This window comes from Methylobacterium sp. WL64, from assembly GCF_008039945.1.
Lineage (GTDB): Bacteria > Pseudomonadota > Alphaproteobacteria > Rhizobiales > Beijerinckiaceae > Methylobacterium.
The window spans coordinates 52887-110557 of the sequence record NZ_VRVA01000007.1 but is presented as its reverse complement, the minus strand read 5'-3'; the positions used below and the strand labels follow the sequence as shown (position 1 = coordinate 110557).

Below are 57671 nucleotides of genomic sequence, written 5' to 3'. Positions count from 1 at the left end.
CGGGATCGGCCTTCGGGCGCTCGTCGGGCTGGTCCTGAACCGCACCGACCATTCCACGCTCCAGACCAAGTTCTGGACGCGCCAGGGCATCAGCCTCCTCGCGGCGGTGCTGCTGGTCCTCGGCCTGCTCTCGATCTGGTTCAACGACCCCGCCCGCCTCGCCACCGCCTTCGGGCTGATGTCCGCCGGCCTCGCGTTCGCCCTTCAGCAGGTCGTCACCTCGGTCGCCGGCTACTTCGTGATCCTGCGCGGCTCGACCTTCACGGTGGGCGACCGCATCACCATGGGCGGCGTGCGCGGCGACGTGCTCCGCCTCGGCTTCATCCAGACCACGATCATGGAGATGGGTCAGCCGCCGGCGGTGCAGGGCAGCAGCCCGGCCATGTGGGTGCGCAGCCGCCAGTTCACCGGCCGCATCGTCACGGTGAGCAACGCGCAGATCTTCTCCGAGCCGGTGTTCAACTACACCCGCGACTTCCCGTTCATCTGGGAGGAGATGTCCATCCCGATCACCTACGAGGCCGACCGCGCGAAGGTCGAGGCGATCATGCTCGCGGCGGCGAAACGGCATGCCCTGGACACGAACGCCATGACCGACGAGGCCAAGACGAACTTGCAGGACCGCTTCGGGGTCGAGCCTATCGACCTGGAGCCGCGCGTGTTCTTCCGGATCACCGACAACTGGCTGGAGCTGACCGTCCGCTTCATCCTCGGCACCCACCAGATCCGAGGCGCCAAGGATGCGATGAGCCGCGAGATGCTGGTAGGCCTCGACGCCGTGGGCATCGGCATCGCCTCGGCCACCTACGACATCGTCGGACTACCGCCCGTCGAGCTCGCCGGACGGCGGCGCATGGGGCATGCCGCCTCCTCCTCGGAAGCCGCTGAATGACGACCGCGATGCCGTTCCTGGCTGCCCTGACAGCGCTCGGCGTCTCGCTCGCCTCGACGGTCGCCTTGGCGGCCTGCGTCCGTTTTCTCCTCTAGGCATGCATCTACGCGACGGAGATGCGCGTCCGGCCCGCCACGGGCGCTCCGAATACCGCTACCAAACGTAGGAAACCGGATCGTCCGGCTTGTTCACGAATGGGCGAGTGCCCCGAGGTCGCTGCCATTCGGTGGTACGGACCGCATGCACACACCGGAAGTCCCATGGTCCACACCGGATACAATCCGCTCCTCGTCGCGCTCTCCATCGTCATCGCGGTGTTTGCGTCCTACGCAGCGCTCGACCTCGGCGCGCGGGTGCGCCGGCCGGACGTCGGTCCGCGCTGGGCCTGGGGAGCGGGCGCGGCGGTGGCGATGGGCGGGGGCATCTGGTCGATGCACTTCGTCGGCATGCTCGCCTTCGAGATGGGGCTGCCCGCCGCATACGACCTCGGCCTGACACTCTTGTCGCTGCTGATCGCCGTCGGCGTGACCGCCGCCGCCTTCGCCTGGGTGGCTCGCCGAGGCACTGGCACGCGGTCCCTGCTGGTCGCGGGCCCACTCATGGGTGTTGGCGTGGCGGCGATGCACTACACCGGCATGGCGGCAATGCGGGTGCCCGGCAACCTCGCCTACGACCCGGCGGTCGTCGCCGTCTCGGTCGCCATCGCGGTTACCGCCGCCACCGCCGCCTTGTGGCTCACATTTCGACGCAACCGGCCCTGGCAGAAGCTCGCCGCCGCCTGCGTGATGGGCCTGGCGGTCGCCGGGATGCATTACACAGGCATGGCGGCGGCGACCTTCACCGCACAGGAGGCCGGCGCTCACGCCGCGCACGTGACCACCCTGGCGACCGGCCAGCGGGACGTCGCCCTGGCGGTGGCCGGCGTCACCTTCCTGATCCTGTTCCTGGCGATGATGGCCTCCTCGCTCGACCAGCGCCGGGTGCAGCGCCGCCTGCACGTCAGCGAGGAGCGCTTCCGATCCGCCGTCAGGGCTGTCAACGGCATCATGTGGACCACCGACGCCGCCGGGCATTTCGTCGAGGAGCAGGCGGGGTGGGCCGGCATCACCGGGCACGTCCCGGAAGAGTACATGGGCGCCGGCTGGGCGAAGGCGATCCATCCTGAGGACCTTCCATCGACGGTGGCCACCTGGACCGCCGCGTTGTGCGCCGAGGCCCCCTACACCGTCGAGCATCGTGTGCGCACCGCCGACGGCGAATGGCGACGGTACGTGGCCCGCGCGGTACCGGTGCGCGACGCCGACGGCACGGTCCGCGAGTGGGTCGGCGTCCACGAGGACATCACCGAGCGCCATGGATCCGAGGTCGCGCTGAAAGAGGCACGGGACGCCGCGGAGGAACACAGCCGGGCCAAGAGCCGCTTCCTCGCCAACATGAGCCACGAGCTCAGGACGCCGCTGTCGGCGGTGATCGGCTATTCCGAGATGCTGGAGGAGGAGGCGGAGGAGCTCGGCCAGGAAAGCCTCCTGAAGGACCTCGGCAAGATCAAGTCGAACGCCAAGCACCTCCTTGGGCTGATCAACGACGTGCTCGACCTCTCGAAGGTCGAGGCCGAGAAGATGGAGCTCGATCCCGAGGACATCGACGTCGCCGCCTTCGCGACGGATGCCGCCGGCACCGTCGGCGCCCTGGTCGGGAAGAAGGGCAACGACCTAGTCCTCGATATCGCCGCGGATGCCGGCCACGCCCGAACCGACGCGGTGAAGCTGCGCCAGTGCCTGTTCAACCTGCTCTCGAACGCCGCCAAATTCACCGAGGGCGGCACCATCACCCTGCGGGTCAAGCGCGAGATCGACGGGGCCGGTGCGTGGCTCGCGTTCACGGTGGAGGACACCGGGATCGGCATGAGCCCCGATCAGGTCGGGCGCCTGTTCGAACGCTTTACGCAAGCCGACGAGACCACCACGCGCAGGTTCGGCGGGACCGGCCTCGGGCTGGCGTTGAGCCGCGCCTTCGCCCAGTTGCTCGGTGGTGACATCACCGTGACGAGCGTTGAGGGCCATGGGACCAGCTTCACGCTGCGCATCCCTGCCGTCGCCCCGGACCGGGACATGGAGGCGGTGCCGACGTCTCCGGAGAACCATGCTTCGACGGGCGACCTCGTGCTGGTCATCGACGACGAAGCCAGCCAGCGCGAACTGATGACCCGGTTCCTCGAACGCCAGCGCTTCGCCGTGCGAACGGCGGGCGACGGGCGCATCGGCCTCGACCTCGCCCGGACGCTCAAGCCCCGCGCCATCCTGCTCGACGTAATGATGCCGGACATGGACGGCTGGTCGGTGCTCGCCGCCCTCAAGGCCGATCCGGAGACCGCCGGCATCCCGGTGGTGATGGTCAGCTTCGTCGCCGACGCGGCGCTGAGCGCATCGCTCGGTGCGGTCGAGGCCGTGCCCAAGCCTGTGGACTGGACGAGGCTCCGGACGATCTTGGAGCAGTTTAGGGCGGCGGACGGCGACGTGCTCGTGATCGACGACGACGCTGACATGCGCCATCGCCTTAGGACCGTGCTGGAACGCAACGGTTGGACCGTGCGCGAGGCCGGGGACGGTCGCGAGGCGCTCGACCAGGTGAGGCACGGCGTGCCGCGACTGATCCTGCTGGACCTCACCATGCCGGTGATGGACGGATTCTCGTTCCTCGACCGCCTGCGGGTCCTACCCGGCTGCGTTGAAGTGCCCGTGGTGGTGCTCAGCGCCCGGAACGTCACCGCCGAGGAGCGCGAACGGCTATCCGAGGCCGACCGCGTCCTTCGGAAGGGCGATACCAGCCTTCAGGACATCGCCACCGAGTTGCGAAAGCTAGACAACCGCCAGATCGCTGGCGATGCGGACGTCCCGGCTAGGGAAACGCTGGGCGCCTGAAGCCAAATGGGATCACCCGGTTCGGTAGCCGGAAGACCCCGCGGCCCTACCCCCGCGAGGTTCAGGTCTGCGAGGCGTCCGAAAGCCTACCTGAGGGTCGCGGACTCCCCGTCTTTTACCTGCCGTTCCTCCCCGTCGGCCCCGCCGAGCGAGGTGTGGGAGTTTAGGCGTCCCAAGTGGTCGAAGACGTGCTCGAAGGCTTTCGTCACGGCCTGCTCGAATGACCCGTCGTTCTTGCCCTTCGCCGACCTGAGCCCGTCCATCAGCTCGCGGTGCCGTTCGGTGTCGCTCGACATGGCGCTCCTCCCCGCCGGCGGTTGGCCGGTGCGAGACGCCAAGTTGCCACGTCCTATTCAGGTTCCGGCCGCCCCGGGCCGTCGCTTGGTCCACCAGATAACGGAACCGTGTCGCAAACCGTTTAATGTCTGATTGTGGGCAGTCGCCGGGCATGCCATGAACCGTAGCGCCTAGGGCACGCATCGCGCCTGGAACTCCCAATTCCCATGTCGAGCGAACCGGCCCATCCCTTCGAGGGCAACCTGCTCCTCGCTGCGCTCGCGCCGGGCGACATCGCGTTGCTGGCGCCCCACCTCTCCCGTCGGGAGCATTCGCGCCGCGACGTGCTGTTCCAGGTCGACGAGGACGTCTCGCACGTCACCTTCCCGCTCGACCGGACCGTGGCGACCCTGGTCGTGCCGATGGACGGGGGTCGGACGGTCGAGACCGCCACGGTCGGGCACGAGGGCGCCGTCGGCGGCGTGGTCAGCCACGGCTACCTGCCGGCCTTCACCAAGTGCGTTGTCCAGATCGAGGGCGCTGTCCTGCGTATGGACGCGGACCGGCTGCGCGAGGCCAAGCGCGCTTCCCCGACCCTGAACGACCTGTTCGTACGCTATGCCGACTGCCTGCTTTCGCAGGTCCTGCAGTCGGTCGCCTGCAACGCCGCCCACTCCATCGAGCAGCGGGTCCTGCGTTGGCTGCTGGGCTTGCAGGACCGGCTCGGCACCGACGCCCTGCCGGTCACCCAGGCCGTGCTCGGCGACATGCTCGGGATCGGGCGCACCTACGTGACCACCGTCCTCGGCCGGCTCCAGGACCGGGGACTGATCCATGTCGGGCGCGGCCGCATCCACATGCTCGACCGTGCGCGGACGGAAGCCGCCTGCTGCGATTGCCACGCCCGTGTGCGCCGGCACTTCCGTGCCGTCCTGGGGGCGATCTACGCGCCCGACGGCGGGATCGTCGCGGTCGAGGCGACCGAGCCCGGGGCCGAGCCGAAGCCCCGTCCCGAGGCCATCCTGCCGGAACTTCGGGAGGCGACACCGTGCTCGTGACCACCATCCAATCCATCCCGCCAGTGGTCCTCGATGCTGCCAGGCTGACGGCGCTCGACGCCTACGCCATCCTCGACACCCCGCCCGAGAAAGGGTTCGACGACATCGTCCATCTCGCCAGGAAGGCCTGCGACGTGCCCGTTGCGCTGGTCAGCCTCGTGGCCGGCGACCGGCAATGGTTCAAGGCGCGCGTCGGGTTCGAGCCCTGCCAGACCACGCTGGACCAATCGGTCTGCGCGCACGTCCTCGGGCAGCCCGACCTCCTCGTCATCCCCGACCTGAGGCTGGATCCGCGTACCCGGGACAACCCGCTGGTCACGGGCGCCCCGTTCCTGCGCTTCTACGCCGGTGTGCCTCTGCGGGCGGCCAGCGGCGAGCATCTGGGATCCCTGTGCGTGATCGACGTCGCCCCCCGTCCGCAAGGCCTGACCGAGGACCAGGCCGAATCCCTCAGGGCGCTCGCCGGACAGGTCATGGCGCAGCTGGAGCTCCGCCGTTCGCTGGCCGAGCGCGATGCGATGCTCGAACGGCAGCGCGCCACCGTCGTCCAGCACGAGGCCCTGCTCGCTACCCAGGCCGCCGTGGCGGCGGCGGGGGGACGGCTCGACGACATCCTCGCAGCCGTAGTCGATGGGGCGTTGCGGGCGCTGCCGCAGGCGGAGGGCGGCGTGGTCGAGATGCGGGAGGGCGAGGAGCTCGTCTACCGCTCCGGTGCGGGCAACCTCGCCCGCCATGCCGGCCTGCGCCTGCCGTTGGTCGGCAGCCTCGCAGGCGCCTGCCTCCTCTCCGGTGAGGCAAGGGTCGTCGCTGACGTCCTCGACGACCCGACCGTAAGGCGCGACCTTATCGAGCGTCTCGCGCTGCGCTCGTGCGTGGCCGTGCCGATCACGCGCGGCGGCGAGGCCATCGGCGTCCTCAAGGTCCAGTCCAGCCGCGTCGGCGCCTTCACCGAACGCGACATCGAGATCGTCGGCTTGTTCGCCGGCACCGTCTCCGCGGGCCTAGCGCAGGTCGGCGAGGCCGAGGCGCGCCGAAACGTCCAGGCGAGCCAGGACCGTTACAGGGCGGTTTTCAACAGCGCCATCGACTACGCCATCATCGTCATGGACCTCGACGGCCTCGTCGACGACTGGAACGAGGGTGCCACGCGCATCCTCGGCTGGGAACCGGCCGAGATGGTGCGTCGTCCGGCCGACGTGTTCTTCACACCCGAGGATCGCGCCGACGGCATCGCCACCAAGGAGATGCAAGCCGCACTAGACCATGGCCGCGGCGTCGACGAGCGCTGGCACCTGCGCAAGGACGGCACTCGTTTCTGGGCCAACGACGAGATGATGGCGCTCCGCGACGAGGCCGGTGCCGCCATCGGCTTCCTCAAGATCCTGCGCGACCGGACCGAGCAGCGCGACGCCGCCGCCCGCCTGCAGGCCAGCGAGGCGTTCCTTCGAGGCGTGCTCGATTCTTCGGCCGACTGCATCAAGGTGCTCGACCTCGATGCCCGCATCCGCTTCATGAACGAGGGTGGCCGACGCATCCTGGAGGTCGAAGACTTCGATCAGGTCGGCGGCAGGGAGTGGCCGGCATTCTGGGCCGACGCCGACCAAAGCGAGGCCTGGGCCGCCGTCGAGGCGGCGCGGTCCGGAGGCATCGGGCGCTTCGCCGGCCCCGCATGCACCCTGAAGGGCGCTCCCAAGTGGTGGGACGTCCAGGTTACGCCGATCCGCGATGACGACGGTGTGGTGACCAAGCTGCTCGCCGTCTCGCGCGACGTGACGGCCAACCGAAAGGCCGAGGAGGCGCTGCTCGCCAGCGAGGCGAGCCAGCGCTCGATCCTGGAGACCGTACCGGTCGGCATCCTCTTCGCCGAGGCCCCATCCGGCCGCATCGTCGGCGGGAACGCGCGGATCGAGGAGATCCTCGACCACCCCGTGCTGCGTTCTCCCGGGGTCGTGGCCTACGGGGATTGGCGTGCCGTCCATGCCGACGGCAGCCCGGTCGATCCGATGGACTATCCACTCGCACGGGTGATCCAGTACGGCGAGGCACGTGCCGAGCTGCAGGTGCGGTACCCGCAGCGGGACGGCACCGAGACCTGGATCGACATCGTTGCGGTCCCGGTCCTGGGACCGGACGGGTCCGTGACCGGGGCCGTCGCGGCCGTCTCGGACATCGACGCGCGCAAGCGGGCCGAGGAGCAGCGCGACCTGCTCAACGGCGAGCTCAGCCACCGCATGAAGAACCTGCTGGCGATGGTGCAGGCCATCGCGGCCAACACCCTGCGCGGCGCCACCGACATCGAGGTGGCCAAGGAGGTCCTCGCCGACCGGCTGATCACGCTAGGCAAGGCCCACGACCTGCTGCTCGGGGGCGCGGCCGAGCACGCAGCGATGGAAGCCGTGATCCGCGGCGCGGTCGGGCTGCAGGACGACGGATCGGGACGGGTGCATTACGGCGGCCCCGCGGTCGAAATCGGCGGCAAGGCGTCCCTAGCCCTCGCCCTGATGATCCACGAGCTCGCCACCAACGCGGCGAAGTACGGCGCCCTATCGACGCCGCGGGGACGTGTAGACATCGCCTGGACCCTGGCGGGTGGGGACGGGGCGCGGACGCTCGCCATCTCCTGGCGCGAGAGTGGGGGCGTCCCGGTCGTCGCGCCATCGCGAAAGGGGTTCGGCACGCGACTGATCGAGCGCGGCCTCGTCGGCGCGGTCGATGGGAAGGTGGCTCTGAGCTACCCGGCGGACGGCGTTCGTTGCGTCGTCGAGGCACCGCTCGCCAACTTCCAGGATGCCCTTTGAGATCGTCGGGCAACACCTGGGCGATCCCGCCGTTGTCGCTGCGGCCCTACTCCCCCCGGATGCCAGATACCGCCCTGCATGCCCGATGAGACCAGCACGCGTTCGATGACGTTCCCGAACGCCGGCGGCGAGATGGGTGCGATGATGCGCGCCCACGATTGGAATCGCACGCCATTGGGTCCGGTGGATGGCTGGCCCGCCGCGCTGAAGGTCGCCGTCAACCTGATCCTGGCATCGCCGGAGAGCATGTTCCTGGCGTGGGGGCCGGAGCTGACCTTCCTCTTCAACGACACCTACCGTCCCATCCTCGGGCCTAGGCTTTCTTGGGCGCTGGGCGCCACGATGCCCGAACTCTGGTCCGACGTCTGGGACCATGTCCGCCCGGCGGTCGAGAAGGCATTCGCCGGCACCGCCAGCCGGTTCGACGACCTGCCGCTGCCGATGGCCCGGCGTGGCGTCGAGGAGGAGACGTGGTGGTCATTCTCGTACTCGCCGGTCTATGACGAGGCTGATACGGTCATGGGCCTACTCTGTACCGTGACGGAGACCACGCAACGCGTCCTTACCGAGCGCGCACTGCGCGCGCGGGAGGCCGAGCTCCTGCTCGTCACCGACGCCCTGCCGGTGCTGATCGCGTTCATCGACCGCGACCTGGTCTACCGCTTCGCTAACCGTGCCTTCGAGGACTGGTTCGGCTTGGCGCCCGCGGACGTGATCGGGCGCCACGTCGGAGAGTTCGTCGACGCCACCGGCCTCGAAGCGCGACGCGGGGCCTTCGAGGCCGCGCTGGCGGGCGAACGAGCGCGGCTCGAACTCGATTGGCCCTACGTCGACGGACGTCCGCGGGTCGCCGACATCCGCTACATGCCGCGCCGTGCGGAGGACGATAGCGTCGACGGGTTTTACGTGTTTGTGCTCGATGTGACTGACCGTAAGCAGGTCGAGAGCCACCTGCGGGAGACGAACGAAACCCTGGAGCGCCGCGTCGCCGAGAGGACCCACGACCGCAACGCGCTTTGGCAGCTCTCGTCCGACATCATGCTCCGCTGCGGGTTCGACGGGGCCATCGTCGCGGTGAACCCGGCTTGGGAAACGGTCCTCGGATGGTCGGAGGAGGAACTCGTCGGGGGCAACCTGTTCGACCTGATCCATCCAGAAGACGTGGAGCGCACCGTCCAGGGCGCGAAGGCCTCCGCCGAGGGACGGTCGCTTGCGCGCTTCGACAACCGATACCGCCACAAGGACGGCGGCTACCGCTGGATCTCGTGGTCGACCCGGCCGGACGCCGGCGTCATCAACGCGGTCGGGCGGGACTTCACCGTCGAGCGCGAACGCACCGAGGCCCTCCAGGTTGCCGAGGAAGCCCTGCGGCAGGCCCAGAAGATGGAAGCCATCGGCCAGCTCACCGGCGGCGTGGCACATGACTTCAATAACCTGCTGACCGTGATCAAGTCCTCGACCGACCTGCTCAAGCGACCCGGTCTCGCCGAGGAACGTAGGCTCTGCTACGTCGGGGCGATCTCCGAGACCGTCGACCGGGCTGCCAAGCTCACGGGACAATTGCTTGCCTTTGCCCGGCGACAGGCCCTGAAGCCGGAGGTGTTCGACGTCGGTCGAAGCCTGATGTCGGTCGGCGACATGGTCGGGACGCTCACCGGCTCGCGCATCGCGGTCCACGTTGAGGCGCCCGAGGAAACCTGCCTCGTCGACGCCGACCCGAGCCAGTTCGACACAGCCATCGTCAACCTCGTGGTCAACGCCCGCGACGCGATGGACGGCGAGGGCAGACTCGATATCGCTGTCAGGCCGGCCGTGGCCATCCCGGCCATGCGCTCGCATCCCCTCCTACCGGGCGATTTCATCGCGGTGTCGGTGACCGATACCGGCACGGGCATCGCGCCCGATGACCTCGGAAGGATCTTCGAGCCGTTCTTCACCACCAAGGGCGTCGGACATGGCACCGGCCTTGGCCTGTCGCAGGTGTTCGGCTTCACCAAGCAGTCGGGCGGCGAGGTCCAGGTCGACAGCGCGGTGGGCCGCGGCACGACGTTCACGATCTATCTACCCCGTTCAGGCACCGCCGCCCCGGCGGCCGTCCAGTCGCCGGAGCCCGCCCCTCTGGTCGAGGGCCATGGCACCTGCGTGCTGGTGGTCGAGGACAACGTCGACGTCGGCACCTTCGCGACGCAGACCCTTGCCGAGCTCGGCTACTGCACCGTCTGGGCCGTCGACGCCCAAAAGGCGCTCGCCGAACTTGACCGGGACGCCGAGCGCTTTGACGTGGTCTTCTCCGACGTGGTGATGCCCGGGATGGACGGCGTAGCGCTCGCCCGCGAGATAGGGAGGCAGCATCCCGACCTGCCGGTCGTGCTCACCAGCGGCTATAGCCACGTACTCGCCAAGGGCGGCACGGGCGGCCTCGACCTGTTGCGCAAGCCCTACTCGGTCGAGGAGCTCTCGCGCATCCTGCGTCGGGTCGCGATGGTGCGCAGGGACGCGCGTGCGGAAGCCGGTCGATGATGGGCATCACGACACCCGGCGATCCGGGATACACCTCGAACCCGAAGGTCCGAGAACAGATGAACGACGCAGCGGAGCCAAGACCTACCGCCCCAGACGAGGCCGACTTCCGCAACCTCGCCGACACCCTGCCCCAGATGGCCTGGATCGCGGACGCGGACGGCGACATCTTCTGGTACAATCGGCGCTGGTACGACTACACGGGCACGACCATCGACTCCATGAAGGGCTGGGGCTGGAAGGCCGTCCACCACCCCGACCACGTGGACCGCGTCGTCGAGCGGATCTCGCATGCCTTTAAGGCCGGCGAGCCCTGGAACGACACCTTCCCGCTTCGCAGCGCCACCGGCGAATACCGCTGGTTTCTTTCGCTCGCCAACCCGTTTCGCGATGCCGACGGACGCGTCATCCGCTGGTACGGGACGAACACCGACATCACCGACCGTAAGCGCATGGAGGGGCGGCTGGCCCGCCATGCCGTCGACCTGCGCCGCACGAACGAAGAGCTGGAACAGTTCGCCTACGTCGCCTCGCACGACCTCAAGGCGCCGCTCCGGGGTATCGAGAACCTTGTCGGCTGGATCGAGGAGGATCTCGAAGGCTCGCTGACCGGCGACGTCCAGACCAACATGGATCTCCTGAAGAGCCGGGTCCAGCGCCTGGAGAGCCTGCTCGACGACCTTCTCGCCTACTCGCGCGCGGGTCGCGCCGACGTCGCCTTCGCGCAGGTCGACACCAAGGCCCTCGTCGACGAGCTCGCCGTGCTGGTGAGCCCACCCGACGGGTTCGAGATCGTCGCCGCCGACGACCTGCCGACCGTCAAGGCCGCGAAGGCCCCCCTGACCCAGGCGTTCCAGAACCTCATTGGGAACGCGATCAAGCACCACGACCGCCCGGGGGAGGGCCACGTCCGGGTCGATGCGCAGCCGTCTGCGGATATGGTAGAGTTCGTGGTCACGGACGACGGTGCGGGTATCCCGGAGCAATTCCGCGAGCGCGTGTTCGGCATGTTCCAGACCCTGAGGCCCCGCGACGAGGTCGAGGGCAGCGGCATGGGTCTGGCCATCGTCAGGAAACTCGTCGAGCGCCAGGGCGGCAAGGTCTGGCTGACCGAGGGACGAGAGGGTCGCGGCCTCTCGGTGCACTTCACGTGGCCGCAGGACGGCGCGAAGGGGAATTCGGATGGGTTCGACGGTTAATCTGCTGCTGGTCGACGACGACGAGGTCGACGTCCAGGGCCTCAAGCGCGCCTTCAAGAAGAGCAAGATCGGCAACCCGATCACCGTCGCCCGCGACGGCATCGAGGCGCTGGAATTCCTGCGCGGCCAGAACGGTAAGGAGAAACTGCCGAAGCCCCACCTGATCCTGCTCGATCTCAACATGCCGCGGATGAACGGCATCGAGTTCCTGGAGGAGATCCGGGCCGATGAGGATCTGCGCACCGCCGTAGTGTTCATGATCACCACCTCGAAGGCGGACGAGGACCGGATGCGGGCCTACGGACACAACGTGGCCGGCTATATCGTCAAGCGGGATCCGGCCAACACCTTCATGGAGGCGGTCTCCATGCTGGAGCACTTCTGGAAGGTGGTCGAGTTCCCGCAATAGGCTACGAGCCGAGCGTGGAAGCCCCGACCCGAATTCTGCTGATCGACGACGACGCCGTCGACCGGACCTCCGTGCGCCGCGCCCTGAAGAAGTCCGGGCTCCGGCACGTGCTGACCGAGGCACCGGACGGCACGACCGGCCTGCGCCTCGCGCGGGAGGGCGCGTTCGACTGCATCCTGCTCGACTACCGTCTTCCGGACGTCGATACGTTCGATCTCCTCGCCTCCCTCCTCGCCCTCCCGGGCGAGGGGCACGCCGTTCTGATGCTGACGGGCGAGGCGGACGAGGACCTGGCGTTCCGGTTGATGCGGGCCGGCGCCCTCGACTACCTCGCCAAGGCGGAGGCGACCCCGTCGAGCCTGGCTCGGGCGATCCGCTACGCGGAAGCGCGACGCGGCTTCCAGGCCGAGCTCGATGAGGCGCGGCGCGAGGCCGAGGCGAAGTCCATGGAGCTCGACACCCTGAACCGGCAGAAGACCCTGCTGTTCTCGATCATCGCCCACGATCTGCGCAACCCGTTCCAGTCGCTGCTCGGCCTGTCGGAAGTCCTGACCAAGGCGGTGGCGACGCGGGACCACGCCTCCATCGAGCGCCGGGCCAAGGGCATCAACGACGCCGCCACTCAGGCCTACGCCCTGCTGGAGAGCCTGTTTTCCTGGGCGAGCCTGCAGATGGACACGATGGCGGTCACCATCACCGACGTCGCCCTCGGCACGGTGGCGGCGGAGGTGATGCAGGGCGCCGCCGAGGCGGCCGCTGATAAGGGACTGACGCTGGCCATCGACTGCCAGGGAACCACCGTCCGCGCGCAACGGGACATGCTGGCCACGGTCCTGCGCAACCTCGTCAGCAACGCCGTCAAGTTCACGCTGCCGGGGGGCACCATCACCGTCGCCGGCCGGCGGACCGGAAGCGGGGTCGAGATCAAGGTCTCCGATACCGGCGTCGGCATGCCAGCTGGCAAGGTGGCCGACCTGTTCAGGCTCGACCGGCGCAGCACGACGAACGGGACCGCCGGCGAGCGCGGAAGCGGGTTGGGGCTCCTGCTCTGCCGCGACCTCGTGGAGCGGCAAGGCGGGGACTTGGCGGTAGAAAGCACCCCGGATCAGGGCACCACCTTCCGTTTCACCCTTCCGGAAGCGGCTGGCGTCCAATGTCCCTGACGACCCGCATCCTGCTCCTCGTCCTGCTCGCCCTCGCGCCCGCGCTCGCCATACAGGGTTATAACGAGTACGCCTTGCGAACCTCGCGCGATGAGACTGTGCGCGCCGATACGATGGCGACGGCCCGCACCGTCGCTGAAGACCTCTCGCAGGTCGCGGAGACGGCGCGGCAAGCCCTGAACTTCATCGCGCAGGACCCCGCTGTCCGGGCCCTGGAACCCTCGGGCTGCACCGAGTACCTGCGCCGCGCCGTCCGCGACAACCCGCACTTCGCGGTCCTGGCCCTGACCCGGTCGGATGGGACCGTGGTGTGCAACAGCCTCGGGTCCTCGCCCGGTTCGTACGCGGTGCCCGACAGGGTGTACCAGCGCCGCGCCGTCGCCGAGGGTGCGTTCGTGATGGGCACCTACGCTCGCGGCAATGCTTCCCGAAAGAACTCTCTGCATTTCGCGCAAGCCCTGCCCGATGCGGACGGCCGGACGGTGGGTGTGCTCGCCGTCGCCGTCGACCTCGGCTGGCTCGACGGCTACCTCAGGCGCAACCTGAGACTGCCCAGCACTTCCGTGACGGTGGCGGACCAGGACGGGATCATTCTGGTCCGTTATCCGGATGGGGACGGCTGGGTCGGGAAACCGCTGCCATCGGATCGGCAACGCATTCTGATGAGGCGTGGGGAGGGCGTCCGCATCGACTTCGGCATCGACGGACGCGAACGCGTGCTCGCCAACGCTAGGCCAACCGGCCCGGCAGCGGCCGCATGGGTGACGGTCGGCCGCGACCGGGACGTCGCCTTCGCGGACGTGGACGCCGCCACCCGCAGGGGCGTGGTGCTGATCGCGCTGGGTGCGGTGCTGGCCGTGGCCGCCGCGTTTCTGGCGGGACGCGCCTTCATTCGCCGCCCCTTCGACCGCCTGCTCAGGACGGCATCGAAATGGCAGGCCGGAGACCTCGCGGCCCGGACCGGGTTGGACGGCGCCGACGAGTTCGGTCGCCTCGGCAGCAAGCTCGACGCGATGGCCGGGAGCCTTCAACGCAACGAGGCCGACCTTCGCGACGAGGTCCGCAACGGCCGCGCGATGCAGGAACGGCAGGTGACGATGCTGCATGAGCTCAACCACCGGGTGAAGAACACCCTCGCCACGGTCCAGGCCCTGGCACGGCAATCGACGCGCGGCGGCGAGGCGCCGGGGGAGAGGCTGGAGGCACGCATCCTCGCACTCTCCAAGACCCATGACCTCCTGACGCGGGACGACTGGTCGGGCGCCCCCCTAAGAGCGGTGCTGGAGAACGAGCTGGGCCCCTATCGGCATGGCGACGCGACCTTCGTCGTGGACGGTCCCGACGTGGACCTTCCGCCGCGCCATGTGCTGTCCCTCGGGATGACGCTACACGAGCTGGCCACCAACGCCGCCAAGCACGGCGCGCTGTCCGTTCCCGGAGGCGAGGTTCGGATCGCATGGTCGGTCATGGCCGACGCCGGCAAAGGCCGTCGGCTCCTCCTGGAGTGGCAGGAGACCGGCGGCCCGCCGACCGCTCCGCCGACGCATCGGGGCTTCGGCACGCGGCTGATCGCGGTCAGCGTCGAGCGCGAGCTCGATGGCGAGATCGACCTCGACTTCGCCGAGGCGGGCCTCCGCGTCGCCTTGGATGTCCCGTTGACTGCGCTTGGGGCCGCTCACTTGAGCCCGCTTGCCACCACGCATTGAGGGACGAGCAGTCAGCGACATCGAAAGGATTGGACTTCGGCCGAAGGCGAAAGATGCCCCTCGGACGCCATGCCCCGGCATATGTCGAAATCACCTTAGCTCACGCCCCGGATCGCTCAAACGACGCTCGATCCGTCCGCCCAGGCAGGGACGACAGCTAAGATTTGTTTGGTGTGAACGCCTCTTGTCGAACGCGGCGCCCCTCAGCGACACGCATCGTCAGACCCTGCGCATCGAAGTATTCCAGGATCGGCATCGTGATGTTCCGCCCGATCCCGGTTGCTTCGCGAAACTGCCCTACGGTGAGTAGCGCTTCAGGATGTGCGCCGGCCACCGCCCGGGCGTGATCCACCAATTCGAGCAGGACGCTGGGCAGAATGTAGTAGTGCTGCGAGATGCGCTGCAGCCAGCCGATGCGGCCGAGCCGATCCAGAAAGCCACGCAAGATGTCCGGCTCACTGCCCACGCGCTGCGCGAGTTCGGCCAGGCGCGGCTGATCGAGTCCAGCCTGTTCTAAAATCGCGCGTATCTCCTCGTGAAGTAGCGCATCCTCGGGACTCAGGCGGACGACGTGCCCGGGGCGATGATGGTAGCTGCCGCGACGCGCGACCGTACCGTCGCGGACCAGCGCGTCGAGAATGACCGGCAAAACCCTGCGGTCTTGAAGGGGAATGCCTGCCGCGACTTCCTCAAGGGACAGCCCCGGATTGTCGGGCTCTGTCCGATGCGTGTCGTCGAGCACCGCGAGGACGGCACCGCCGATGCCGTTCATGCGCGCGCCTGAGAAGCCGAGCGGACCGCGGGGCGTCTCTACCACCATGACGCCGAGGGTGTCTGCAAGGGCAGATATGGCCGCCGCCGGAACGTTGCGTGACCGCGCAAAGTGAACGAGATCCACCTCGGCCGGGCTGGCTTCGAGCAGACCGTCGAGCGCGTGCCCATCGTCGGCTTGGTCGAGGGCCTGAACGATCGCCTGCCGCTCTTCCGACCAAGCTCCGCGTCGCGGACTGTCGATGTCGACGATTGTGCCTCCGCCTAGGGTACGGGACGCTGAGATGTCGCGGAGGATGAAGCGGTCGCCGTAAAGCGCCCCCAGTCCCGCATCGAGGGCGATCTGAGCTCTGGCCGACCCGCCAGGCTCGATGACGACGCCCTCCGGGAGGAGTATCCGACCGGTTACCAGACCAGCGCCGTGGTGCACCTGAACGGGAGTGCGATGGCGGAGGGCCCGTTTTTCACCGGGCAGCAGGCGCAGCGTCACGTCGAGACGCAGGGTCGGCCCAAGCAGCGCGGGTGCGAGGATCCAGTCCCCGCGACGGATGTCCCCCTTCGACAGACGCGGACCGACGATGTTCAGGGCGCAGCGCTGCCCGGCGCCGGCCTCATCGGTCACGAGGTCCTCGGCGCGGATGCCCCGCACCCGCACCTCCTGTCCGCCCGGGGAGGCCAGCAGGCGGTCGCCAACGCGCACGGTGCCGGCATGCACGGCCCCGGTGACCACGATGCCGGCCCCCGAGATCGTAAAGGAGCGATCGACCGCCAGACGGAAGCTCCTTGCCGTCGGTCGGACCACAGCGGGCGTGGCCGCAGCGGCGTCCAGCAGGCCCGCGAGCTCGGGGATGCCGGCACCGGACAACGACGAACAGGCGACGATGGGTGCATTGGCGAGGCCGGTCCCGGTCAACGCCGTGCGGATCTCGGCGCGAACCGTCGCGAGACGCGTCGGGTCCACCTTGTCACTCTTGGTGACCGCCACGACCCCATGTCCGAGGCCGAGCAGGTCAAGGATGGCGATGTGCTCACGGGTTTGGGGCATGACGCCGTCGTCGGCCGCCACGACGAGGAGGGCGAACGCGACGCCGGTCGCCCCTGCCACCATCGTGCGCACCAAGCGCTCATGGCCGGGCACGTCCACGAAGCCGAGAGTGCAATCACCCCGACGCGCGTAGGCGAACCCGAGATCCAAGGTGATGCCGCGGGCCTTCTCTTCCGGCAATCGGTCGGCGTCGATGCCGGTGAGCGCTTTCACCAGCGTCGTCTTGCCGTGGTCGATATGACCCGCCGTCACGACGATCATGGCTTGGCGACTTCGTGCTGGAGCCCGGGGTGGCCGGCGCGGAACGGTCCGCGCCGGCCGGAAGCGACTTCAACCCTTGATGCGGGTTTCGGCCAGTTCGGACATGCAGGTGTCGTAGGCGACGAAGTCCACGCGGTTCGAGACCGCGAAGAGTGTGAAGGGTGAGAACAGGAACAAGGCCTTCGCCTCGTCCTGAATGTACCGCTCCACCTCGCGCACCACGCCCTCCTGCTGCGGCTCCTTCGCCGTGTGCAGCAGTTTCTCGTAGAGGGCGTCGAACCTCGGATCCTCCGGACCCTGTCTTAGGGTCGCGTCACGTCCGAAGAACTCGCGGTGCACGCACGCAACCGGGTATTGCGGTGTCCAGTCGAAGTACCACTCGATCTTCACGTCGAAGTCGGCCGGCGGCTCGTCCTTGGCGCTGACGAACCGGGCCGACAGTCCGACCTTTGCAAGGCAGGCGCCGACGGCATCGACGACGCCCTTCCAGGCCGGAGAGGCGACGAACACGACCTCGCGCCCCGACAAGCCCGCAGCGTCGAGGGCGGCGCGTGCCGCCACAGGATCGTGCGGGATCGGCTTCATATCCGGATCCGCGCCGTAGCGGCCGGGCTGAATGAAGGCCGGGATCACCGTGCCGTAGCCGTGCGCACCCTCGTCGAGCACGAACTGGCGGTCGATGGCCAGGTTCAGTGCCCGGCGGGCTTCCGGGTTTCGCCAGGGCGAGTCGGGCCGGTTCTCGTTGAAGACGCCCGTGAGGATCGCCTTGGCGTTCTTTGTCTGGACCTTGCCATGCTCGCTTGCCGGGAAGGCCTTGGCCTCATCCGGTGTCAGGTCGAACACGACGTCGACCTGGCCGTCGCCGACCGCGACAGACTTGATGCCCTCGTCCTTGCCGATGACGTTGTCGTAGACGATCCGGACCGTCGGCCTGCGAGCCGGGTTCCAGTACGTCGGGTTGGGCTCCATGACCACGCGGTCGGAGCGGCTATCGATGAGCGAGACGCCCTCGGTGAGCACAAACGGGCCAGTCCCCCACGGACCAGGCGCGTCGATCACTCACCAATGGCCTTCTGCCGACCCCGTCTTTGGGTCAACGAAGCCCCACTCGTTCCAGAACCGCGTCGAAGGCAGGTGCATGCCGCGCAGCTTCATCAGCGCCGCGGAGTCGCCGCCGGGGAAGCGCATCCGGACGGTGCGGTCGTCGACCGCCTCGCAAGTCACGTCCCGGGCGAAGTTGAGGAAGGCGCCAGGCGGGTGCGGATTGGTCCATTCCTGGACCTTGTCGAACCCGAGCTTGAACATCGCAGCGTTGAAGGGTTCGCCGTCCTGGTAGACCGCGTCCCGCATCTTGAGTTCGAGGGTCTCGCCATCGAGCCAGCGCCAGCTCTCGGCGAGGCTCGGCTGGCCGATGCCGTCGTGGTCGACGCGGTTGGCTTCCTCCATCGTGTTCCAGGTGATGGAGAGCCAGTTCACCGGTGACGGGTCGACCACCGTCACCGTGTTGTGGGGTCCCCAGGGCTGACCGCCCCCCGGATCCCCGGTCGCTTGCGCGTCCATGTATCCTCCTCGTGTTCGACCCGCATGGCGTGCGGGCGTCGTCCGGCTCATCGCGAGCCGACAGGATGGAAGGCGCCTGCAGTTTGCGCATGGCCCTCTATTTATTCGCCTGGGCCGCCGGCCAGGCAGCCGTCGAACCCTCGCGTTTCAGTTCGTTCCCGCGGGGAGCCTCGTCCGCACGTCTGCGTGCGGGGCATCCTCAGCTCGGCTCGTCGCCCTGGGCCATGCCCGCTGCGGCGACGCGGTCGGCGAGATCCTTCAACTCCTGGCGTAGGTCGGCGAGTTCGCGGTCGCCGAGGCCGGTGCGACAGACCACGGCCTGCTGCGCCGTCGCGACTTGGTCCTCAAGCAACCGGCCTACCTCCGTCAGGGCGACCAGGACGATGCGCCGGTCCACCGCGCGGGTCCGGGTGACGAAGCCCGCGGCCTCCAGCCGAACGACCAGGGGCGTGATCGCGCTGGACGTGAGTTGCAGCTGGGCTGCTAGGTCGTGCACCGCCGTCACGCCACCTTGCCAGAGCGCCAGCATGACGAGGTACTGCGGGTAGGTCAGCCCTAGCTCGCCCAGCAACGGCCGGTAGGCCCGCACGACCGAGTTCGTCGCTGCGTAGAGGGCGAAGCAAAGCTGGTCGTCCAGCCGCAGGCGGGTATGCTTCGTCGACGTCGGCACTAACCGCTACTCCGTTCAGGCCTTAATCATTCATGCGTGAACGATGTTGTCAACGGGACGTATATTGCGCAGCTGGAAACGCGGCTCACAGGCCTGTCTTTCCTGCTCTCTGAGCGGCCGCATTCGCGAAAGTCTACCGAAAGCGGACCGGCGCCTATCCACCCAACCCGGTCGTTGACCTCTGCCTCAACAGGCTGGGAGCGGACCTTCCGAGGGTCGGCAAGGGGCCGGGCGTGGGCCCAGGGAACGGGTTCCATCCGTCAGATTTCATCCACTAGAGATACCTGAGCCAGGCTATATCGCGACGTGCCACTTTGAAGCGCGAGAACCACGCTGTCGGCCAGTAAAGCGGCACGACCAGGCCAACGTACCAGGCCAGCACCCAGCCATAATCTGCCACGCCGAACACGCTGCCCTGCGTCGGGCCCCAGATGGCGACGGCGCCATGGTACAGGAGCCGCAGAATCGTGAGGTGGAGCAGGTAGAAGAACAACGGCGCTCCGCCGAACACCGCCAGGGCCGAGACGACCGGGGCGTCGCGCATCCGTTCAAGGGCAACCAGGAGCAGCGCCCCGATCCCGAGCGTCAGCAGCAGGAACAACAACGAGGGGGGATACTTCGTCAGCGAGACGAAGCTCAACGTGGTTCGAAGCGCGTCGCCCTCGACGACGAACCAGGGCTTGTCGCCGTAGCCGTTCGCCAGACGCAGGACCATGAAAGCGACGAGCATCCCGCAGCCAAGGGCCAGAAACCGGCGCTCGCGGGTTTGCGCCGCGACGGTAGGCAGGAACCACGGGCCGATTGCGTAGCCGAGCACGATCACGCCGATCCACGGGAGTACCGGATAGGTCGTCTTGGCGACCAGCCCAAACGGCAACGCGATGACGTCGCGCTGGTGCAGCATCGCCCAGACCGCGAAGAACGGTTGGTCAGGCTGGAGGTGGATCGGGTCGAGGAGGTTGTGGCCACCGACGACCAGCAGCCCCACCGTGAACAGGATCGGACGTGGCAAGCCGACCAGCACCGCGAGGACGATCATGCAGACGCCGATGCACCAGATGACCTGCAGCCAGAGCGTCGGGCTGGCCACGCCCCAGTACAGTTCCGACAGGTAGAGGACCTCAAGCGCCATCAGCACGAGCCCACGCTTCAGCAGGTAGGCCCGCGTCTCCGGCAGCGTGTGCCGGGTGCCGAAGAGGTACGCAGCCACGCCGGTCAACGCGATGAAGAAGGGTGCGCACAGGCTGACGAGGAGGCGGGCCAGGGCCACGGCCGGCAGGGCGGTTCGGGCGTCGACCGGGTCGGCCACGGGTACGTGCAGGAACCAGGTCTCGCGCAGGTGATCGAGAAGCATCAGCACCATCACCAGCCCGCGTAGGGCATCGATGGAGGCGATGCGGCCGGACAGGGGCGATAGACTGGTCGATGCCTCCGGCGGCTCCGGACGCTCGCCCATCAGAACCGTGCCGTCATGCTGACGGTGACGCGCCGCGGTTCACCGACGCCGACCCAGAAGGTGTTATAGGAGCGCTCGTAGTAGGTCTCGTCGAAAATGTTGTCGACGTTGAGCCCGAAGCGCAGGTTCTCGTAGCGGTAGTAGGCCAGCGCGTCCGTCAGGATGTACCCCGGCAAGCGGAAGCTCTCGACGCCGCTGTCGCCGAGCCGCGAGCCGACCGCTCGGAACCCACCGCCGATCCCAAAACCCTTCCAGTCGCCGGCCTGGATCTCGTAGATGCCGAGCAGCGAGCCGCTATGGCGCGGGATGTTGAGCAGCGGCGAGCCGACCCGCAGCACCTCGTCGCGAGTGACCGCCGCGTCGATGAAGGCGTATCCGCCGATCACCCGGAACTCGGGCGTGACCTGCCCGACCAGGCTGACGTCGAAGCCCTGGCTGCGCACGGCCCCCGCGGCGATCTGGAAGAAGAAGTCCGCCGGGTCGGTGGTGAGCACGTTCTCCTTCTCGATGTGGAAGGCGGCCGCCGTCACGCTGAGGCCGTCGAACAGGTCGAGCTTGGTCCCGACCTCGTAGGCGAACCCGGTCTCGGGCGCGAAGGGCCGGGACGCGCTGTCGAAGCCAGTGTTGGGGCGGAACGAGGCGGCGACGTTGCCGTAGAGTGCCAGGAACGACAGCGGCTGGTAGACGAGGCCGGCCCGCGGCGAGAAGCCGGTGCGGTCCTGCTCGGTCCGTTCGTTCGCGACTTTGTCCCGGAAGGTCTGGTTGTAGAAGTCGGTGCGGTTGCCCAGCAGCAGCTTCCATTCCGGGCTGAGCGCGATCTGGTCCTGGAGGTAGACCGCCGTGTTGCCGACGTTCTCGCTGGCGCTGTAGCGGCGCGTGAACGGAGGCTTGGCCTGCCCGTAGACCGGGTTGAACATGTCGATGGCGAAGGGGTCGAGACGCGGGGTCGAGCGCAGGAGGTTCTCGGTGCTGTTGTAGCGCTCGTGCTCCAGGCCGAGCAGCAAGGTGTGGGCGATGGGCCCGGTCTCGAAGCGGCCGACGAGTTCGGCTTGGCCGATGGCGACGCCCCAGGTGAAGTCGTGCTGGCGGAACTCGCGCAGCAGCGTGCGCCCGTCATCGAGGATCCCGGTCGCGCCGGTCTGCAGGCCGGTGAGGCTTCCGGTGTTGAGGTGCGTGGCGACGCGCAAATGCCAGTCGGTGTTGAAGGCGTGCTCCAACCGCACCTGCAGGATCCCGGCCTCCGACACTGAATCGTCGCTGGGCTCGCCGAAGAAGCGCGAGCGCGGGACGAGGCCGAGGCGATTGTTCACCGCGACGGTGCCGCGGTCGAAGGTCTGACGGTTGCGCAGGTACTGCGCCTCGAACGTGATCTTGGTATCGGGCGTGACCTGCCAGCTCACCACCGGTGCCAGGAGCACGCGGTCGCCGTCGACGTAATCCCTAAAGCTGTCCTGGCGGGCGAGCGCGCCGTTGAAGCGATAGAGCACGCTGCCGTCCTCGCTCAGTGCACCGCCGGCATCGACCGTGGTGCGGGCGGTGCCGAAGCTGCCGAACAGGGTGCCCATCTCGACGAAGGGTCGCGCTACGGGCTGCTTGGTGAGGATGTTCACGGTCCCGCCCGGATCGCTGCGGCCATAGAGGGCGCCGGCCGGGCCCTTCAGGACCTCGATGGACTGGACGTTCTGGGTGTCGGGGGCGCCGTTGTAACCGCGGGCGATGTTGAACCCATTCTGGAAGATATCCTGGGTTGCGAAGCCGCGCACCGAGTACAGGGCGAGGTTCTGGGCGCCAAAATCGTTCTGCTTTCCGACCCCGGGCACGTAGTCGAGCGCGCGCTCAACGCGGGTCGCGGCTGTGTCAATCAGGACTTCCCGGGGGATTACGTCGACCTGCTGCGGCAGGTCGAGGCGGGGCGTGATCGTCTTGGTGCCGCTGTAGAGCTCCGGCACCCGGTAGGTCGGCGTGGCGGTGAGGGTCCCCTCGACCGAGAGCGCATCGAGCACCACGGCGGTCTCGCTAGAGGGCGCCCCTTGGGCGGCGACGGCGGCGGGGATCGCGCAGGACAGGGCCAGCACGGACATCAGCGGGATGGACGGTGAACGGGACACGTTGATGGGCCTCGGGCGACGGCAGTGGCACGTCACCGCGAACGAGGCCGAACCACGCGCAACGCACATGCTTCCGCACCCGCCGGGGCACCCCGCCCAGCGTGTCTCGCGTGTGACCACGACTGACGGCAGGTCTCCTGGCTCGCGGGTCATCGCCCTTCACCGTCTTCCCGAGCGATGCCGCTCAGTGACGTCGGTGGCGAAGGGCTCGCCGCTTACAGTTGCGGGGGCAGCCGCGGCGTTGGGGCTACCCCCGCACCGCGTTCCCTTTTGATCCTCCGGGGAGGAACCGTCATGGCCGAGCTAACATGCCGACGCCCATGCCCGTCAACGGACCGAGTGCAATACACGAGAGGTTATGCCCTGCCGGCAACACTTGGGAACACGGATCGCTCGCTGCGTCCGTCAGGTCAGGACCTCGACCTGCTCCGGCGGCAAGCTACGCCACCAAGCGTCCGGGGATTGGAAAACCTCGTAGGTGAACCGGAGGACCTCATCCGGCTGGCGATGCGACGGGTCCACGCGACCACGCTCCGCGTTGCGGGCCTTCAGGACCTCCCATGGCACATCCAACACCTTCCACTCCACGGTGAGCTCGTGTCGGGCGACGATCCCGAGTTCGCGCTCGAACACAGATCTGGTGAGATGGGTGTCCGCCATCACCACGCTGAAGCCGCTCGTCAGGGCGGCATCCAGGGCTGCTTCCTTGACCCGGTGCAGGAGGTCCCGGGCCGCATCGTCATGTGAGCCCTGCCTGAGTTCCCAGTAGACCTGCCGGTGCGGCGGCCAGAGGGTCTGCCGGAAGTCGTCGAGGGTGAGGTGAACCCAGCCGTCGAGAGGGTCGAAGCGGCGGGCGTAGGTCGTCTTCCCCGCGCCCGGGCAGCCGATCAGGCCGATCACCCTCTGCGGTGCCCCCGGACGATTCCTGCCGGGCACCGTCCGGGTCACGGTCAGGCCGTCGCCTCCGCATCCTCGTCGTCGCTCGCCGAGCCCTCGATGATCTCGCCCCGTAGGTAACGAGCCTGGGCCTCGGCGACCCGCCGTGCGCCCTGGGCGTGGCGGGTCGACACCGTGCCGCCGGGCGCCTCGGGCCCGCCGCGCTTGATCGCCACGAGTTCCGGATCACCCCAATGGTCGAGCATCGCCTGGAACGCTTCGTAGCGGCCGGCGTCGAAGGCGATGCGGTCGCCCATCATGTCCTTGTAGGGGTGCGCCGGGTGCAGGCCGCCGCAGGGGACCCAGCCCGTGGGGATCGGCGTCGTTGCGGCATGGGTCCGACCGGCGCGCAGGAGCTTGGGCAGCACATGCGTATGCGGACCTTCAGGACTGGTACCGCCGGACCCGGGGATTGGGGCATAGACCTCGATGCGCCCGACCCGCGCCAGGAACACCCGGTGCGGGCTCATGGCGACGAGATGAGGCCCAATGGGGTTGGCGTGGTCGAACAGGGGCATGCCGACGCCGGCCCGCAGCCGCTCGACGGCCTCCGGATCGCGCACCCGCACACAGGCATCCACGGCGAGCAGGCCGAGGCCGAGGTCGAACAGGATGCCGTCGCGATCCTCGACCCGGGCGGCGTTCCGGTCGGGCCCGAGTTCCGTCACCACGGTCCTCCGGTTCATCGTGCATGTCGCTTCCGGCAGGCAAAGCGCCACCGCGTGGTTCCAGCCCGAGGCGACCGCGGTCTCGTAGGCGATTGGCCTCAGGTCGGAACTCGGGGTCAAGGCGATGGCCCCGCGCGCGGTCGCAAGTCCCAGGCGATCGTCAGGCAGGGCCAGGACAGGCTCGTCCGGATCGCGCATGAACTCGGCGATGGCACCGAAGCTGCCGAGGCTCCAGGCCGTGGTCGGATCGGCCAGTGCACCGCGCAGAAGGGCGACGGTGGCATCAGGGCTGTTTGGGGAAGGCTGCATCGATGTCCTCCGGATGTGGCCCTGAACGGCTCCAGGGCAGGATATAGGCGGTTCCGTCCGGTCCGGCCCCACGGCACGCCGTGACGCCGAACGCGTCGGCGAGCAGCCGATCCGTAAGGGCGACGTCCGGGCGTCCGTCGGCGACGAGGCGTCCCGCATCCAGGACCACGATCCGGTCGCAGAACCGGGCCGCGAGGGAGAGGTCGTGCAGGACGGCGACGACGCCGGTGCCGGCCAGGGCCACGCTCCGCAACAGCGTCATGGCGTCGAGCTGGTGGGCAGGGTCGAGGGCGGTGATCGGTTCGTCGGCCAACAACCAATCCGCTTCGACGGCGAGCGCCCGCGCCAGCAGCACGCGCATCCGCTCGCCTGTGGACAGGGTCGGTTCGGTTCGGTTAGCGAAGCGCGCGACGTCGGTCCGTGTCATCGCTCGGTTTATTGCGGCGCGATCGGTGCCATCGAGGCCACCGAACGCGCGTCGATGCGGCAGCCTGCCGAGGGCGACGAGGTCACGCACCTGCATCGGCCAACCGGCCCCCGCGCCCTGGAACAGGACCGCGATGCGCTTGGCGCGCGCGTCGCGGGAGATGCCCTTGAGCGGCATACCGTCGAGATCCACGCGGCCCTTGGTCGGGGCGACCAAGCCCGCGAGGGTGCGCAGGAGGTTGGTCTTGCCAGCGCCGTTCGGACCGACCAGACCGACGAGGGTCCCGCGTTCCAGGGACAGGGTGATATCCGACAGGATGGCACGCCCGCCGAGGCGGACATCGAGGGCTGCGGTCGCGAGGCTCATGCGCCGCGCCCTCGCTCACGCAGGAGGAGCACGATCAGGAACGGTGCCCCAACGAGCGCAGTCACCACACCGAGCTTGAGTTCCGGGCGCGTCGCCAGGAGACGAACGCCCAAGTCCGCGGCAAGCACGAGGGCGGCCCCGGCGAGGCCACTCGGCCACAGGCTGGCACCAGGGCGTGCGCCGACCAACGGTCGCACGAGGTGGGGCACCACGAGGCCGACGAAGCCGATGGCGCCGCTGACGGCGACGCCGCTGCCCACGGCCAGCGCCGCGCCGGTGACGAGGCGTAGGCGGACCGAGACCAGATGGAAGCCGAGGCTCGCAGCCGTGTCCTCGCCCAGCGTCAGGGCATCGAGCGCGCGAGCCGTGGACAGCATCAGGCCCCAGCCGACCGCCATCAACGGCAGGCATAGCCAGACATGGTCCATGCTGCGGTCCGCGAGCGACCCCATCAGCCAGAACACGATCTCCAAGGCCGCGTAGGGATTGGGCGAGAGGTTGAGCGCCAGCGCCGTCATGGCGCCGGCGAGGCTCGACACGGCGACACCGGCGAGGATCAATCCCAGCGTGGTGCCTCCCCTTGCGGCAACGAGGTTCAGGGCGAGCGCCGCCACCGCGGCGCCGGCGATCCCGCCGAGCGGGAGGGCGAGGCTGAGGGAGGCCGCGAACCCGCCGTAGAACACAACCACGGCCCCGAGGGCCGCAGCCGAGGAGATGCCGAGGATGCCGGGATCGGCGAGCGGGTTGCGCAGGTAGCCCTGCATCGCCGCCCCGGTCAGCCCAAGGCTGAAGCCGACGAGGCCCCCGAGGAGGGCACGGGGCAGGCGTAGCTCCCAGAGGACGAGGGCAGGCAGTGTCGCGCGTCCTGCGAGGAGGTCACCGGCCGCCGCCGTTACGTCGAATGGGGCGTACCCGACCGCGATGGACGCCAGCGTCAAAACGAGAACCAGCAGGCCAAGGAGCCCGACGATGCCGCGTGGTCCGACGACCGCGCGTTCGATCCGGGTAGGAGGTTGAATGGGTGCGTTCATGGCACTGCCCGTTCGCGTGCGGCGGCGGCGAGTAAGGCCACGACGTCGGCGACCTGCGGACCTGGACAGGTCCAGAGCCGGTTCGGAATCGAGACGGTACGCCCCTGCCGGCGCAGCGCGTCGAGGACGGGATGATGCAGCAGGGCATCGGCCAGCGACGGCGCGCCGGGCTCCCCCTCGTCGAGGACGATGAGGTCGGCGTCGGCCAAGGCCGCCGCTTCCAGCGGGACCTGGCCGAAGCGGTCGCGACCGAGTTCGGCCGCGACGTTGACGAGGCCGGCGGCGCGGATGATCGCATCGCCAAGGCTGCCGGGTGCCACCGTGAAGGCGTTCGGACGCATCACAAGGGCCCGCAAGGGTTTGGCCGCCGGCATCACCTCGGCCAGCCGAGCGTCGAGGTCCGCGACCATCGCCTCGCCGCGCGCCGGGTGCCCGAGGGCCGCGGCGACGGTCCGGATCTGGGCCCGCACCCCCTCGAAGTCGTTGGGTACGCCGAGTTCGAGAAGGGGGAAGCCGACGCGCTTGAGCAGGCCCACCGTGGTCCGCGTCGTGAAGGCACCGGCAACGACGAGGTCGGGCCGGAGGGCGACGATCTCCTCCGACAGGCCGCGTGTCACTGCGATGCCCGTCGCCTCCCGCGCGACGGTCGAGCCGCGTGGGTCATGGGCGAGGTAGGTCACGGCGGCGACCTGATCGCGGTCGGCAAGCCGAAGGACGAGCTCGTCCGCGCAGAGGTTCATCGAGACGACGTGCCGGGGTCCCCCGGATGCCGGGGCGGCCATCCCAGCGGCAATCGACCAGATTTGGCTGACCGCCAGCATCGCCGTTAGGACCGCGAAGCCGGACCGTCGTGCCATCGGCGGTCTCAAAACGCGGTCAGGCGGACGCCGCCGTACACGGCGAGGCCTGCCCCGAGGAAGCCGGTGGGGTTCTCGTAGCGGCGGTCGAATAGGTTATCGACCCGCCCAAACACGCTCACCGTCTCGCTGACGTCGTAGTTCACCGCGAAGTTGACCAGGGTAAAGCCCGGGTTCTTGAGCCGGGCCACCGAGAAGTCGCGGTTGCCGTCGACGAAGTGGCCGAGCACGATCACGGTCCCGCTGACGGTCAGGCCCGGGAGGGGGGTCCAAAAGGCTGTCGCGCTGCCCTTGTGGCGGGGCCGTCGCAGGAGCTCCTGGTGGGTGATCTCGTTCTTGGTCACCGTGTTGGTGTAGTCGACCCGGCCCGTAAGGGTATCGGAGAACCGGACAGCGACGAAGGCTTCCGCCCCGTACGATTCGGCCCGGCCGACGTTCTCGTTCGAGGTGAACGTCGCGTTCGAGGTGATGAGGTTCTTGAAGTCGTTGGCGTAGTAAGTCGCGCCGACGAGGACGCGGTCCCCCAGGGGCTGCTCGATGCCGGCGTCGTAGCCGAGGCTCTCCTCAGGCCTGAGGTTCGGGTTGGCGAAGAAGTTCGAGGCCGGGAAGCTCTGGAACAGCTGGCTCAGGGTCGGCGCCTTGAAGCCGGTGCCGACGCTACCTTTGATCCGGGTCTCGGTGAAGGGCAGAATGTAGCTCGGCGCGACGCGGAAAGTGGTGGCCGGCCCGAACGCGTCGTTCTCGTCGTGGCGGATGTTGGCCACGAACGCCGCCCGCTCGAAGGGCGTTAGCTGCACCTCCCCGTAGCCGGCCGTGTTGCCGTTCCTCGCCCGCAGGTTGCCGGCCCCGAACGGGCTCGGGTCGGTGGTCGACAGGCTCTCGTCGTCACGCTGCGCGCCGAACAGGATCAGATTGCCGGGCGAGAGCTGGTAGTCCCCGCGGTACTCGTAGCGCGTGCGCTCGCCCAGGCCCGTTGTCGCGTCCGGCGTGGCAAGGGGGTCTAGGGGGCCCTGCTGTCTGTTGAACAGGTTCGAGTAGTTGATGGCGAAGAGGTTGTGGAAGCCGGCGAACGGCGTCCATTCGGCCTCGTTGCGGGTGAAGACCTGCTGCACGTCGGCGGCACTCCGGAACGCCGCCGGGAAGGCCGGGAAGGTGCTGAAGTCGGTGCCGGTGAACAGGAGGCGGGAATTGATGAAGCGCGTCACCGAGTTGATGCGGAAGGTGTCGGTGAACTGGTAGCCGAACTTCGCCGAGACGGTCTCGTTGTCGTAAAAATTCGGATGGATCGCCCGGCCGAGCGGGACGAGGTTCGGCGGCGTCACCGGCGTCGCGGCCGCACGGAAGTGCTGGATCGAGACCGAATAGTCGAAGCCGTCCTCCGACCCGCTGATCCTGCCGCTTTGGTTGAAGGTACCGAACGAGCCGCCCTCGCTCCGCGCGGTGGCCCTGGCCGGTCCCTCGCCACGCTTCGTCGTGAAGGAGACCGCGCCTCCAATGGCGTCGCTGCCATAGAGGCCGCTCTGGGGACCCCTGAGCACCTCGATGCGGGAGAGGTCGTCGGTCAGGAGTTGCCCGAAGTCGAAGGAGCCGTTCGGGTTCGACGGGTCGGTCGCGTCGATGCCGTCGATGAGCACCTTCACGTGGTTCGAGTTCGAGCCGCGAATGAACACCGAGGTCTGACCGCCCGGGCCGCCGGTCTGCACGACGTTGAGGCCCGGTACCTGCTGGAGGGCATCCGGGACGGTGCGGCGCTGCTGGGCCTCCAGGGTGGCGGCGGTGAGCACGGTGACGCTTGATCCGACCTGGTCGACGGGCGTCGGCACGCCGGTGGCGGAGACGGAAAGCTCGGAGAGCGTGACGGCCGCCTCGGCCCCGCGCGGGACATCGGCGAAGGGGGCGGCGGCCTGTTGCGCGAGCACGGGACCGGGAAGGGCGGCGCAGGCGAGCGCGAGCGTGCGCAAGCACGCGGTTCGGGAAGGAAAGGACACGGGACAAGCCTCGGGCGACGTCTGTGGCACGTCACCGCGAACGAGGCCTGGGCGCTTGCCTGCCGTTAGGGCAGCCGGGCGCTTCGACACCCATCAGGACACCCCGCCCGATGCGTTTCGCGTGTGACCACGACTGACGGCAGGTCTCCTGGCTCGCGGGTCACCGCCCTCTCATCGTCTTCCCAGGCCCGAAGACCCAGTGACGTGTTGATGATGGGCTCGCCGCTTACAGTTGCGGGGGCAGCCGCGGCTTCGGGAAGGCCCTTTCGGACCTCATCCTCACCGCGTTCCCTTTTGATCCTCCGGGGAGGAACCGTCGGACATACAGGACCTAAGGGAATGGCCCAGCGTCAATGTCACTTCGGGGTTTTCCGCCCTGTGTGTTCATAACGTTACAAGTCGGGCCTCGGGGTCGATGGCATTCGGTTCGGACCGCGGCAGTCCCCAGCCCTTCACCAGGCCGTAGACCGCAGGGATTACCACGAGGGTCAGGACGGTCGACGAGACCATGCCGCCGATCATGGGGACCGCGATCCGCTGCATAACCTCAGAGCCCGATCCGGTGCTCCACAGGATCGGCAGGAGCCCGGCCATGATGGCGACCACCGTCATCACCTTCGGACGCACCCGCTCCACCGCGCCGATCATGATGGCCCTCCGCAGGTCGGCACGGGTGAGTGCCCGTCCGGCGCGGTCGCATCCGGCCCGGATCTCGGCCAGCGCATGATCGAGGTAGACCAGCATGATCACCCCGGTCTCGGCCGCGACGCCTGCCAGTGCTATGAAGCCGACGGCCACCGCCACCGACAGGTTGAAGCCCATCCACCACATCAGCCAGACCCCGCCGACGAGCGCGAACGGCAGCGACAGCATCACGATCAGGGTCTCGGTCAGTCGACGGAAGTTGAGGTACAGCAGCAGGAACACGATCAGCAGCGTCAGCGGCACCACGACCTTGAGCCGGGCCGTCGCCCGGTCGAGGTACTCGACCTGACCGCTCCACTGCACGAGGGTACCCTGCGGCAGGCTCACCTCTTTGGCGACCGCCGCCCGCGCCTCGGCGACGTAGCCCCCAAGGTCGCGACCGGCGACGTCGACGTAGATGAAGACCGCGAGTTGCCCGTTCTCGGTCCGGATCTGGGTCGGGCCACGGTTCAACTGAACCTTGGCGACCTCACCGAGCGGTACCGTGCCCCCACCCGGGATCGGCACCTGAACCTCGGAGGCGATGGAGCGCGGGTCGGAGCGGAAGGCGCGCGGGTAGCGCACATTGACGGTGTAGCGCTCGCGGCCCTCGACGGTGTTGGTGACGCTCTCGCCGCCGAGCGCCATCCCGATCACGTCCTGCACGTCGCCGACGGTCAGCCCGTACCGGCCCAGCGCCTCGCGGTCGGGGGTGATGTCGAGGAAGTAGCCGCCCTGCACCCGTTCGGCGTAGGCGCTCGACGTGCCCGGCACCGCCTTCACCACCGCCTCGACCTGGCGGGCGACCTTCTCCATCTCGGAAAGGTCCGTCCCCAGCACCTTGATCCCGACCGGCGTACGGATGCCGGTCGAGAGCATGTCGATGCGGGCGCGGATCGGCTGGGTCCAGGCATTCGAGACCCCGGGGAACTGAAGCGCGGCGTCCATCTCGGCCTTCAGGCTCGCCGTCGTGACCCCGGGTCGCCACTCCGCCTTCGGCTTCAGGTTGACGATGGTCTCGAACATCTCGGACGGCGCCGGGTCGGTCGCGGTGTTGGCCCGACCGGCCTTGCCGTAGACCGAGGCGACCTCGGGGAACGACTTGATAATCCTGTCCTGGGTGGCGAGCAGGTCCCCGGCCTTGGTCACCGAGATGCCCGGCAGCGTGGTCGGCATGTACATCAAGGTGCCCTCGTCGAGGTCGGGCATGAACTCGGAGCCGAGCCGGCTCGCCGGCCATGCCGTCGCCGCCAGGACGACGAGGGCCAACAGGATGGTGAGCACCCGCGCCCGCAGGACGCCTGCGATGAGCGGTCGGTAAATCCAGATCAGGAGTCTGTTCACCGGGTTGCGGTGCTCGGGGATGATCCGCCCGCGGACGAACAGCACCATCAGCGCGGGGACGAGGGTCAGGGACAGCACCGCCGCCGCCGCCATCGCGAACGTCTTGGTGAAGGCCAGCGGACCGAATAGGCGCCCCTCCTGGCTTTCAAGGGTGAAGATCGGCAGGAAGCTCACGGTGATGATGAGGAGCGAGAAGAACAGCGACGGCCCGACCTCGCTTGCCGCCTCGATCAGGATCTCGACCCTGGGTTTGTCCGGCGGTGCCCGCTCCAGGTGCTTGTGGGCGTTCTCGATCATCACGATGGCGGCGTCGATCATGGCGCCCACCGCGATGGCGATGCCGCCCAGGCTCATGATGTTGGCCCCGAGCCCCAAAACCTTCATGCCCGCGAACGCCATGAGGATGCCGACCGGCAGCATCAGGATCGCCACCAGCGCGCTGCGGACGTGGAGCAGGAACACGACGCAGACGAGGGCGACGATGGCGCTCTCCTCGATCAGCGTGCCCTTGAGCGTCTCGATGGCCGCCTCGATGAGGTGCGAGCGGTCGTAGACCGGAAGGATCTCCGTGCCCTTGGGCAGGCTGGCGGCGACCTCGGCAAGGCGGCCCTTCACGTTCTCGATGACGTTCAGGGCGTTGGCCCCGAACCGCTGCAGCACGATCCCGCCGGCGACCTCGCCGTCGCCGTTCATCTCGGTGATCCCGCGGCGCTCGTCGGGACCGAGCTCGACCCGGGCGACGTCCTTCACCCGGAGGGGCGTGCCCGCCTCCGTCCTCAGGACGATGCTCTCGATGTCGGCGACGCTCTTGAGGTAGCCGCGGCCACGGACGACGAACTCGAACTCGGAGAGCTCGACGGTGCGGCCGCCGACGTCGGCGTTGCTCGCCCGGATGGCCTCCCGGAGCTTGGACAGGGTGATGCCCTGCGCCCGCAGGCGGTTCGGATCGACCACGACGTTGTACTGCTTCACGAAGCCGCCGACGCCGGCGACCTCCGCCACGCCCTCGGCGCGCGACGCCCCGAAGCGGACGACCCAGTCCTGCAGCGACCGGAGCTCGGCCAGCGTCCGTTCCTTGGCGACCACGACGTACTGGTAGACCCAGCCGACCCCGGTCGCGTCGGGCCCCAGGGTCGGGGTCACGCCGGCCGGCAGGCGCTTGGCCACGGTGTTCAGGTATTCGAGCACCCGGCTGCGGGCCCAGTACGGGTCGGTGCCGTCCTCGAAGATGACGTAGACGAACGACACCCCGAAGAACGAGAAGCCGCGCACGACCTTCGACCGGGGCACCGTCAGCATCGCGGTGGTCAGCGGGTAGGTGACCTGATCCTCGATGACCTGCGGCGCCTGCCCGGGGTACTCGGTGTAGACGATGGTCTGGACGTCCGAGAGGTCCGGGATCGCGTCGAGCGGCAGGGTCCTTAAGGCGTAGAGCCCCGCTCCGACCGCGAACACCGTCCCGATCAGGACCAGCACCAGATTCCGGGCCGACCAGGCGATCAGACGGGCAATCATGGCGCCTTCCCTTCGGCCGCAGCCTGCGGGCCCGGGTCGGGTTTGGGCTCCGAAAGCCCCTGCAGCGCCGCCTTCAGGTTGCTCTCGGCGTCGATCAGGAAGTTGGCCGAGGTCACCACGCGGTCGCCGGCGACGATGCCGTCGCGGATCTCGACGTAGCCGTCGCCACGGGTGCCGAGCCTGACCGGTCTCGGCTCGAAGCGGCCCTCGCCCCTGTCGAGCAGGACGACTTGTTTCGTGCCGGTGTCGATTACGGCGTCGTCGGGCACCGCCACCACCGGCCTGTCGCTGCCGGTGGCGATCGTCACGTCGGCGAACATCCCCGGGCGCAGGTCGCCGTTCGGGTTCGGCAACTCGATGCGCAGGCGGGCGGTCCGGGTCCCCATGGCGAGGTGCGGGTAGATCCGGGTCACCGCGCCGGTGAAGACGCGGTCCGGGAACGTCCTGGCGCGCACGGTCGCCGTCTGGCCCTCCGCCACGGCCGCCAGGTCGCGTTCGGTCACGTCGGCCAGGACCCAGACCCGCGAGTGGTCGACGAGCTTGAACAGGGTGTCGCCGGACTTGGCGCGCATGCCGTCCGAGACGTTGCGCTCGACCACGACGCCGTCGCGGGGCGCCGACCACGTGATGGTCGAGGGCACTTTTCGGGTACGCTCGATCTCGTCGATGACCTCGGACGGGATGCCGAGGTTCTCCAGGCGCCGGCGGGCGCCCTCGTAGCCGATGCCGGTGAGGTACTGCGCCGCGGCCGCGTTCATCTCCGGCGAGAACAGGCGCAGGAGCGGCTGGCCCTTGTGGACGTGGTCGCCGGTGGTGACGGCCTCGACCTTCTCGATGAAGGCGTCCGTGCGCATCGCGATGACCGAGATCCGGCGCTCGTCCTCCTCGATGGCGCCCGGCGCGCGCACCGGCATCGACAGGACCCGTCGCTCGGCGACCGCCGTCCGTACCCCGGTGCGCTGGAGCTTGCCCGGCGAGATCCTCACGGTGCCGTCGTCGGTGTCCTCGCCCTCGTAGACGGGGAGGTAGTCCATCCCCATCGAATCCTTTTTCGGAATCGGCGAGGTGTCCGGAAGGCCCATCGGGTTGCGGTAGAAGCGTACCTTGCGGGTCCCCGCGGGCGTGATGGCCTGACCCATGGCCATGTCGCCGTGCCCGGGGTCCGGCATCGCCTCCGCCTCGTCGGGTTCGTCGAAGCGCACGTCCTCGCTGGCGCGGACGGCGCGGTAGTCTCGACCGTCCGCGGTGCGTGTCGGCTCCGCGGCGTAGTCCGGCTTCCCGTCCGGGTCCCGGTAGTAGACCACCGGACCCGTCGCCTTGGCCGGGACCCGAACGGGTACCGAAGGCGGCTGCCGAGTTCCCGGCAGCCAATGGGCGAACCCGGTCCGCGCCTGCCGGACGAGCCCCGGCACGGGGCTGCCCTCGTGCCCAGCGCCATACCCCAAAACCCCCGCCGCGAGCGCGGCGAGGGTCCCGGCTGCCCAAGCCGACCGGTTCACTTGGTGGCCTTGAACACCAGCCTGTTCTCGACGGTGCCGGTCTCGCCCTGCACCTTGGCCCCGAGCGAGAGGCGCCAGCCGCCGGCCATCGTCAGCTTCGCCTTGAACCGGTAGACGCCCGGCTCCGGTGACGGCAGCTGCTCGATCTTCGAGGTCATCTCCTCCATGCTGTCGGGCGCCATGTCGATGCGCTTGGCGAAGATGACGGCGTTCGGCACGGGCTTGGACGTGCGCTTGTCGACGAGGCGGACGTCGAGGATGGCCTCGCCCTGCCTGGCCTCGTCCTTCACCAGCTGGAACTCGTAGTCCTTGGTGTCGGCCCGGGCCGCGGCAGTGAGGGCGAGGCCGAGCAGCGCAGCCGTCAGGGCGCGCGAAAACGATGTGTTGGACACGGTCGATGATCTCCTGAAAACGATGGGACCCGGGCCTTCAGGCGCGCGGGATCGGCCGGCGCTCACGCCGGCGGCATCGAATTCAGGCTCGGGGAGGCTCGGTGGGCGGCCCTTGCGAGAGGCTGTCGAAGGAGGCGGTGACGCCCCAAATCGGCCCCTCGACGCCGGCAACGCGGCCCGGAAGTCCGACGGCGACCGGCAGGCCGGTGACGACCTTCGCCAGGCAGAGCGCCATCAACGGGCAGCCCTTCGAGCAGTCGGGCATGTCCGGCCGCTCCTTGGGACAGCACGGCATCTCGTCCATGGCCATCCCGGCCATGTCGTCCATGGCCTCGTCGGGCATCGCCATGGCGTGACCCTGAACGGCCGTCGGCGCGCGCATGCCCGAGGCGGCCGCGGAGGCGGTCACCGGCGCGAGGGCGAGGCCGAGCACCGCCAGGAGCGGGAGCAGCCGCCGAAGGGCGAGCCAGAAGGTCACGGACGGAGGATGCCACATCGCATGTCGGCGAGGAAGGGACAGGGACTACGCGACGCGCCGAAGCGATACGGCGAGCGCGACGTTCGCGAGGGCGAGCACGGTAAGAAGCGCGTCGGTTCGCCCGACGCAAGGGCGGACCCTGGCCGTGATGCAGGTCTCGGGCGGTTCGCAGTCGTTCAACGCGGTCAACGGCCTGCGTGTGCTCGGCAGGTGGATGCGGATGATCACCATCCCCAACCAGTCCTCGGTCCCGATGGCCTACAAGGAGTTCGACGAGGCCGGCCGGATGAAGCCGGGGCCGCTCTACGACCGGGTGGTCGACGTCTGCGAGGAGCTGTTCAAGTTTACCCTGCTGACGCGCGGCCGCTCCGACTACCTCGTCGACCGGTATTCGGAGCGCAGGGAGCGGGAGCCGGAACGGCTCAAGTCCGTCGCCGCCGACATCGGGTTCGTCGCCAGGCCCATCTGAGGCCGCCAGGCCGGTCGGTTCCTCGCAGGTCCGATGCAGGGATCTGCATGGCCCGCGGGCGGGCGGGCCTCAGGGTGCACTGGACCGACGCGTCTCTCGGGCGCGCTCAAGGTCTGAACTTCACGGCTTTGTGGATGCGCTGATCGCGCCGTTCCTCAAGCTGGGATGCGGTCGATGCCGGCGGTGTCCTCGGCCGCAACGCCGTTCTCGCGGTGACGGAAGTCGCTCAGTGCCCGATAGACCTGCAATCGCGCGCGCATCACCGAACCGAGCGGCATGTGCGCAGCGAGGCTGTGCGCGGGGCGGAAGGTCATCACCTCGTCGAAGTAGCGCACCCGCTCCAGCGAATAGGCGTCCTGGCGTGGCAGACGGAGCGTCGCCACCGTCCGGTAGGGGCTGACCGAGACCGGCCAGTCGACCGAGGCGACTTCGATGGGCTGCCGCTCGGCATCCGCCCAAAGCTGCGCCTTCAGCTCGAACACCACCTCGTTCTTTCGGAAGAAGGCGACCGTTGCGTGCCGGAAGCCGTCCTCGTCCTGGTGCGGATCGAGCCTCCAATCGGACAGCGCGCGCTGGGCCTCGGCCGTGGGAACGGCCGCGAGCTTAGCCACGTAATCGCCGTACCGCACCGGCGCCTGGCTGAAGTAGCTGTCCGCCAGAGGGTGACTGTAGGGGTGTCCGAAGAAGTCGGCGAGCGCGATCGGTGCCGAAGGCATGGAGCGCCTTGTTGAGGTTGCGCATGGTGGAGGATACCGCGCTCTTCACGCCCTCAGGCAGGCCGGTCGACTTGCCGATGACCGTGCCGTCGCGCAGGAAGCCGGCCGCGGTGCCGGACGGGAAGGTCGTGCCGGTTGCGAGCACGAAGTCCTGGGTGTCGACGGAATGGCCTGGGAGCTTCTCTCCAGGAACGTCGAAGACCTTGATGGACATGCCGCGATGGGTCGACACGCGGTCACCCAGGGTCTCGCCGGGGCCCTGCGCGAAGCGTACCGCGACGGGATGGCTACCAGGCGTGGCGAAAAGCCCTTGCGCCAGCTCCGGCTGCAGGCCGGCAGCGACCGTCAGCTTGCCCGTGACGCAGGCCGAGCTCTTCGCGTGGCTAGCGCGGACCGCGTGGTGCTCGCGCTTTTCGACCGTCTCCGACTGCTGGGTCATGCCCTTTATGATGCCGTCGATGGTCTCCTGCTCGTCTAGCGCCGGCTGCTCGATGTCGGGGGCGTAGCGCAGGTAGGTCATGCTTATCCTTCGGTAATAGCTTCAACCGTGCTTGGTCAGGCACTAAAGCAGGCTGCCGCCCAGCCATCTTCCGATGCGGGTCTCGTCAAGAAGCAAGCGCTCCTCGGACGAGGGCTAGGTTCAAACGGTCGCGAATGCGACTCCGGCAGATTGATGCTCTTACAAACGCCAGACGGTTTGGTCGTTCCCGACGGACCGGCTACGGACGACCGAAGGGAACGCAATCCTAGACGCAGGATCGTCCCGTATGACCGTTGAGTAATGGGTCGATACGGCGATGATGTCCGTTTCGATATCCCTGCGTTCGATGCGCCCAAACCCAGCCTGATCGAGGCTCGGGCTAATCCGGTCCGGCCACCCGGCCATCCGCGGCATCAGATCCGCATGCGATCGATCAGGACCCTGAGACCTCCGGAGACATGCCTTCGGCTCGGGTAGTAGAGGAACAGGTCGCCCTTCACTGGGCACCAAGCCTCCAAGCAGAGGCCCAGGGTTCCGGTATCGAGATACGGCCTGGCGCGATCCTCCCAGACGTAGGCGAGACCGCCCCCCTTGGCGGCGACCTCGATCATCAGTTGCTGGTCGTCGAGGGTGATCGGTCCGTCGACCTCGACCTCAATGGCCTCGCCGTCCCGTTCGAACCGCCAGTTGAACATCTTGCCGCTGGGGAAGCGGTACCGGATGCCAATGTGGCGGGCGAGGTCGCGCGGGTGCTTCGGGCGAGGGTTCCTGCTCAGGTAATCCGGCGAGCCCACCACGACGAGACGCTGCACCGGCCCGATCCGGATGGCGACCATATCCCGGGACAGCACCTCGCCGAACCGGATGCCCGCATCGAACCCTTCCTCGACGATATCGACCAGACTGTCGGTGGCCACGAAGTCGAGGCGCAGACCCGGGTTCTCCTCGATCAGCGGGACCATGACGTCGCGCAGCAGGAAGGGGGCAATCGAGGTCGGCAGATTGATCCTGACGGTGCCGAACGGGGTCTCCCGGAAGGTGTTCAGGCTCTCCTGGGCCCTGGCGATCTGCTCGAAGGCAGGTGCGAGCTCGGCGAGAAAGCGTTCGCCCGCGTCGGTCAGGGCGACGGACCGTGTCGTGCGCTGGAGCAGCCGAACGCCGATGCGGTCCTCAAGGCTGCGGATGGCATGGCTGACAGCGGATGAGGCGACGCCACGCTCCGTTGCCGCCTTCCGGAAGCTGCGATGCCTGGCGACCGCCAGGAAGGTCGACATCTCGCCGAGTTCGCTCGCGCGCATTGTTCTGTCTCGTTCAGCACCGCGCGCAGAAACTAGCAGGTTATCGCAACAGTCGCCCACCCTTAGGTTCAGGTCAGCAGCCGATCCCCGATCCGTGGAAATGGCATCGGCGATGGCCGGCATCGGCGGGGAACGATCATGGACCTTGGATTGAACGGCAAGACGGCAGTGGTGACCGGCGCGAGCCAAGGGCTGGGAAGGGCCATCGCCAAGACCCTGGCGACCGAGGGTGTGAGGGTGTTTGCGACCGCCCGCGACGAGGACTTGCTGGCGAGCCTCGTCGCGGAGGTGGTGGACGCCGGCGGCATCGCCCCGGTCACCTTAGTGCAGGACTTCGTCGCCCCCGACGGGCCGGGGAGGATCGCGGAGGCGGCGCTTTCGTCGTTCGGCCAGGTCGACGTCCTCGTCAATAATGCCGGCGGGAGCCGTCCGATGGCCATCGACGCCCCCGAGGAGCAGTGGGTCGAGGGCATGACCTTGAACTTCAACCGTCACCGGCAACTGACCCAGGCCCTCCTGCCGAACTTCCTCAGCCTCAAGGCGGGGTCGATCATCAGTATCTCGGGCAACCTGGAGCCGGAGGTGGTCAACGCGGCGATGGTGGCGAAGGCAGGCTTGGTGGTCTGGTCCAAGGGGCTCTCGGAGCAGCTCGGCGCGCACGGCGTAACCGTGAACTGCGTCCAGCCCGGCCTCATCGATACGGCCCAGATCCGTAGGCTCTATCCCGGCGACGAGCGGCGCAAGTTCGCGGAACGGGAGATCGCCCTGCGGGACTTTGGGAAGCCGGAGGACGTCGCCAACGCGGTCACCTTCCTGGCCTCCCCGAAGGCCGGATACGTCACCGGCATCGTCCTCACGGTCGATGGCGGCATGCGCCGGTATTCCTTCTGACACCCGGCGTCACCCGGACCGCTCCGGCGGTCGTTCATCCCATCCCAGGACAAGGAACAGCCAATGTCGCGCATCGTACGATTCCATGAGATCGGTGGTCCCGAGGTCCTCAAGGTCGAGGATGTCGAGGTGCCCGCCCCCAAGGCCGGCGAGGTCCAGATCCGGGTGAAGGCTATGGGCCTGAACCGCGCCGAGGTCATGTTCCGCACCGGCCAGTACGTCACCCAGCCGACCTTTCCCGCGACCACCGGCTACGAGGCCGCGGGCCTGGTCGAGAGGATCGGCCCCGGCGTCGAAGGCTTCTCGGTCGGCGACAAGGTCAGCGTCGTGCCCTGCTTCGTGCTGGGCGAGTACGGCCTGCACGGCGAGCTCGTGAACGCCCCGGTCTTCGGCGTGGTGAGGCACCCGGAGAGCCTGTCCTGGGAGGACGCCGCCGCGACCTGGATGATGTTCGTCACGGCCTACGGCGCCCTGGTCGACATCGCCAGGATGCAAAAGGGCGACGTGGTGCTGATCCGGGCGGCCTCGTCCAGCGTAGGGCTCGCCGCCATCCAGATCGTCAACATGCTCGGTGGGGTCTCCGTCGCACTCACGCGGGGTAGCTCGAAGCGGGAGACGCTTCTCGCGGCAGGGGCGCAGCACGTCATCGCCACGTCCGAGCAGGACCTCGTCGCCGAGGTCAGGAGGATCACCGACGGCAAGGGCGCCCGTATCGCCTTCGATCCGGTCGGTGGGCCCGAGGTTCCGAAGATCCTCGATGCGCTCTCGCACCTGGGCATCTTCTTCCAGTACGGCGCGCTCGACGTTTCCGACGTGCCGGTGCCGGTCCTCTCCCTCCTTGGGAAGAACCTCACCATCCGGGGCTACCAACTTTTCGAGATCACCACGGACCCGGAACGGCTGGAGCGGGCCAAGGCCTTCATCGTCGAGGGGTTGGCCTCGGGGGCGCTGAAGCCCGTCATCGCGCGGACCTTCAAGCTCGATGAGATCGTGGAGGCGACCCGCTTCATGGAGAGCAACGAGCAGGTCGGGAAGATCGTGGTGACCGTCTGACCGACCGACGCTGAACCAAACACCGGATACGGCCTCCTTCCCGCGAGGCCGTATCGCTCGAAACCCGAACGCCCGGTAGGGGTGGTCGTGATCGACGCCACTCCGTTTCGTGCCAGTTCGCCCAGGCCCGGAAAGGTCCCGGCCCATCGACAAGCACATGGTTTACGAAACGTTGATTCCGACAGCGGGCACAGGGAAGCGCTTCCCGTTTCCCGCTGCCATCGGAGTCGCGAATTCCGACGCTCCGGGGCCGACCTGCGATGGCTCAAGGGCGCCCGCGAAGTCCGGTCAGCGACCGAGCCGCTGTTGCAGTTTGCAGGGTAGCGGTCGTCTTGCACCGTAGCTTTCACGAGCACATCCGCGATGCCGGACAACCCGCTCGCTTGACGTATCAGCGACGCGCTAACCCACGGGTCGAGAGGCCTGGCCTGAAGGCTTCCCATTGGAACGGATGGTCAGCCCGGCATGATGCAGGCGGAACCATCCGGTCTTCCAGGCGCCGGCGGCAACTCAGCTGCCGGATACCTCGCCGGGGAGAAACAGGTGCCGCACGTCCGCACCAACCTGGTTGACCGCGCCGATCCGCTCGATGAGTTGGGCCGGCCGGCTGCCGCGCAGGCCCGCCAGCGTCAGCTTTCCGTCGCGGACGTAGGTGTAGACACCGCTGACCGCGAACGCCGAGGCATGGGCGATATGCTCGCCCAATCCCACGGTCGCCGCCCCGAAGGCGTCGGACGCGTAGAAGGTCCGCCGATCCAACGGTGAGCCGAACGCCAGTTCCAGGACCGCGATCAGCCGACGTTCGCTCGGCACCGCGTGATCCACGTTCGGCGCCGGCGGAGCGGGCTTCGCGTTGTCGTAGGGCTCAGGCAGGTGAAGCCGCACCTTCAGGACCGCCGCCTCTGCCGCGAGGAAGCGGGCCAACGCGGTTATGCGCCTGCCGAACGCCGCCGCATCATCGTTTAAGGCGCCGAGATGGATCTCGATCCGGTCGAGACCGTCGTCCCCGTTCGGGGACGGCTCGGCCACACGGTCCACCAAGGTCGTCGAGCCGTGCGGGAGCGCGTACGCGAGCGTGGCGGCGAACATGTTCTGCTCGTCCGCGAACAGGATCGGGCACGCCTCGTCGAAGGCTACCTGGTCCGAGGCGGAGCGGAAGCCGATCTCGACGCCCCCGTCCAACTCGTAGTCCTCGAACGGTCCGATGCCCTCGACCACGGGCCATAGGTGGGCGTCCTGCTCACGGTCGAGATGCCGCTGCACGTACCACCCGAGCCCGGGAATGCGCGCGCAGAGGGGGCCGTGCACGTCCCGCCAGTAGGTTGCGAAAAGCTCGTGCGGCACACGGGGGCGTCGCAGCACCGTGGTGTAGGTGTTGATCGTGATGGTGGCGTCGCGTTCGGCGTAGTCGACGGTCGTGGTGAGCCTGGGCATGTTCGCTCCTATCGTCCGGGTCGGGGAGATCCTCAGGTCGCCGGGGCATCCTCGACCTGGTAGCGCAGCCACACCAATCCGCCTTCGAGCGTTTCGGTGGAGACGTGGCGAAGCGACTGGCCGGCGCCCGGCCGTTCGCCGGGCTCCCCCTGGTACCCGAAGATGCTCTCGACGCCGGCCAGGCCGTCGACGGCCGGCTGGATGAGCACGCTGATCTCGTCGATGAGGCCGGCCTTCAGGAAGGCGCCGTTGATGCCCGCGCCGCCCTCCAGCAGGATCGTCTCGATGCCGAATGTCTCGCCGAGAGCTTCCATCGCCCGCCCTAGGTCCCGTCCGTCCGGGCCGGCGAATAGGTAGGAGACGCCATCCTCGCGCAGCTCGGCCAGGTAAGCATCGGGGACACCCTCCGACAGCACGGCGACGACATGGTCGCCGAGGACATTGTCCTGGCCGTAGTGGACCTTCCCGTGCGGGTCGATGGCGACCGCGAGGTCACGGTCCTTCCGGTCTCCGACGAAGGGCTCGCGCGAGGCGACACCGGCGCTTCCGACGTCGCGTGCCGATCCCTTGGCCATCTCCTGCATCGTCACGCGGCCGATCATCCAGCCCTGCGCCTCGAACCGGGCCGAGACCTCGTCGTAGTGCCGGCGAAGGCGGGCACCGTCCACGCCAGCCGCCGGGACCGTGTACCGGCTCGGATGGAGCCGTCCGTCGACGGAGCTCACCATGTGGCAGATAATCCTGGGTCGCATGGGTCATGTCCCTTGTCCGATATCCCCTTCCACAACGCCGGATCCCCGCCGGCCGCCTCACCGAGGCAGCGCGTAGGCCACGAGCTTGGTGCCCGGCGTGGTCTTAATCGAGGGCTTGCCGCCCGCCGCGACTACGACGAACTGCCTTCCGCTTGGGGACCGATACGTCATCGGCGTCGCCTGGCCTCCGGCAGGCAGGCGCGCCTTCCACACCTCCTCACCGGTGGAGACGTCGTAGGCGCGGATGGCCTGCTCGACCGAGGCCGCGATGAAGACCAGGCCGCCGCGGGTCGTGATCGACCCACCCAAGAAGGGTACGCCCATCGGCAACGGCAGCATCTTAGGGATGCCGAGCGGGCCGGTGTCGCGGGCGGTGCCGAACGGCCGGCTCCAGATCACCCGCCCGCTGGACAGGTCGACCGCGGACATCAGCCCCCACGGCGGCGGGCTGCACGGCGACCGACATCGTCGCCGAGCGGTTCGACGCCGGCGTTCGTCTCGGAGGCATCGTCGCCAAGGACATGGTCGCCGTCCCCATCGGACCGACGATGCGAATGGCGGTGGTGGGCTCACCCTCGTATTTCGAGGCCCGGACGAAGCCTCGCACGCCGCAGGACCTCGTGTCCCACATCTGCATCAACCACCGCCTGCCGACGCTGGGCGGTCTCTACGTGTGGGAGTTCGACGAGGGCGGTCGCGAAACGCGGGTTCGGGTGGAGGGACAACTGACCTTCAATGACGCCGCCATGCTCCTGCGCGCGGCCCTGGACGGCTTCGGTCTCGCCTACCTTCCCGAAGACATGGTGAGGGCGCACATCGACGAGGGCAGGCTCATCAGGGTTCTGGAGCGGTGGTGCGATCGGTTTCCGGGCTACCACCTCTACTATCCGAGCCGACGTCAGCATTCGCCGGCCTTCGCGCTGCTGGTCGAGGCCCTGCCTTACCGGCCTTCAGTTGGTGAACGACCGCGGGCCGTTTCCGATTGACCGCCGGACTGCTAGCGGTCGCCGCGCGCGGCCGCGGCGGCGAAGGGGCCTGGCCGTCCGAGTCGGTGCCTGTCCCGAAGCGCCGCCATGGCCTCGTCGGCAGCCCTTTGCCCGCTGTCGTGGGCTCCGTGGGCGGTCGTGAAGTCGAAGGGGTGCGTCGCCTCGCCGGCGAAGAAAAGCCGGTCCTCGAAAGGCCGGGCCAGCTGGGCCCGTGCACCGGATCGCCCCGGCAGGGCGCAGCTATACGCGCCGCCGATGGAAGCCATCCGGCTCCAGCACGTCGCCGCGAGCGGTCGGATCGCCGACGCCACGTCGGTGCCAAACAGGCTGGCCAACTCGGCCGACACGTAGGCGAAACCTGCGGCCGGGCCTTCCTCCGCCACGACGCGGGCGCCCTCGCCCCCGAGGAACGCCTCGATCACCGGCCAGCCGTTGGGCCGGATGGAGTAGGCGGCGGACCTTGGATCGTAGAGGTTGCCGTAGGCGTGCGTATCCGGCTCAAACCCGACCTCGGGTCCGATCTCCAAAAAGACCTTCTCGTTGCGGCCCAAAGGCAGTGCGGCGGCCGCCTCGCGCCAGGGATCGGTTCTGGAGGGAAGGCGGATCGCGTCGCCGGCCAGGACCGCGGTCGAGACCGTGAGAATGGCGGCCCCGGCGTGGACGGTGCCGGCGCGGGTGGTGACGGCGACGCCGTCCGCCGTCAGGTCGATCCGCTCGGCGGGGGTGGCGAGCCGCAGCGTCGTCGCGGACGGCAGGCTGGAGGCAACCAAGGTGCCGTAGCCAAGCGGCAAGTTCCAGTTCCGGCCCGTGGAGGCATCGTCGTAAGCCAGGTAGTCGGTAGCCGAGATCGCCTCAGGCGCGACGCCGCTCATGAAGCCGGCGATGGCCCGGACGTAGGCGTTCCAGGCACCGCCGGGCTCAAGGGCGTCGCTGGCCCGGTCGCTGGCCCTCGCGACCGTGCGGAGCCGCTCATCCCAGTCGCCGTACGCCCGTTGCGCCGCCTCTTGCCCGTCTTGGTCCTCGGTGAGGGAAGGATGCGCCTTAGCCCATGGTGGCTCGCCTCGGTCGACCGGGAAGCCCGATGTCTCGGCGATGCCAACCCAGGCGTTGCGGTCGCCCGAGTGAAGCCACTCGCAGCCGAGGTCGAGCGGATGGCCGCCGAGATCCTGCGTGCATGCACGGCCACCGAGACGCGATGACGCCTCAAGCAACAGAGCCGATTTGCCATGGGCCGCGAGCCGCCGAGCGGCGCCGATGCCGGCGGCGCCTCCCCCTACGATGATGACATCGAACTCGCTGCCCATGAGGCCAAGGTGAGGTCGGCCGATACGGCTTCCAAGGTCCGTGCGGCGGTCACGACGCAGGTCTGTCGAATTCGATGCCCTTTATGCAGGCTCCCGTCCGCCGGCTGCGTCCGTGCTTGTGGCGTTCTGGCCGGCGGGTGCCTGCCGTGATCCTGGATCAGGGTTTCGAGGGCTCGCCTAGGCCAGCCCAGGCAGGCTCCTCCTCCCTGTCCGTCCCTGGCGGAGGGTGCGGTGGGGGAGCCGTCCTGGGCTCGGCGGCGTTGGCAAGCCGATGTCCTGGGTGGCCGGAGGAATGCCCTCAGGTAAATCGCTTCGTCCGACATGGCATCCTCCGTGTCCGCATGAAGCCCAGGGATAACCCGACGGTCGAGCTTGCGGCTGGTCGTCGTCCAGGCGATCGATGCGCCCCGATCAGGAGTACGACACCATGAAAGCAGCCGCGCGCCATCCGTCCGATTGACCCCGGAGAGCCGCGCCGCGTGCCGAGCCTCCGATTTCCTGGAGGCCATCATGGCTACCTACGTCACAGCCGACAGCCACTTCGGGCACCCATTGGTGATCTCGGATAAAATCCAGGCGCGAAGGCCGTTCGCCTCGATCCAGGAGCACGACGAGACCCTGATCGCGCTCTGGAACGCGGTCGTGCGCCCGACGGACACCGTCTGGCACCTGGGCGACTTCGCTCACAAGTGCACCGAGGAGCATGCCCTACGGGTCTTCAGGCGCCTGAACGGGCGGAAGCTCCTGATCCGCGGCAACCACGACAAGCTCGGCGAGCGCCTGCCCTGTGCCGAGCCGGTCCGCGACCTGGCTCGGATCCATCTGCCGGATCCGGCCGGTGGGTCCCAGGAAATCTGGCTGAGCCACTATGCCCATCGTACGTGGCCAGCCGCGCACCGAGGAGCCATCCACCTCTACGGGCAGTCCCACGGTAGCCTTCCCGGGACCGCGGCGAGCACCGACGTGGGCGTCGATTGCTGGGACTACGCCCCGACGACCCTGGAACGGATCCGCGAGCGGCTCGCCGAGAACGCGGCCGCCGAGGTCGAACGGTCGGGAGGGTAGCACCGGGGATGCCGCCCCGCCGTCGGAGACCTCGAACGCGACGGGGCGGGCAGGGAAACGCCTCGGCTTCCCTGCCCGCCCCGCATGTCTCAGTGGGCGACCCCGCCCGAGGCGGTGCCTGCCAGGAAGGCCTCCTCCGCCCTGCGATGCCGCCACTTCCGGAACATGGACAGGATCGCCTTGTCCGAGATGCCGTACCTCTCGGGCTTGTTCTCGTCCAGGATCCTGCGGAGGCGCTCCGGCACGCTCAGGTGCCAGAACTTCGTCGCGCCGGGACCGACCTTGCGTCCCGTCTCCTGGTAATCGCCGTCGCCGGCCCAACCCAGCCCGCGGGCGCCCAGCAACGTGCCGATCTCGGAGGCGCGGAAACCGAGCTCCATCCCTATCGAACCCGCGGTGTGGATGTAATGCACCGCGGAATCCGACGAGACCGTCGGAAGGTCCGGCGAGGCGTCCATGCCGCCGATCCTGGCGAAGGCCTCCTCCTTCCTGCCCGTGCGGACGCCGTGCATCTCCTCGACGAGGCGCTCGACGCCCCGCGTCAGACGCTCCACCATCTCGCCGTGCTGCCTGAGGCTCTCCCCCTGCTCCCGGATGCGCTCGCGTTGCTCCTCGCGATGGGCCAGGAGCATCTCGTTCTGCTCGCGGAAGTGCGAGACGATGTCCCGCTCGACCTCGCGCAGGTCCCGCCGCCGCTCCCCCGGAGGATGCGGATCCTTCGGAAGATGGATGACCCGGCCGGTGGCCTCGTCCCTGGGTGGTTTCCCGCTCATGCCGCCATCTCCCCCTTGCGTGTGCGAACCCGGACCTCGTGAAGCGCCTCGAAGGCACCCTCGGTGGCGATCTCGACCAGGCTATCGACGTCGGCGCCGGAACCGAGCCTGGCCCGGAACCGCGCCTCCACGATCATCCTGTGATCCCTCTCGATCTGCGCGAAGACGGCCTCGGCCTCCGGGTTCACGACCCCGGCCTGGAGCATCATGTCCCGCGCGAGATAGGGATCCTCGGAGATCGCGCGGATCAACTTGTCCGTCGACTTGCTCTGCACGACCTTCCCGCGCTCCCAACGGGTCCACGTCTTCGGACCCGTCGACAGGATCTGCTCCATGTCCGTCTGACGCAGGCCGTACTTCGAACGGACCAGGCTCAGCTCCGCCGCCGTCAGGAGGCCGTCCTCGTCACGGATCGCGTTCGCGACGGCAAGCTCGTGCGCGGTGATCTGGTCGCCGCGGTAGCTCACGTTGCCGCACGCCGTGCAGCACATGTGACGATCCGTGATCGTCACCTTGCGATTGAGGCGCTCGACGGTCACGGAAGCCACGCGCTCCTCCACGGCGGTCTCCCCACACGCCAAGCACACGTCAAACGTCATAGGAATCGTCTCTCTTGAACGAGGTGATCACCAGGCGGCTTCCGCCCGGGCCTTCGTGGATCAGGAACTTCAGGAACATGTGGCACCCACAGTCCTCGACCCATACGGAATAGTAATCCGACGTCGTACCCTCATAGTGCCTCAACGTCGGCCGGCACTTCCTGAAGTGTGCGTCGTCGAGCTCTTCGCGAATGAGGTCCAACAGGTCCTCGGCATCGAGGCCGCGCTCTCCCAATTCCCTCAGTACGGGCCGAAAGAACTCGCAGTCCGCTATGTCGCCCGCCAGCTTCCGAACCAGAATCAGATCGTGGGTGGCCGGCATTTCGCCTCCAGGTAGGTAGCACTGTGCTACCTCGATATCAAGGGGATGACCGTGGGTGCGGCATTCCTGGCCGGAGCCGGCGTCAAGCACGGACCTCCGGTTAACCAAGCCAAGCAATACGGTCGGCGTCGCCCAAGGTTCCGCCGGAGCGCGTGCCCCAATCAAATCAAATGACGTCAGTCACGTCCGGCGCGAAGATGGTTTTGCCTGTCCCGGACACCTGGGGGCGCCGGCCGAATGGCGGTCACTTCCGGGGGGCGCGCCCCCCTTGACCGGTCCGGCATCGCGGCCTCCGGCGTGCGGATGGGGCTCCATGCCCTCACACCTCCCCCTCCGACGGGCGCCGATGCGATCAGGTCGCCAGCCGACGGTACAGCTTGGTCTTCGGGTCCTCCTCGAAATAGCGCCTGTGCTCGATCCGGATCGCCATCTTCCTGTTGAGGCGCCCCGGCGTCAGCGGCTTGTCGATGGCGATGGCTTCCTGCGCCAGCGTCGGCGGTAACCGCCTCACGATCTCCTGGGCCGTCAGGGCTTCCGCTGGCGCGAGGATCTCCGCCACCTCCCGCATCACGCGATCCCAGAACTCGGCCGCGCGCATCCTTCGCATCTCCTTGCGAAGTTGGGCCACCTCATCCTCCATCTCGGCCTTGCGCGCCCGCAACGCCGCGTTCTCGGCCTCGAAGGTCCTGGCCTCCAGCCAGGCCTCGTCCCGTAGCGCGTGGTTCGCTTCCCTCTCCGCGCGGACCAGGGCAGTCTCGTCGGCGAGACGGGCCGCCGCCTCGATCATCGCCTCGTCCCAGACGGCCTTCACGACCCGGACCAGCTCGCCCTGCAGCCTCTCCGGAAGCTCTGCCACCTCCAGACGCGGCTTGTAGTTCCGCGCCGTTATCCAGGCGAAAAGGTGCGGGCCGACCTCGCGCGTGGAGCCGCCGCGTTCCCACTGGCGAAGGCTCGCGATCACGCTCCGCTGCGAAACACGCTCGCCCGTCGCAAGCACGCGGTCCGCCGCGCCCCAGACCTGATCCTTCGTCGGCATCCCGATCCCCCGATCCCAGGACCGAAAACTGCCCTCGGCATCGTTAAGCCACCAGGAAAAAAAGGATGCGGGGGGCGGGGAGCGCTTCCCGCTTCCCGCCCCCCTACGAGTCGCACCGCGGCGCCGTTTCGAGGCCCTCCCGGAGCCAGGATCACCGCCCCCCGGAACCCAGTTGACCCCGCCACGCTTACCATGTGTTCATGTTTCGTTCCAAAGCGAGGGTTCGATGGGCACGACGCAGGAAGACATCCCCGACGAGGACGGCGACGCCTCCGAGGTCGAGCGCGCCTACCTTCGCGACGCCGAGGGCGACCCGTCACTGGCCCTGCGCGAGGCCATTCGCGACGGGCTCGCGGAACGACGCCGCGCCCGCCTCCGCGAGGCGCTCCAGGCCCGCGCGATCTCGCACGGATACGTCAGGGGAAAGAGGTTCGATCCGACCCTTTAAGCCTGTTCAAGCCGCCGGAACGCCCGTCGCAGCCCATTCCAGGGCACTTGTGATCCGTGCGAAGACCCATTCGCCGCTGTAGATTTCGTCGGGAACGGCTACGCTTCCTTCCTGCGCATCGAATCCAATCGCATCCAACCAGCGACCGTTGGCCATCATGCCCATCCCTCCCGAACGCCAGGACGACTGGTACGATTGGCTCGAACTGAAGCTCTATCGGACGCATGGGGAAGCCTTCGAGGACTTCTTCGCGACCATGATGGAGACCCGTCACGGCGAAAATTTCGAGCGGGTCGCGGCTTCGGGTCGCGCCGGGGACCGAAAGTGCGATGGTTTCCTCCATGAGACCGCCGAGATTTTCCAGTGCTACGGCGCCGCGAGGGGTGGCGAGGCCAAGAAATCGGCCAACAAGACGCTCACCAAGAAAATGGAGGCCGATTACCTGGGGGCCTCGAAGAACTGGAAGAGAATGACGCGTTGGCACATGGTGCACAACTTCATCGACGGCGTCGGCGCGGACCCCTTGCACAAGATCGAGGACCTGAAGTCGAGATTTCCTCACCATGGGATCCACCTCTTCGGCAAGATGTCCTTCAAGAAGGTTCTCTTTCAGATGGAGGAGCCGGACGTCCTGAAGCTGATCGGACGGCCTGCCACGCAAAAGGATTTCGAGAACCTTCAGCCGCCGGAGATCGCCGCCGTCATCCAGGCCGTCGTGAACGCGAACTCCGACTATCTTCCCGAAGGCATTGCAGCGGCGACCGTGCCCCTCGACAAGCTCAGGTTCAACGAGATCACCGGTTCGGTTGCCCGGAAGATCCACATGGGACAGCCCAACACCCCGATCGTCGAGGAATACGTCGAGAAGGGCCCGATCGAACTTTGCGGGATCACGCTCGCCAACGAATTTCGTCGCCGCTACCTCGATCTCGCACACCAGGACCTCTCGCCCACCGAGGTGATGATCGGCCTGTACGACGGCATCGTCGGCCCCGGCACCCCGACCCATGACCGGGACGTGGCCGCCTGGAGCCTGTTGGCCTATCTGTTCGAGGCGTGCACCATCTTCAGGGACAGACCCGCCGCCGAGCTCGTCGGCATCCCCATCGGAGCGTCCTCGTGATCCTCCCAGCCAAGCACCTGAGGCAAGATCGGGCCTTGATCGGCGTCGGAGCCGACATCCTCGCCACGCTCGACGGACCGTGAACGGTGTCCGCCGTCTGGGATCGGGTCCGCGCGAACCGAGCCGCCCGAGGTAACGCGGCTTCCCTCTCGTTCGACTGGTTCATCCTCGCACTCTGTTTCCTGAACGCGATATCCGCCGTCGAACTCGTCGAGGGCGACCTGATCGCGCCGGCAAGGGTGGCCGCATGATCCTCGGCATCCACAGCGACCTCGACACATTCAAGCCGCTCACCTTCCACGGAGGGCTGAACATCCTCGTCGCCGACCGGACGGAGGCGTCGACCGAGGGGCAGACCCGCAACAGCGCCGGCAAGACCAGCGCCATCGAGGCGATCCACTTCCTGACCGGCGCCGACGCGGGCAAGGGCTCGCTCTTCCAGTCGCCGGCGCTCTCGAACTATGCCTTCTATGGTCGCTTCCTCCTCGGCGACCACGAGGTGACCGTCTCGCGCAAGGGGAACACCGCCAATCAGATCCAGATCGGCGACGAGAGCGCCCGGGCCATCGGGGCCGAGCTCACGAGGGATCGGAAGACGAACCTCTGCCACCTACCCGTGAAGCGATGGCGCGAGTTGCTCGGGCACTTCTGGTTCGGCCTCCCGCATGATCCCAAGGGCACCGAGTTCGACGAGCCCTTCTCGCCGAGCTTCCGATCCATGGTGAGCTACTTCGCCCGTCGGATCCGTGGTGGAGGCTTTGCCACGCCGGAACGACAGAGCGAGAAGCAGCAGCCGAGCGATTGGCAGATCAACCTGTCCTACCTGATCGGCCTCGATTGGCGCATCCCCAGGGAGATCGAGACCCTGCGCGTCAACGAGGCCAGCCTCCGCGACCTGAAGAAGGCGATCAAGGACGGTGCCTTCGGAAAGATGTTCGGGAGCGTGGCGGAGATCAGGCCGGAACTCGAACGGGTCAAGGTGCGGGCGGAACGCGTCAGGCGGCAGGTCGGCGCATTCGAGGTCGTCGAGGAGTTCCGCGAGCGCGCCCAGGAAGCGGCGGATGCCAGGACCCGGATGAAGGCCATCGGGCACGAGATCGTCCAGGCCCGCATGACGGTTGAGCACCTGAGCCGCGTATCCGAGGACGAGCGACCGCCCGAGTACGCCGCGCTCGACCGGATCTACAAGGCGGCCGGGGTCGAGCTGCCGGGTGTCGTCCTGAAACGCTTCGACGCCGTCAAGGCGTTCCAACTCTCGGTGGTCTCGAACCGCCGTGCCCACCTCGCCGAGCAGGTCGCGGAGGCCGAGGCTAGGATCGCCGACCTCGATGCGGAGATGAAGGTGCTGGACGCCTCGCAGGCCCGGATCATGTCGTCCCTTAAGGACAAGGGTGCCCTGGAGGACTTCACCAGGATGAGTGACGAGCTCGCCGTCCTGGAAATGCAGGCGGAGATGTACGGGGAGAAGCTGGGGAACGCCTCCGAACTCGAAGGCAAGAAGAACGAGTTCCAGATCAGGCGTCTCCGGATCCACGAAAGGCTGCAGGCCGATCATCGCGAGCGCGTCGACGTCCTGACCACGGCCATGCGCAGGATCGACGCCACCATCTCCGACCTCTACGACGACCGCCGCGGCAACCTCATCGTCGAGGCGACGCCGAAAGGTCCGGACTTCCGGATCAACATTCAAGGTGACGGAAACCGTGGCGGCATCGACCACATGGAGATCTTCTGTTTCGACCTGATGCTCTATCAGGCCGCGCAGGAGCGCTTCGGCGGGCCGGGCTTCCTCGTTCACGACAGCCACCTCTACGACGGCGTCGACCCCCGGCAGGTCCGTTCGGCGCTCATGCTGGCGAAGCGCGTCGTCGGCGACCTCGGCGGCCAGTACATCGTTACGATGAACTCCGAGACCCTGCCCCTCGTTGGCATCAACGAGCAGGACAACGACGACATCCTGTTGCCGCGACTGTCCGATGGCGAGGACGGCGGCCTGTTCGGGATCCGGTTCGACCAGGGCTAGCGCAGCGGGGGTTATCGAGGTGCCAGCGACGGCTCTTGTCCCGGCATGATCAGGAACCAGCGTGACCTTGGCCTTTGCGCTGTCCGCGCACGGCCCGTGCGATCCTGTCGACGATGTCCGGCCCCGTTGCTCGCTCCGGAGGTTCCGACACGAAATCCGTACCGGCATCGACCGGGAAGACGGTCACCTCACCGAACCCGGCATCGATCACGGCACCGAGGAACTCCCGGAACTCGGGGGGCTGCTCCGGTGCGGAGGCGCGGCTCGCCAATCCCGCGACCAGGTCGCAAAGTTGGAGGGACGCGCTTTCATGACTGCGTGCGCCGACCGTGGACACCACTGGGATCGGCAAGCTTAAGGTCTTGTTTCCAGTGGTGATGATCGGCCCCCAGGCGGTGGTCCAAGGGTAGAGTTAGTGCGCGGTAGGCCGTTCTGCCACGGGTAGCTTGGCCGGCGGAGCTGGTCGGGCGAGCGCAGCCGGCCAAGCGGAGAACGCTGGCACGAACACCTCCGGTGCCGGGGGCCGGCATCCCAGCGAGGCATGTGGGCGCACAGTGTTGTAGTGACGCCTCCAGCTTTCGATCACGATCTGCGCCTCCTTGAGTGTGTAGAAGATCTCACCATTCAGGAGTTCGTTGCGCAGACGCGCGTTGAAGCTCTCGACGTACCCATTCTCCCAGGGTGAGCCTGGCGTGATGTAAGCGGTTTTGCTCCGACCTCTCGAAGGCGTCGTCGATCGCCTCCGTGACCTCGTGGCAGGCGCCCTTGGCCACCTAGGACATCGTCCACGCGCAGGCACGCCGGTAGCGGTCGAGGGTCGTCTCGGACAGGAAGGCCCGCTGCCAGGCGCCAAGCTGGTCGCAGATGTCGTTCACGACGTCGAGGGGAAGGCCGGCCACGTGCAGGACCGTATCGCGACCGGCGTCACGCCCCCCAGGTCACGCAGGCCCCGACATGACAACGCCCGCCCCGCGAACGGGACGGGCGTCACCGGATGTGCTGCATCCACCTGCTGATAGGCGTCCGGATCCTAGCGCAGGGCCTAGGCAGCCACAAGGGCGCGGCGATGACGAAGACCGCCGCCACCAGAGGCTTCACGGTACAGCTCGACCTCCCGCTGCAGGTCGAGAGGCGGGAGCGGAACGGCGCGGGCGATCGTCCTGCGGGCCACCGGAGCGGTCTCCGCGACGGGACGGCCAGGGCGACGGCGGGACCGCGTAAGGGCATCCGAACCGGTCCTGGTGAGATCCTGGCGGGCCGCCTCGACGAGTGCCCAGTCACCGTCCGATGGGGTTCCGGAGCGGAGGTCGCAAAGGTCCACGAACCCCCGGCCCCGACGCCCCTCGTCGACCCACGACCACCACCAGGTCGCCGTCGCGGTCTCGATCGTGGCGTGGAAGGGCGTCGCCGCCGTGACCCGGACCTGACCGGCAGGGACCGCGGGTGCCTCGGAGGCAGGCTGCGAGACGGCAGCGGGGGCCTCGATCGGGTCAAGGACCACTATAGGGCGTGACGGTTCGCGGACGGTCTGCTGAACCTCCGCCGCGGGTGCGGACGGGACCGAGGAAGCCTGGGAGAGATGGGCCTGAGCCTCGCGCATCGCCTCGATCACGGACGTGCGGCCCCGCCCGGTGACGTATGCGACCTGCGCGATCGTGTGGCCGTCCTCACGCATGGAGAGGCCGAGCAGGCCGACCGCGAGGCGCTCGTCGACTTGGGCCGGGCGGGAATCCTTGTAGACGCCCCGGGCGGCCCGGCTGAGGCGTTGGCGCTCCGCGTCGGACATGGGGGCGGCCCCACCGGGCACGAGCACGCGCAGATCGGCGTCGCCGGCCTCCTCGATGCCGATGTCGAGCCGGTCGACGATCGTCTCGTAGGCGTAGTCGTAGAACGCGCTCCGCTCGACGCCCTTCCAGGGTGATGTCTCGCCGGCCTCGTGGGCGCGCAGGCCCCGCTCGACGCCGCTGAGGGATGTGGCGACCTCGGCGACCGGCAGGCCGATCCGGGGAGCCAGGCGCTCCGCCCACTCCTCCGCGGTGCCGCCCTCCGTCATCGCGATCGCGATGGCGCGGAACAGCACCCACCAGTCTCTGCACTTGTTGACCGCGAACCACTCGGCGCCGCGATGCTCCAGAAGCCGGTCGAGGTCGGCTCCGATCATCACCCACTTGCCGCCGTAAAAGCGGCGGGGGCGCCGGACGGCCGGGACGTGGTCGGGGTTCTCGGTTTTCCAGGCAGCACGCTCGGCGCGCATCGTCTGCACCTGCGCGCGCGTGTACGGCATCAGGGCGTCGCACCACGCGTCGAAGGACACGCGCTCGATGTCCTGGATCGCCGACGGCCATGCCAGCCGGGACATGCGACCGCTCACCGGATGCACCGCGCCCATTACGCGCAGAACCCGCGCCGGATCGATGGCGCCCCGATCCACGCCAAGGGCCTTTTGCAGCCGCCAGACGGGCAGCATCCGGGTCTCGAACTCCTCGACCGCGGGCTCGACCTTGACCTCGATCAGGTTGCCCTTGCGGTCGCGCCGCGGGCGACGCCGAACGATGTTGCCGTCGTCGTCGAGCTTGGGGCCGCGCAGGCCCTTCATCGCCATCCGCCAGCGCGGCAGGGCATCGCCGGACATCTGGACGTCGAACAGCCAGGGGGCGTAGCAGCCCCGGCCGCTGTCCTGGACCAACGACTGGATGGGGATGCCCGCGGCCTCGTAGGCCTCAATGAGCATGCCCGCGACGTCCTCGGCCGAGGCGTCGCGGTGCGGCAACCCGGCCTTGTAGTAGTCGAAATCGAGGGCGGCCGCGCTGATGCCGACCACGTTCGCATTGGCGCGACGACCGGAGAACCGCAGCACCGACTGGTACTCGACCTCTGCGTTGGCGAGCTGGTGCGAGATCGCCTTCGAGGACGGGGCAACCAATCCTTCGTCCCAGCCGTGACCGTCCCTGGCGGCGCGAGCCGTGCAGAGCTTCCCGCGCGACCCACGCGGATGGAACAGCGCGAGCGACACGCGCTGAAGAGCCAGATTGGGGGAGGCGGAAGGGCGCAAGGGGGGGCAACAGTCAGCAGATGGATCGGACGTCGTAGGGGCAGCACTCCCGCCGACATGCATAGCCTACTCGCGTCGCTGGAAAGCGAAAAACCGATCGCCCTGCGGCAGAGTGCGCATGCCCTCCCGCCGAGGTGAGCCCGGCACCGGCCGCCCCGCCGCGACCCGGATCCACTCCGTACCGGGCGGGTTTCCGAGCGAATCGGCAAGGGTTCCCGACCGGCATGGGAACGACCTGGCGGCCGCCCCCTGCCCGAATCCTCCAGCCTGCCGGAGGCTCTCTCTGACCCCATCCGGAGAGCCCCCGTGCCCGTCGTCGCCCTCGTCACGCAAGCCGCCCCGAACCCGTCCGCGCCCCCGCCCGAGGTCGAACACGACCACTCCGCCGGGGTGCGGGCCCACGTCACCCAGCACGCGATCAGGCGCTACGGGGATCGCATCCTTGGGTTCGAGGAGGTCTTCCAGGGGCTGGAGGACCATGAGGCGGTCGACGCCATGGCCGCAGCGGGCGTGCCGATCGGGCAAGTTCGCGAGTGGCTCGCATTCTACGGCGGGGTGGCCAAGCGCCATGGCGCCGTCGGCATATGCCGGGACGGGGTCGGTCTCGTGCTCAAGGATGGCCGCGTCGTCACCGTGCTGTCCAAGCGCGGGGAGCGACGCCGGCAATCGGGTAGATAACGCGTTTCCGAAGCCGGTAACAGCACGCCTGGGATAGAGTAACGCGCTTCTTGCGGAGCGGCATTCTCGGACATTTCCGAAAAGCTAATACATGCATGTACTTGAGCTTGATTGGCGGGCCGCAGCACTAGGCCGACGAAAATAGGGCGGAGGGCGCACACAGGGCGCACACAGGGCGCACAGCGGGCGCACAAGGGTGCACGTGCGCCCGGGGATGACTGGGAAGGCCCGTGACCTGGAACGCGTGACGGGGCCGACCGCACCCTGAGGCGTTCCCGGCCGCATGTGGCGGCCCTGCCCGCAGGCCTCCCGTGTACCGCGCCTCCGCCGATTTCCGCAGGCTCCACGACGACGGCGTCATCGCCGCCGTGGCGCTCGACCCGCCCGCCGAGCCGACGCTGTCGGTCGTCCTGTCCGACGGATCCGTCCGGCAGTGCCCGGCCACGGACCGGGGCTTCGCCTCGCTGCTCGCCGATCTGAAGGCCGAGCTCGACGCGGAGGACCTGGCATGACCCGCCTCGGATTTCCCTTCCAGGGCCAGCACCAGCGCCGCGAGGCCGAGTGGGTCGGCGCGCTGGTCCTGTTCGGCGTCGCCGCCGCCCTGCTGGCCCCCGGCTCCACGTTCTCGCGTCCGACCTTCGGCCCCTTCGCCGCGATCGCCCCCGAGGGCACCTGGGGCGCCGCGCTGCTCGGCGTCTCCATCGTCCGCATGGTCGGGCTTTGGGTGAACGGCTCGAAGCGTCACTCCCCGCTGCTTAGGTTCGCAACCGCCGCCGCCGGCGCCCTGCTCTGGGGCTGGATCACGACGCTGCTCTGGCACGACGGCTACCCCGGCGTGAACACGGGCTGCGGCGCCTACGGAGTGTTGGCGGCCGTCGACGCCTACTGCGCCTTCCGGGCGATCTGGGACCAGGGCCGCAACGACCAGCGCGCCCGCATCAACGCGAGGGCTTCGGCGTGACCGACTGGCTCTCCTCGTTCGTCAACCTGCCCGCCGAGTACCTGAAGACGATCGGCACCCTCATGGGCGGGGCCTTCCTCGCTGTGGGCACCTACGTCGTCGCCCGGATCCGGGAAGCCCGCCGCCCGGCCGAGGCCATTCCGGGCCTGCCCCGGCTCGCCCTCGATCCCGCCGACCGCGACCTCGGATTCACGCTCGTCCGGACCGCCACGGACCTGACGCGGGCGCTCAACGACCATGCCGACGCGCTCGCCAACCTGCCCGTGTGCGGCGGCGGGCCCGCTCCCTCTCATCACCGCAACCGGAGGAACCGGCCGTGAAGCTGCGCAAGCCTCGCCTCGTCGAGAATCCGAAGCGCGTCGCGAAGCACAGCCGGGTCGTCTGGCTGTCCGGCGCGGGCTTCGTCTTCTCCGCGCTGCAGACCGGGATGGCCTGCCTTGCGAGCGATCCTCCCTTCGCCCCGATCCCCTTCGCGGTGGCCACGACCGTCGTCTCGCTGGCCGCGCTCGTCCTGCCCTTCCTCGCCAACACCGCCCTCACCGAAGACCAGTCCTGATGCCGTGGTTCTCGATCAAGAGGTCGGCGTCCCCGGCCATCGCCCCCAAGCCTGCTGGCAGGGCCCGCAACCGGATCATCGCGGCGGTCACCGCGGCCGGCACGGTCACCGGCGTCGCCGCCATGGCGGTGAACACCACGGGCCCGAACGAGGGCCTGCGCCTCGCCGCCTACCCCGACAAGCTCGCCCGGAACCTGCCGACGGCCTGCTACGGCGAGACCCGCGGGATCAAGCTCGGCATGCGGTTCACGAAGGCCGAATGCGACGCCATGCTCGTGAAGGCCTTGGGCGAGTTTGCCGACAAGTCCATCGAGCGCTGCATCACCGCGCCGATCGGTGACGAG

50 protein-coding genes, 5 pseudogenes and 2 riboswitches (2 of these 57 cut by a window edge) are annotated in these 57671 nt (G+C 68.3%); of the genes and pseudogenes, 24 read left to right on the top strand and 31 right to left on the bottom strand.

The genetic code is table 11. The features are described 5' to 3' along the window. Positions 1–892: the 3' portion of a mechanosensitive ion channel family protein gene (locus tag FV242_RS06070; RefSeq protein WP_147938291.1), read on the top strand. 95 nt of this gene lie to the left of the window's left edge; 892 of the gene's 987 nt are visible here — the last part of the coding sequence; its start codon lies beyond the left edge, outside the window; it ends in the stop codon at positions 890–892. Positions 893–1152: 260 nt separating this feature from the next. After that, complete coding sequence (locus FV242_RS06065) at positions 1153–3813, top strand: MHYT domain-containing protein (protein ID WP_147938290.1); 2661 nt, start codon at positions 1153–1155, stop codon at positions 3811–3813. 86 nt (positions 3814–3899) lie between these two features. On the opposite strand, the gene FV242_RS06060 is transcribed toward FV242_RS06065, so the two are convergent. After that, positions 3900–4109 carry a hypothetical protein gene (locus FV242_RS06060; protein WP_147938289.1) on the bottom strand — a complete coding sequence of 70 codons (210 nt, stop codon included), beginning with the start codon at positions 4107–4109 and terminating at the stop codon, positions 3900–3902. Between the two features lie 207 nt (positions 4110–4316). On the opposite strand from FV242_RS06060, the gene FV242_RS06055 reads away from it, so the two are divergent. The 7 genes from FV242_RS06055 (at position 4317) to FV242_RS06025 (ending at position 14942) form a co-directional block, all read left to right on the top strand. Continuing rightward, positions 4317–5147, top strand: coding sequence for a Crp/Fnr family transcriptional regulator (locus FV242_RS06055; RefSeq protein ID WP_147938288.1), 831 nt, complete (start codon positions 4317–4319; stop codon positions 5145–5147). After that, positions 5138–7945 carry a PAS domain S-box protein gene (locus FV242_RS06050; RefSeq protein ID WP_246692616.1) on the top strand — a complete coding sequence of 936 codons (2808 nt, stop codon included), beginning with the start codon at positions 5138–5140 and terminating at the stop codon, positions 7943–7945. Before FV242_RS06055 ends, FV242_RS06050 begins: the two co-directional genes overlap by 10 nt. Before the next feature lie 78 nt (positions 7946–8023). Beyond that, a complete protein-coding gene (locus FV242_RS06045; RefSeq protein WP_147938287.1) occupies positions 8024–10465 on the top strand; it encodes a PAS domain-containing protein in 2442 nt (813 codons plus the stop codon). Between the two features lie 59 nt (positions 10466–10524). Next, positions 10525–11664: an ATP-binding protein gene (locus tag FV242_RS06040; protein ID WP_147938286.1), complete on the top strand. Its 1140-nt coding sequence runs from the start codon at positions 10525–10527 to the stop codon at positions 11662–11664. Further along, positions 11648–12073: a response regulator gene (locus FV242_RS06035; RefSeq protein ID WP_147709580.1), complete on the top strand. Its 426-nt coding sequence runs from the start codon at positions 11648–11650 to the stop codon at positions 12071–12073. Before FV242_RS06040 ends, FV242_RS06035 begins: the two co-directional genes overlap by 17 nt. A gap of 14 nt (positions 12074–12087) precedes the next feature. Further along, positions 12088–13236 carry a hybrid sensor histidine kinase/response regulator gene (locus tag FV242_RS06030; RefSeq protein WP_147938285.1) on the top strand — a complete coding sequence of 383 codons (1149 nt, stop codon included), beginning with the start codon at positions 12088–12090 and terminating at the stop codon, positions 13234–13236. Further along, positions 13227–14942 carry a sensor histidine kinase gene (locus FV242_RS06025; protein WP_147938284.1) on the top strand — a complete coding sequence of 572 codons (1716 nt, stop codon included), beginning with the start codon at positions 13227–13229 and terminating at the stop codon, positions 14940–14942. Before FV242_RS06030 ends, FV242_RS06025 begins: the two co-directional genes overlap by 10 nt. A 157-nt stretch (positions 14943–15099) precedes the next feature. Here FV242_RS06025 and selB read toward each other — a convergent pair whose 3' ends face one another. The 15 genes and pseudogenes from selB to FV242_RS05945 all read right to left on the bottom strand — a co-directional run bounded on the left by selB (position 15100) and on the right by FV242_RS05945 (position 35307). Further along, on the bottom strand, positions 15100–17019 hold the full coding sequence (gene selB / locus FV242_RS06020; protein WP_147938283.1) for a selenocysteine-specific translation elongation factor: 1920 nt from the start codon (positions 17017–17019) through the stop codon (positions 15100–15102). Positions 17020–17088: 69 nt separating this feature from the next. Continuing rightward, positions 17089–18465 (bottom strand): annotated as a pseudogene (locus FV242_RS06015) (ABC transporter substrate-binding protein). Between the two features lie 313 nt (positions 18466–18778). After that, on the bottom strand, positions 18779–19249 hold the full coding sequence (locus tag FV242_RS06005; RefSeq protein ID WP_147938282.1) for a MarR family winged helix-turn-helix transcriptional regulator: 471 nt from the start codon (positions 19247–19249) through the stop codon (positions 18779–18781). A 274-nt stretch (positions 19250–19523) separates the two neighbouring features. Beyond that, complete coding sequence (locus tag FV242_RS06000) at positions 19524–20705, bottom strand: DUF1624 domain-containing protein (protein ID WP_147938281.1); 1182 nt, start codon at positions 20703–20705, stop codon at positions 19524–19526. Then, positions 20705–22813 carry a TonB-dependent siderophore receptor gene (locus FV242_RS05995; protein WP_246692615.1) on the bottom strand — a complete coding sequence of 703 codons (2109 nt, stop codon included), beginning with the start codon at positions 22811–22813 and terminating at the stop codon, positions 20705–20707. The genes FV242_RS06000 and FV242_RS05995 overlap by 1 nt, the downstream gene beginning before the upstream one ends. 109 nt (positions 22814–22922) lie before the next feature. After that, a riboswitch (cobalamin riboswitch) is annotated at positions 22923–23122 on the bottom strand. A gap of 96 nt (positions 23123–23218) precedes the next feature. Further along, a complete protein-coding gene (locus FV242_RS05990) occupies positions 23219–23713 on the bottom strand; it encodes an AAA family ATPase (RefSeq protein WP_147938322.1) in 495 nt (164 codons plus the stop codon). 50 nt (positions 23714–23763) lie between these two features. Beyond that, complete coding sequence (locus FV242_RS05985; protein ID WP_147938280.1) at positions 23764–24726, bottom strand: hypothetical protein; 963 nt, start codon at positions 24724–24726, stop codon at positions 23764–23766. Then, a complete protein-coding gene (locus FV242_RS05980; RefSeq protein WP_147938279.1) occupies positions 24701–25519 on the bottom strand; it encodes an ABC transporter ATP-binding protein in 819 nt (272 codons plus the stop codon). The genes FV242_RS05985 and FV242_RS05980 overlap by 26 nt, the downstream gene beginning before the upstream one ends. Next, entirely contained in the window at positions 25516–26550 is a 1035-nt protein-coding gene (locus FV242_RS05975; protein WP_147938278.1) for an iron ABC transporter permease, read from the bottom strand. The genes FV242_RS05980 and FV242_RS05975 overlap by 4 nt, the downstream gene beginning before the upstream one ends. After that, positions 26547–27332 carry an ABC transporter substrate-binding protein gene (locus tag FV242_RS05970; protein WP_246692621.1) on the bottom strand — a complete coding sequence of 262 codons (786 nt, stop codon included), beginning with the start codon at positions 27330–27332 and terminating at the stop codon, positions 26547–26549. Before FV242_RS05970 ends, FV242_RS05975 begins: the two co-directional genes overlap by 4 nt. Positions 27333–27415: 83 nt before the next feature. After that, on the bottom strand, positions 27416–29368 hold the full coding sequence (locus FV242_RS05965; protein WP_246692614.1) for a TonB-dependent siderophore receptor: 1953 nt from the start codon (positions 29366–29368) through the stop codon (positions 27416–27418). 147 nt (positions 29369–29515) lie between these two features. Beyond that, positions 29516–29728: riboswitch (cobalamin riboswitch) on the bottom strand. Positions 29729–29779: 51 nt separating this feature from the next. Beyond that, positions 29780–32938, bottom strand: coding sequence for an efflux RND transporter permease subunit (locus tag FV242_RS05960; protein ID WP_147938276.1), 3159 nt, complete (start codon positions 32936–32938; stop codon positions 29780–29782). Next, positions 32935–34437: an efflux RND transporter periplasmic adaptor subunit gene (locus FV242_RS05955; RefSeq protein WP_147764610.1), complete on the bottom strand. Its 1503-nt coding sequence runs from the start codon at positions 34435–34437 to the stop codon at positions 32935–32937. The genes FV242_RS05960 and FV242_RS05955 overlap by 4 nt, the downstream gene beginning before the upstream one ends. After that, positions 34434–34829 carry a FixH family protein gene (locus tag FV242_RS05950; RefSeq protein WP_147938275.1) on the bottom strand — a complete coding sequence of 132 codons (396 nt, stop codon included), beginning with the start codon at positions 34827–34829 and terminating at the stop codon, positions 34434–34436. Before FV242_RS05950 ends, FV242_RS05955 begins: the two co-directional genes overlap by 4 nt. An 82-nt stretch (positions 34830–34911) precedes the next feature. Beyond that, on the bottom strand, positions 34912–35307 hold the full coding sequence (locus FV242_RS05945; protein WP_147764608.1) for a hypothetical protein: 396 nt from the start codon (positions 35305–35307) through the stop codon (positions 34912–34914). Positions 35308–35419: 112 nt separating this feature from the next. On the opposite strand from FV242_RS05945, the pseudogene FV242_RS05940 reads away from it, so the two are divergent. After that, positions 35420–35776 (top strand): annotated as a pseudogene (locus FV242_RS05940) (arsenical resistance protein ArsH); the annotation flags it as partial. 155 nt (positions 35777–35931) lie between these two features. Here FV242_RS05940 and FV242_RS05935 read toward each other — a convergent pair. After that, positions 35932–37012 (bottom strand): annotated as a pseudogene (locus tag FV242_RS05935) (catalase family protein). Between the two features lie 374 nt (positions 37013–37386). Then, on the bottom strand, positions 37387–38271 hold the full coding sequence (locus tag FV242_RS05930; protein ID WP_147938274.1) for a LysR family transcriptional regulator: 885 nt from the start codon (positions 38269–38271) through the stop codon (positions 37387–37389). 138 nt (positions 38272–38409) lie between these two features. On the opposite strand from FV242_RS05930, the gene FV242_RS05925 reads away from it, so the two are divergent. After that, a complete protein-coding gene (locus FV242_RS05925; RefSeq protein ID WP_147938273.1) occupies positions 38410–39162 on the top strand; it encodes an SDR family NAD(P)-dependent oxidoreductase in 753 nt (250 codons plus the stop codon). 63 nt (positions 39163–39225) lie between these two features. Continuing rightward, entirely contained in the window at positions 39226–40215 is a 990-nt protein-coding gene (locus FV242_RS05920) for a zinc-dependent alcohol dehydrogenase family protein (protein WP_147938272.1), read from the top strand. 510 nt (positions 40216–40725) lie between these two features. Here FV242_RS05920 and FV242_RS05915 read toward each other — a convergent pair. From FV242_RS05915 to FV242_RS05905, 3 genes are read right to left on the bottom strand one after another with little or no spacing between them, the layout of a single operon-like run. Next, a complete protein-coding gene (locus FV242_RS05915) occupies positions 40726–41649 on the bottom strand; it encodes a hypothetical protein (protein WP_147938271.1) in 924 nt (307 codons plus the stop codon). Positions 41650–41681: 32 nt separating this feature from the next. Next, complete coding sequence (locus FV242_RS05910) at positions 41682–42401, bottom strand: RibD family protein (RefSeq protein ID WP_147938270.1); 720 nt, start codon at positions 42399–42401, stop codon at positions 41682–41684. 57 nt (positions 42402–42458) lie between these two features. Continuing rightward, a complete protein-coding gene (locus FV242_RS05905; protein WP_147938269.1) occupies positions 42459–42830 on the bottom strand; it encodes a PQQ-binding-like beta-propeller repeat protein in 372 nt (123 codons plus the stop codon). A 29-nt stretch (positions 42831–42859) separates the two neighbouring features. Here FV242_RS05905 and FV242_RS05900 point away from each other — a divergent pair. Next, a pseudogene (locus tag FV242_RS05900) lies at positions 42860–43387 on the top strand (LysR substrate-binding domain-containing protein); the annotation flags it as partial. An 11-nt stretch (positions 43388–43398) separates the two neighbouring features. Here the strand turns inward: FV242_RS05900 and FV242_RS05895 are convergent. After that, complete coding sequence (locus FV242_RS05895; protein WP_147938267.1) at positions 43399–44691, bottom strand: FAD-dependent oxidoreductase; 1293 nt, start codon at positions 44689–44691, stop codon at positions 43399–43401. Between the two features lie 510 nt (positions 44692–45201). Between FV242_RS05895 and FV242_RS05890 the strand changes: the two genes are divergently transcribed. After that, on the top strand, positions 45202–45756 hold the full coding sequence (locus tag FV242_RS05890; RefSeq protein WP_187278344.1) for a metallophosphoesterase: 555 nt from the start codon (positions 45202–45204) through the stop codon (positions 45754–45756). Positions 45757–45845: 89 nt separating this feature from the next. On the opposite strand, the gene FV242_RS05885 is transcribed toward FV242_RS05890, so the two are convergent. The 4 genes from FV242_RS05885 to FV242_RS05870 all read right to left on the bottom strand — a co-directional run bounded on the left by FV242_RS05885 (position 45846) and on the right by FV242_RS05870 (position 48486). Then, positions 45846–46529, bottom strand: a complete 684-nt coding sequence (locus FV242_RS05885; protein WP_147938266.1) for a hypothetical protein — start codon at positions 46527–46529, stop codon at positions 45846–45848. Beyond that, a complete protein-coding gene (locus FV242_RS05880; RefSeq protein ID WP_147938265.1) occupies positions 46526–47128 on the bottom strand; it encodes a type II TA system antitoxin MqsA family protein in 603 nt (200 codons plus the stop codon). The genes FV242_RS05885 and FV242_RS05880 overlap by 4 nt, the downstream gene beginning before the upstream one ends. Beyond that, positions 47118–47450: a hypothetical protein gene (locus tag FV242_RS05875; protein WP_147938264.1), complete on the bottom strand. Its 333-nt coding sequence runs from the start codon at positions 47448–47450 to the stop codon at positions 47118–47120. Before FV242_RS05875 ends, FV242_RS05880 begins: the two co-directional genes overlap by 11 nt. 352 nt (positions 47451–47802) lie before the next feature. Beyond that, the gene (locus FV242_RS05870; protein ID WP_147938263.1) at positions 47803–48486 is read right to left on the bottom strand and encodes a DNA-binding protein; all 684 of its coding nucleotides are present in this window, start codon (positions 48484–48486) and stop codon (positions 47803–47805) included. A 226-nt stretch (positions 48487–48712) separates the two neighbouring features. On the opposite strand from FV242_RS05870, the gene FV242_RS05865 reads away from it, so the two are divergent. Next, positions 48713–48934: a hypothetical protein gene (locus tag FV242_RS05865; RefSeq protein WP_147938262.1), complete on the top strand. Its 222-nt coding sequence runs from the start codon at positions 48713–48715 to the stop codon at positions 48932–48934. Between the two features lie 6 nt (positions 48935–48940). Here FV242_RS05865 and FV242_RS34380 read toward each other — a convergent pair whose 3' ends face one another. Further along, the gene (locus FV242_RS34380) at positions 48941–49093 is read right to left on the bottom strand and encodes a hypothetical protein (RefSeq protein ID WP_187278342.1); all 153 of its coding nucleotides are present in this window, start codon (positions 49091–49093) and stop codon (positions 48941–48943) included. Here FV242_RS34380 and FV242_RS05860 point away from each other — a divergent pair. The 3 genes from FV242_RS05860 to FV242_RS05850 all read left to right on the top strand — a co-directional run bounded on the left by FV242_RS05860 (position 49092) and on the right by FV242_RS05850 (position 52080). Then, a complete protein-coding gene (locus FV242_RS05860) occupies positions 49092–50057 on the top strand; it encodes an ABC-three component system protein (protein ID WP_306440289.1) in 966 nt (321 codons plus the stop codon). The genes FV242_RS34380 and FV242_RS05860 overlap by 2 nt on opposite strands. Before the next feature lie 86 nt (positions 50058–50143). Further along, positions 50144–50308 carry an ABC-three component system middle component 6 gene (locus tag FV242_RS35340; protein WP_246692613.1) on the top strand — a complete coding sequence of 55 codons (165 nt, stop codon included), beginning with the start codon at positions 50144–50146 and terminating at the stop codon, positions 50306–50308. Continuing rightward, positions 50305–52080 carry an ABC-three component system protein gene (locus FV242_RS05850; protein WP_147938260.1) on the top strand — a complete coding sequence of 592 codons (1776 nt, stop codon included), beginning with the start codon at positions 50305–50307 and terminating at the stop codon, positions 52078–52080. The genes FV242_RS35340 and FV242_RS05850 overlap by 4 nt, the downstream gene beginning before the upstream one ends. Before the next feature lie 49 nt (positions 52081–52129). Here FV242_RS05850 and FV242_RS05845 read toward each other — a convergent pair whose 3' ends face one another. The 4 genes and pseudogenes from FV242_RS05845 to FV242_RS05835 form a co-directional block, all read right to left on the bottom strand. Then, positions 52130–52417 (bottom strand): DUF3800 domain-containing protein, encoded by a 288-nt coding sequence (locus FV242_RS05845; protein ID WP_147938259.1) that lies wholly within the window; start codon positions 52415–52417, stop codon positions 52130–52132. Positions 52418–52492: 75 nt separating this feature from the next. Then, a pseudogene (locus FV242_RS05840) lies at positions 52493–52792 on the bottom strand (transposase); the annotation flags it as partial. A 61-nt stretch (positions 52793–52853) separates the two neighbouring features. Further along, the gene (locus FV242_RS36035) at positions 52854–52979 is read right to left on the bottom strand and encodes a hypothetical protein (protein WP_281407043.1); all 126 of its coding nucleotides are present in this window, start codon (positions 52977–52979) and stop codon (positions 52854–52856) included. Positions 52980–53122: 143 nt separating this feature from the next. Next, positions 53123–55003 (bottom strand): hypothetical protein, encoded by a 1881-nt coding sequence (locus FV242_RS05835; protein ID WP_147938258.1) that lies wholly within the window; start codon positions 55001–55003, stop codon positions 53123–53125. 435 nt (positions 55004–55438) lie between these two features. On the opposite strand from FV242_RS05835, the gene FV242_RS05830 reads away from it, so the two are divergent. From FV242_RS05830 to FV242_RS05805, 6 genes are all read left to right on the top strand, one after another. Continuing rightward, positions 55439–55810 carry a hypothetical protein gene (locus tag FV242_RS05830; protein WP_147938257.1) on the top strand — a complete coding sequence of 124 codons (372 nt, stop codon included), beginning with the start codon at positions 55439–55441 and terminating at the stop codon, positions 55808–55810. A gap of 311 nt (positions 55811–56121) precedes the next feature. After that, positions 56122–56322, top strand: a complete 201-nt coding sequence (locus FV242_RS05825) for a hypothetical protein (RefSeq protein WP_147938256.1) — start codon at positions 56122–56124, stop codon at positions 56320–56322. After that, positions 56319–56771 carry a hypothetical protein gene (locus FV242_RS05820; RefSeq protein WP_147938255.1) on the top strand — a complete coding sequence of 151 codons (453 nt, stop codon included), beginning with the start codon at positions 56319–56321 and terminating at the stop codon, positions 56769–56771. Before FV242_RS05825 ends, FV242_RS05820 begins: the two co-directional genes overlap by 4 nt. Beyond that, positions 56768–57091: a hypothetical protein gene (locus FV242_RS05815; RefSeq protein WP_147938254.1), complete on the top strand. Its 324-nt coding sequence runs from the start codon at positions 56768–56770 to the stop codon at positions 57089–57091. Before FV242_RS05820 ends, FV242_RS05815 begins: the two co-directional genes overlap by 4 nt. Continuing rightward, on the top strand, positions 57088–57327 hold the full coding sequence (locus FV242_RS05810; RefSeq protein WP_147938253.1) for a hypothetical protein: 240 nt from the start codon (positions 57088–57090) through the stop codon (positions 57325–57327). Before FV242_RS05815 ends, FV242_RS05810 begins: the two co-directional genes overlap by 4 nt. Next, a protein-coding gene (locus FV242_RS05805; RefSeq protein ID WP_147938252.1) for a lysozyme crosses the window boundary here: on the top strand, positions 57327–57671 show its 5' portion. It continues 204 nt past the right edge of the window; only the first 345 of its 549 coding nucleotides appear in the window; its start codon is at positions 57327–57329; its stop codon lies off the right edge, out of view. The genes FV242_RS05810 and FV242_RS05805 overlap by 1 nt, the downstream gene beginning before the upstream one ends.

Excerpts from the sequence above, each read along its gene's own strand:
- FV242_RS06065 (WP_147938290.1), top strand. The coding sequence starts at position 1,153 with ATGGTCCACACCGGATACAATCCGCTCCTCGTCGCGCTCTCCATCGTC.
- FV242_RS06060 (WP_147938289.1), bottom strand. The coding sequence starts at position 4,109 with ATGTCGAGCGACACCGAACGGCACCGCGAGCTGATGGACGGGCTCAGG.
- FV242_RS06055 (WP_147938288.1), top strand. The coding sequence starts at position 4,317 with ATGTCGAGCGAACCGGCCCATCCCTTCGAGGGCAACCTGCTCCTCGCT.
- FV242_RS06045 (WP_147938287.1), top strand. The coding sequence starts at position 8,024 with ATGCCCGATGAGACCAGCACGCGTTCGATGACGTTCCCGAACGCCGGC.
- FV242_RS06040 (WP_147938286.1), top strand. The coding sequence starts at position 10,525 with ATGAACGACGCAGCGGAGCCAAGACCTACCGCCCCAGACGAGGCCGAC.
- FV242_RS06035 (WP_147709580.1), top strand. The coding sequence starts at position 11,648 with ATGGGTTCGACGGTTAATCTGCTGCTGGTCGACGACGACGAGGTCGAC.
- FV242_RS06025 (WP_147938284.1), top strand. The coding sequence starts at position 13,227 with ATGTCCCTGACGACCCGCATCCTGCTCCTCGTCCTGCTCGCCCTCGCG.
- selB (WP_147938283.1), bottom strand. The coding sequence starts at position 17,019 with ATGATCGTCGTGACGGCGGGTCATATCGACCACGGCAAGACGACGCTG.
- FV242_RS06000 (WP_147938281.1), bottom strand. The coding sequence starts at position 20,705 with ATGGGCGAGCGTCCGGAGCCGCCGGAGGCATCGACCAGTCTATCGCCC.
- FV242_RS05985 (WP_147938280.1), bottom strand. The coding sequence starts at position 24,726 with ATGCAGCCTTCCCCAAACAGCCCTGATGCCACCGTCGCCCTTCTGCGC.
- FV242_RS05980 (WP_147938279.1), bottom strand. The coding sequence starts at position 25,519 with ATGAGCCTCGCGACCGCAGCCCTCGATGTCCGCCTCGGCGGGCGTGCC.
- FV242_RS05975 (WP_147938278.1), bottom strand. The coding sequence starts at position 26,550 with ATGAACGCACCCATTCAACCTCCTACCCGGATCGAACGCGCGGTCGTC.
- FV242_RS05970 (WP_246692621.1), bottom strand. The coding sequence starts at position 27,332 with ATGGCCGCCCCGGCATCCGGGGGACCCCGGCACGTCGTCTCGATGAAC.
- FV242_RS05960 (WP_147938276.1), bottom strand. The coding sequence starts at position 32,938 with ATGATTGCCCGTCTGATCGCCTGGTCGGCCCGGAATCTGGTGCTGGTC.
- FV242_RS05930 (WP_147938274.1), bottom strand. The coding sequence starts at position 38,271 with ATGCGCGCGAGCGAACTCGGCGAGATGTCGACCTTCCTGGCGGTCGCC.
- FV242_RS05925 (WP_147938273.1), top strand. The coding sequence starts at position 38,410 with ATGGACCTTGGATTGAACGGCAAGACGGCAGTGGTGACCGGCGCGAGC.
- FV242_RS05920 (WP_147938272.1), top strand. The coding sequence starts at position 39,226 with ATGTCGCGCATCGTACGATTCCATGAGATCGGTGGTCCCGAGGTCCTC.
- FV242_RS05915 (WP_147938271.1), bottom strand. The coding sequence starts at position 41,649 with ATGCCCAGGCTCACCACGACCGTCGACTACGCCGAACGCGACGCCACC.
- FV242_RS05910 (WP_147938270.1), bottom strand. The coding sequence starts at position 42,401 with ATGCGACCCAGGATTATCTGCCACATGGTGAGCTCCGTCGACGGACGG.
- FV242_RS05905 (WP_147938269.1), bottom strand. The coding sequence starts at position 42,830 with ATGTCCGCGGTCGACCTGTCCAGCGGGCGGGTGATCTGGAGCCGGCCG.
- FV242_RS05895 (WP_147938267.1), bottom strand. The coding sequence starts at position 44,691 with ATGGGCAGCGAGTTCGATGTCATCATCGTAGGGGGAGGCGCCGCCGGC.
- FV242_RS05890 (WP_187278344.1), top strand. The coding sequence starts at position 45,202 with ATGGCTACCTACGTCACAGCCGACAGCCACTTCGGGCACCCATTGGTG.
- FV242_RS05885 (WP_147938266.1), bottom strand. The coding sequence starts at position 46,529 with ATGAGCGGGAAACCACCCAGGGACGAGGCCACCGGCCGGGTCATCCAT.
- FV242_RS05880 (WP_147938265.1), bottom strand. The coding sequence starts at position 47,128 with ATGACGTTTGACGTGTGCTTGGCGTGTGGGGAGACCGCCGTGGAGGAG.
- FV242_RS05875 (WP_147938264.1), bottom strand. The coding sequence starts at position 47,450 with ATGCCGGCCACCCACGATCTGATTCTGGTTCGGAAGCTGGCGGGCGAC.
- FV242_RS05870 (WP_147938263.1), bottom strand. The coding sequence starts at position 48,486 with ATGCCGACGAAGGATCAGGTCTGGGGCGCGGCGGACCGCGTGCTTGCG.
- FV242_RS05865 (WP_147938262.1), top strand. The coding sequence starts at position 48,713 with ATGGGCACGACGCAGGAAGACATCCCCGACGAGGACGGCGACGCCTCC.
- FV242_RS05860 (WP_306440289.1), top strand. The coding sequence starts at position 49,092 with ATGCCCATCCCTCCCGAACGCCAGGACGACTGGTACGATTGGCTCGAA.
- FV242_RS34380 (WP_187278342.1), bottom strand. The coding sequence starts at position 49,093 with ATGATGGCCAACGGTCGCTGGTTGGATGCGATTGGATTCGATGCGCAG.
- FV242_RS05850 (WP_147938260.1), top strand. The coding sequence starts at position 50,305 with ATGATCCTCGGCATCCACAGCGACCTCGACACATTCAAGCCGCTCACC.
- FV242_RS05820 (WP_147938255.1), top strand. The coding sequence starts at position 56,319 with ATGACCCGCCTCGGATTTCCCTTCCAGGGCCAGCACCAGCGCCGCGAG.